Source organism: Roseateles aquatilis (assembly GCF_002205645.1).
Lineage (GTDB): Bacteria > Pseudomonadota > Gammaproteobacteria > Burkholderiales > Burkholderiaceae_C > Roseateles > Roseateles aquatilis.
This window is the reverse complement of sequence record NZ_NIOF01000006.1, coordinates 172,171-228,177: the sequence shown is the minus strand read 5'-3', so window position 1 is coordinate 228,177 and position 56,007 is coordinate 172,171. Positions and strand designations below refer to the sequence as shown.

Sequence of the window (56,007 nt, the reverse complement as noted above, 5' to 3'; positions counted from 1 at the left end):
TGCGCAAAAGGCGAGGCTCTTCCGCTCGGTGCGCGAGGGAAGGACCCGGGTCTTGCTCGGGTCGACCGCGAAGATGGGCATCGGCACGAACGTGCAGAAGCGGTTGGTCGCGCTGCATGAGCTGGACTGCCCATGGAGGCCTTGCGACGTCGAGCAGCGCGAAGGGCGCATCCTGCGCCAAGGCAATGAGTGTGCCGAGGTGGAGATCATCCGCTACGTCACCGAAGGCAGCTTCGATGCCTACTCGTGGCAGACGGTCCTGACCAAGTCGAAGTTCATCGCCCAGGTGATGAGCGGCGACAAGGGCTTGAGGTCGGTGGAGGACGTAGAGCTCGCCACTCTGAGCTATGCCGAAGTGAAGGCCCTGGCCTCCGGCAACCCGCTGGTCATCGAAAAGGCCGGGGTGGACGCCGAGATCGCGCGCTACTCATCGCTGTTCTCCGTCTGGCGCAACCAGCGGTACGGCCACGAATCCGAAGCTTCGAACCTGCCGATGCGGATCCAGAGCATGGAGACGCTCGTGCAGGCCCTGCGCGCCGACGAAGAAGCGGCGCTGGAGGCGTTGGCGAATGGGCCCATCGTCGTGATCAACGGACGAAGCTTGCGCGACCGGGAAGAACTCGGTGATGTGCTGCGAGCATCGGTCCGCGGCGCCAGGAGCGGCCTGACCGGCCGTGCTTCCGAAGAACTGCTGGGCCGCGTGGGCCGTTTGCAACTGTTCCTGTTCAGTGGTCGTGAGGCCGACGAGGTGCACCTGTACCTGCAGGGTCAGGCGGTGCATGACTGCAAGCCCTACCAGACGGGTCCGGCCTTGGCGGCAGAGCTGATGAACGTGCTGAACGGCACCGTGCCTCGTGCGGCCGATGCCAGCCACAGACTGGCATCGATGCGGCAGCGCCTGGTGGATCTGCGCGAGGAGCTCACGAAGCCCTTCGAGCACGAAGACCGCTTGGCCTCGCTGCTGGCGCGCCAGCGCGAGCTGGCCCGGGAACTGGACATCGACAAGGACGAGGCCGGGTCACAAGCAATCGAGGCGGAAGAGCAGGCCCTTGCCGCTTGAACGCCAATTCATGGGCCCGTGGAAACACGGGCCCATTTCTTTTTGCTCGGCTCTCGTCGTCGATTCGAAATCTCTCCATCTGCACTGAGCCCGGAGAGCTGGAGGTGTGCCGACGGCACTGGCGCTGCTTGGTGACGACAGATACCGTCCAACTTGATCTGGCGCAAGGAACACGGGCAGCGCGTTTTCTACGCTAGATGCATACGAAATGCATCTTCTGTTCACTGCCCAAGGAGGGTTTATGGCATTCGGCATCAAATGGTCCTGGTCGGCTCTCGTGGCCGCCCTCTTTCTGGCCGGCGCAGCGCTTGCCGCCACGCCACCGGGCGATGCCGGCGCAGCCAAGGCCAAGGCCCCCGGCGACTTCGGGCCGCCGCGGGGAGCACCCATCAAGGCGGTCCTGACTAGCCCGCCGCACGTCCCGCCGCCCATCACCCGAAAGTATCCGGCCAAGGTCATCGTCGAGCTCGAGGTCGTCGAGAAGGAAATGCCCATCTCCGAAGGCGTGAACTACACCTTCTGGACCTTCGGCGGCACCGTGCCCGGCAGCTTCATCCGCGTGCGCCAGGGCGACACGGTCGAGTTCCATCTGAAGAACCACCCGAGCAGCAAGATGCCTCACAACATCGACCTGCACGGCGTCACCGGCCCGGGCGGCGGCGCTGCCTCCAGTTTCACGGCGCCGGGTCATGAATCGCAGTTCACCTTCAAGGCGCTGAACGAAGGCATCTATGTCTATCACTGCGCCACCGCACCAGTGGGCATGCACGTGGCCAATGGCATGTACGGCCTCATCCTCGTGGAGCCGCCGGAGGGCATGCCCAAGGTCGACCACGAGTACTACGTGATGCAGGGCGACTTCTACACGACCGGCAAGTACCGCGAGAAGGGCCTGCAGCCCTTCGACATGGAGAAGGCCATCGCCGAGCAGCCGACCTATGTGCTCTTCAACGGCGCCGAAGGTGCGTTGACGGGCGACAAGGCCATGCCAGCCAAGGTGGGCGAGACCGTGCGGATGTTCGTCGGCAACGGTGGCCCGAACCTGGTGTCCAGCTTCCACGTCATCGGCGCCATCTTCGATCAGGTGCGCTACGAGGGCGGCAGCAATGTGCAGACCAACGTCCAGACCACGCTGATCCCGGCCGGTGGCGCAGCCATCGTGCGCTTCAAGACCCGGGTGCCCGGCAGCTATGTGCTGGTCGACCATTCGATCTTCCGCGCCTTCAACAAGGGAGCGCTGGCCATCCTGAAGGTCGACGGAAACGAGGACAAGACCATCTACTCGGGCAAGGAGCTCGACTCGGTCTACCTGGGTGACCGCTCTCAGCCCAACCTGAATGCAGTGACCGCTGCCACTCAGGCTGCAGCGCAAGGAACACTGACGGTCGATGAACAGGCACGAGCCGGCCAGGCGCTGTTTGCCGGCACCTGCTCGGTCTGCCACCAGGCCAACGGCGCCGGCCTCCCCGGCGTGTTCCCGCCGCTGGCCAAGTCGGACTATCTCGCTGCCGACACCAAGCGTGCGATCAGCGTCGTGCTGCACGGCCTCTCAGGCAAGGTCAAGGTCAACGGCCAGGAATACAACTCGGTCATGCCGCCGATGAACCAGCTCAACGACGACGAGGTGGCCAACATCCTCACCTATGTCCTCAACGCCTGGGACAACGCTGGCGGGCGCGTCACGACCGACGACGTGCGAAAGGTCCGTGCGCAGAAGGCGCCGGCCGCTCCGAAGTCCGAGCACTAAGCAACGCATCGGGGGCACGCGGTGACGAACAACGCCTGCATGTTCAGTTCAATGCTGGCTTTGGCGTTGCTGCCGCTGTACAGCGCGGCTGCCGACTACGCGGACCTGCCGGGTGGAACGATGCGCAGCGTCCTCGCGGGCGACGCCACGGGCGGCTTGGTCAAGGTCGATCGCTTCAGCATGCGAACCACGCCTGTCACCCGCGTCGAGTTCGCCCGCTTCCTTGCGGACCACCCCGAATGGCAGCGCGGCAGAGCCTCGCGCGTGTTCGCCGACGCCAGCTACCTCGCAGACTGGCCGGCACCGCCCGCACTGCCTTCGTCTCAATCGCAGCAGCCGGTCACCCATGTCAGTTGGTTCGCGGCCCAGGCCTTCTGCGAGTCTGAAAGCGCGCGCCTGCCGACATGGAACGAATGGGAGTTCGCGGCGGCGGCAGACGACACCCGACCCGACGCCCGAGACGATCCGGCATGGAGAGCCCGCATCCTGTCGTGGTACTCACGGCCCGCAACGGCGGCCTTGCCGGCCGTCGGCGGCGCTCCCAATGCTTACGGCGTGAGGGATCTCCATGGCCTGGTGTGGGAGTGGACGGACGACTTCAACGCCCTGCTCGTCAACGGTGACAGCCGATCCTCCGACGATCCAGACAAGCTGAAGTTCTGCGGCGCCGGTGCCATCAACCTGCAGCAACGCGACAACTACGCCATCCTGATGCGCGTCGCCCTGCTCTCTTCCCTCAAAGCTTCCGACAGCACCGCGAGCCTTGGCTTCCGTTGCGTCAGACCTCTTCCGGAGACTTCACCATGAATCGTCGACACCTCCTTGCGGCCGGCGGGATTGCCGCGGCAACGCTCGTCATTAGCGGGGCGCAGGCGCTGGCTGCCGCGCCCACGACAACAGGCGCAACGTCCACGCTTCCTACGGACTCGGTCTATCAGTTGGCGACACCGCTCACCGACCAGAACGGGCGCGCCTTCTCGCTGGGCGATGGCAGGGGGACGCCCACCATCGTCAGCATGTTCTACACCTCGTGCCAATTCGTCTGCCCGATGCTGGTGGAAGCGATACGCGACACACAACAAAAGCTGGGTGACGATGAACGCTCCCGCGTGAACGTGCTGATGGTGACGTTCGACCCGCAGCACGACACCGTGGCAGTGTTGCAAAAGACCGCGAAACAACGGCAGCTCGACAGCACGCACTGGACGCTTGCCAGGGCAGAGGCACCGAATGTCCGCAAGCTGGCCTCTGTCCTGGGTGTGCAGTACAAGGCCCTGCCCAACGGCGACTACAACCACACCACAGCCCTCATCCTGCTGGACACCGACGGCCGTATTGTGGGCAAGACATCGCAGCTGGGTGACGCGGATCCAGCGTTCGTGAAGCTGGTCAAAGCCACGCTCGCCTCGTCCAAGCGCTGAGCCTCGGCTCAACGCGCCTTCCCAGCTGCCGCGCCGCCTCGATCGGCGCGGCGCAGCTCTTTGAGCTCCGCCGGCATCGCGCGCTGCTCGCATGGGGCTGCGCCTCGCGACGCCAAGTGCCGCTACCAGCCACTTTCAACGCCGCACTTGATCCGGATCAAACGGTCAGCCGCCCGCCGTTTTCACAATAGATGCATTCTCAATGCACCTTAAAGAACAGGAGGCCATGTATGACCCTCACGACTTACGGAACCAAGATCGACGTGCGGCAGGTCGAGCCCCGCGAGCGGCACGCCCTGATCTTCAACACCTTCAAGAGCCTGGGCCCCGGCGAGTCCATGGAGCTGGTCAACGACCACGACCCGCGTCCGCTGCGCACTCAGTTCGACGCACAGCTGTCCGGCCGCTTCTCCTGGGACTATGTCGAATCCGGTCCGACCACCTGGCGCGTCCTCATCACCAAGCTCGGCGGTCACGCTAACGGCCAGTGCTGCGGCTCCTGCGGCGGCGCCTGAGCTCCCCCATCAAGTCAGCAACCTACAAGGAAGCATCATGAAGTCCTCACGCAGGCTCTGGCGCTGGCTAGGCCTCATCTTCGTCCTGTCATTCGGCGCCCTCGGCTACCTCGGATGGCAAATCTATCTCTCCGCGCCGCCTATTCCCAAGCAGATCGTCACCAGTGAAGGCGACGTCCTGTACACGGGCGAGCAGATCCAGTTGGGCCAGCAAGCCTGGCTTTCGGCTGGCGGGCAGCAACTCGGCACAGTCTGGGGCCACGGCGCCTACGTCGCGCCGGACTGGTCGGCAGACTGGTTGCACCGCGAGGCCGTGGCGCTGACGGCGATCCGCACCGACGCGCAACGCGGCGCTTCCAACACGTTGTCAGACGGCGACCTTGCCGCGGTTCAAACGCGCGTGCGCGACGAGATGCGCCGCAACACCTACGACGAGACCAGCGGCACGGTCAAGGTTTCCAAGGAACGCGCGCAGGCGATTCGCGAGGTTGCGGATCACTACGATGGCCTGTTCGGTACCGATCCGAAGCTGGCCAAGTTGCGCGACCAGTACGCGATGACCGAGGGTGCGCTGCCGGACGCGGAGAACCGCAAGGCACTGACCGCATTCTTCTTCTGGTCGGCCTGGGCCGCCACGACGGACCGCCCCGAAGAACCAGGCCTCTCGTACACCAGCAACTGGCCGCACGAGCCCCTGGTGGGCAACACCATGAGCACGTCTGCCGCGATGTGGTCGATGGCCAGCATCATCCTGCTGCTGGCCGGCATCGCCGCGATGTTGTGGCTGCACAAGGGCGACGCGCATGAGTTAGAAGCACAGGTGCCGGCGGCCGATCCCCTGCTCGGCGCCAAGGCCACGCCGTCCATGAAGGCCACGCGCAAGTACTTCTTCATCGTCATCGCGCTGATGCTGCTGCAGATCGGCATGGGCGCCATCACTGCGCACTACGCGGTGGAAGGTCAGGCCTTCTTCGGCCTGCCGCTGGCGCAGATCCTGCCCTATACCGTCAGCCGCACGATCCACACGCAGATCGGCGTGTTCTGGATCGCCACGGCCTGGCTGGCCACCGGTCTGTACGTCGCGCCGCTGTTGTCCGGCAAGGAGCCGAAGCTGCAGAAGCTGGGGGTGGACGTTCTGTTCTACGCGCTGGTGTTCGTGGTGCTCGGGTCGACCGTGACCGGCTGGCTGGGCACGCTGCAGCACCGCGGTGTCGACTTCAGCTTCTGGATCGGCAACCAGGGCCTTGAATTCACGAGCATGGGCCGCGTCTGGCAGATCCTGCTGTTCATCGGCCTGCTGCTGTGGGTCTTCCTGCTCGGCCGGGCGCTATGGCCGGCGCTGAAGAAGCCTTCGGAGACCCGCGGCCTGATCGCCATGGTGTTCCTGTCAGCCACCTGCATCGGCGGTTTCTACGCGACGTCGTTGACCTGGGGCCAGCACACCCACTACTCGATGATCGAGTACTGGCGCTGGTGGCTGGTGCACCTGTGGGTCGAAGGCTTCTTCGAAGTGTTCGCCACCGCCGTCGTCGCGCTGATCTTCACCAACCTGGGCCTGGTGCGCGCAGCCTCGGCCAACCGGGCCATCATCGCGGAGACCATCGTCTTCCTGTTCGGCGGCATCCTGGGCACGTTGCACCACCTGTACTGGACCGGCACGCCCACCTCGGTGATCGCCGTGGGCTCGGTGTTCTCGGCGCTTGAAGTGGTGCCGCTGACGCTGATCGGCCTCGAAGCGCTGCAGACCTACCGCCGCGCCAAGGGAGTGGCCTGGCTCAATGCCTACAAGTGGGTGATCCTGAGCTTCGTGGCCGTCGGCTTCTGGAACACCGTCGGCGCCGGCCTGTTGGGCTTCGCGATCAACCCGCCAGCCTCGCTGTACTACGTGCAAGGTCTGAACATGACGGCCGCCCACGGCCACGCCGCCCTGTTCGGTGTCTACGGCATGCTGGGCATCGGCCTGATGCTGTTCTGCCTGCGCGGCCTGTACAACCGCGACCTGCACGCCGACAAATACCTGAAGCCAGCCTTCTGGAGCCTGAACATCGGCTTGGCGATGATGGTCTTCCTGTCGCTGCTGCCGGCTGGCATCTACCAAGCCTACGAGAGCATCACCAAGGGCCTGTGGTACGCCCGGTCGCCTGAGGTGATCCACTCCAAGGTTATGGAGACGCTGGTGTGGCTGCGCGTACCGGGCGATGTCGTGTTTGCTGCAGGCAGTCTGTTCCTCGGCATCTACGCGCTCTATCTGCTGCGCCGCCCGTCAAGCGAGAAGGCACCAATCGGCGCCATACCGGCCACCGCCAAGCGATGAAGCAATTGGGGAGGGCATGAGCCCTCCTCGTCACTTCGAGGCATCCCATGAAACTAACCGCTTTCACCGACTACAGCCTGCGCGTGCTGATCTATCTCGCGGCGGAGCCGGATCGCAGAGCGACCATCGCCGAGATCAGCGAGGCTTTCGACATCAAGGCCAACCATCTGACCAAGGTCGTCCACCACCTGGGCAAGAGCGGCTGGGTGGAAACGGTCCGCGGCAAGGGCGGCGGACTCACACTTGCCATGAAGGCCGAGGACATCGTTGTAGGAAAGGTAGTCCGTGACACCGAAGGCATCGTCGAACCGGCCGAGTGCTTCGCTGCCAAGCCGAGCTGCTGCAGCATCGTCAAGATCTGTCACCTCAAGGGCGTCCTCGCCGAGGCTGTCAGCGCCTTCTACGGTGTGCTGGACCGCTACACGCTGGCAGACATAACTCAGAACCGGCTGGACCTCTCTCGCATCCTGCACTTCCATCGCGTGGCGACCACATGAACGCCGACAACCCTGCGCCCTACCCTTACTCGGGCCCCGATGACATGCGCGAGCCGGTGCTCGCCGCGCTGAGCCGTGTCGTGGATCCGGAAGTGGCGATGACCATCGTCGATGTCGGCCTGGTCTACGGCGTCGACGTCACGCCCGGCCGCCTGCACGTACTCCTGACCATGACCTCCGCCGCTTGCCCTGTCGCCGATGTCATCCTCGATGACGTCGAGACCGAACTGGAGCGCGTCGCGCCGCCGGAAATGACCATCGACGTTGAGCTCGTCTGGAAGCCCGCCTGGACCACGGACCGCATGAGCGCCCGCGCGAAGAGCTTCATGGGTTGGTAGAGCTGCAAATCGCCATGAGAACCACCGCAAGAGCCACACGCGACACCCGGGCGGTCGCTCGTCTGGCGTTCGCTCTGGTGGCAATGGTCTCGCTCGCGACGGGCATCTCTGGTGGACTGGTGCGCGCGGGCGTGCCCACTCCTACTGACACCAGCGCCTGGATAGGACCGGCGGTCGCCGCCCACGCCTTCTTGATGATCTGCACCTTCATGGGTACGGTCATCGGAATCGAACGTGCCGTGGCGGCGAAGCTCTCACTGGCCTTCCTCGGGCCCGCCACTTCCGGACTCGCTGGCATCGCCTTGCTTGCCGGCTGGCCGACGGCAGCAGCTTGGCTGGTCCTCGGTGCGTCGATCGCATTCGTCGGCGTCAACATGCTCATCGTCAAGCGACAGACCGCGGCCCACACCGTGCTGCTCCTCGTTGGCGCCATAGCATGGGCGACGGGTTGTGTTCTGCATGCGTTAGGCGCCCAAGGCGGCGCGGTCGTCCCCTGGTGGTTCGCCTTCCTGGTGCTGACGATCGCGGCCGAACGCCTGGAGATGACGCGCCTGATGCAGCGGCGCAGAGGCAGTGCCACCGCGTTGTACCTCGTCTTCTCGCTCATGTTCTTTGGTTGCGCCTTCGCTGGCCTGTGGCCCGTCGCCGGCGGGGCCGCCTTTGGCGCGTCGCTCTGCATGTTGGCCGTCTGGTTGCTCTGCTTCGACATCGCGCGGCGCACCGTGCGCGCCCACGGGCTCAGCCGCTACATGGCGATCTGCCTGCTCCTTGGCTATCTCTGGCTCCTCGTCGCCGGCTCGGCCTGGGCCGCGACATCCCTCGGCTGGCCGCTGCGTGACACCGCGCTGCATGCACTGGGGCTCGGCTTCGTCTTCAGCATGGTGCTGGGCCACGCGCCGGTCATCCTGCCGGCCATCGCGCGCGTCAAGGTGCTCTTCGGCTGGGCCTACTACCTCCCACTGTCATTGCTGCACGGCTCCTTGGTCGTCCGCCTGGTCGGCCCGTGGATCGACTTCCACTCGGTCACCTGGGGTGCAATCGGCAACGCCGTGGCCATCGGTGCATTCCTGGCGACCGTGGCGGGGTCAGCCGCGGCCTGGCATTTCAAACACACCACATCTCGCACGAGCCGCCATGGCCTCCCTGCAAAACATTGAAGAACCGCCGCGCAGCCCCAAGCAAGGCTTCGCGCTCCTGGCCCTGGGTTTCAGGCCCTTCTACATGCTGGCCAGCGTCTTCGCGGCCCTGTCCATCCCGCTTTGGGCGCTGCAGTTTTCCGGACTGCTGGCGCACCCCTACCTCTCGGGCCCCTTGTGGCATGCGCACGAGATGCTGTTTGGCTTCACCTTGGCCGTCATCGTCGGCTTCCTTTTCACGGCGGGACGCAACTGGACAAACCTGCCAACGCCCACCGGTTGGAAACTGGGCGCGCTGGCTGCGCTGTGGATCGTGGCGCGCATCCTCGTGCTGACACCGTATGCCGCGGCCGCGGCCGTTGCCAACGTCGCTTTTCCGCTGGCTGCGGCGGGGAGCCTCGCCATCCCCTTCTTCAAGACGAAGAACCGCCGCAACTACTTCTTCGTGGGGCTGCTGGTTCTGCTGGCTGCGGCGGCTGCATGCATCCATCTGTCCCAGCTCGGGGTTGTCGAGGCGCCGGCGTGGCCGGCCGTTCAGGTTGCACTCGACATCGTGCTGTTCATCCTCTGCGTCATGGGCGGCCGCGTCATTCCGATGTTCACGAACAACGGCATCCCTGGGTTGAACGCGAGCAAGAAGCCCGCGCTGGAGAAGCTGGCGCTGGGTGCTGTGCTTGCGGTGCTGGCGGCCGACATCCTGGCACTGCAGGAATCGGCCCTTGCAGCCATCACGCTGCTGGCCGCCGCGGCGCATCTGGGACGCTGGATGCTGTGGCAACCCGTGCGGACCTTGCGCGTGCCGCTGGTGTGGGTGCTGCACTTGGCATATCTGTGGATCCCAATCCACCTGGCACTGCGAGCGGCGGGCGCTCTCAGCTGGGTGGCGCCATCGCTGGCCACCCATGCCCTCACGGTCGGAGCCATCGGCGGCTTGATCATCGGGATGATGACGCGCACGGCAAGAGGGCACACCGGCCGGCCGCTGCGCGCCGACCGCTACGAGATTGCCTGCTACGCGCTCGTGGCCTGCGCGGCTTTGGTTCGGGTCGCAGTGCCGCTCTTCGCACCGGCCCAGTTGGTGCACGCCACCCTCGGATCGGCAGCGCTGTGGTCGACAGGATTCGCGCTCTACGCCATTCGCTACTGGCCCGTACTGTCAAAGCCACGCATCGACGGGCGCCCCGGATAGGACATGGACTACTTCACCGTCAAGCTCATCCACCAGACAGCGGTCTCGCTGTCCATCGCCGGCTTCTTCGTCCGCGGCGCAGCATCGCTGGCAGGCGCCCGCTGGGTCAGAGGCCGCGCCGCGAAGACGCTGCCTCATCTGGTCGACTCGGTACTGCTGCTCTCCGCTCTGCTGCTGGCGTGGATGCTGCGCTTAACGCCTGACCGCGCGCCTTGGCTACTGGCAAAGCTCGTAGGCCTTGTGCTGTACGTCGGGCTGGGCGTCATCGCTCTACGCCCGGGCCGCCCGCTGCTTATGCGAGCTGCGGCGTGGATCGCAGCCCTCGCCGTGGTGGGTTGGATCGTTTCCGTCGCCGTGACCAAAAGTCCACTCGGTGTCTTCCTGCTACTGATGTGACATCGCGGGCGAGCTAGCGGGTGCCTCGCATCGGCTGATCAAATGATGCGATAGCGAAGTCGAGAAACGTCCGCAGCTTTGGCGTGACACGCCTGTGCGGTGCACAGAGCAAGTGCAAGGGCTGGGAGGGAACCTCGTAGGCAGGCAGCAAGCGCACCCAGCGGCCGTGTCCGAGTGTCTCACGCACCAGCTCGAGCATCGAGTCGCTAGCAACGAAAGAACGAGGCGATGGCCTTCATCTTGCGTTTGCTCTCGGTGGTCACGTAGACCGTTGTCGTCGCCAGGGAAGCGTGGCCAAGTATCTGCTGCTCGATCTCGACGCGCGTGCCGCGCGCGATCGAATGAGAGGCGTGGGTGTGCCGCAGCCAGTGCGTACTGGCACGAGCGAGACGGTCTGCCCCCTTCTCATCACCATCAGCGGCAAGCACACGCGCACAAGCTTCAAAGAAGCGTTTTAGCTGGTCGTAGAGCGTGTTGGGGGAGATGCCCTCCCGCGGTTCCGCGCCCTGCCCTCCTCGAAGCGCTGGCGCAACGTCGGCCAGGTCGCTCGCCTTTCCTAGTAAATGGGCACCGATATTCTCGCGAGCGTCCAACTCAGCGGGTAGGCGTCTTGACTTCAGGTAGGTCGACAGTTCCTCGATCACGCTGGCTGGCACGGGGACCTCTCGAATCCGGCCTCCCTTCCCCACGACGTTGAGCATCCATCCCTGCACATGCTCGTCGTCCTCCTCGTCTGGCGGGAACTCCACCCATTCCAGATGTTCGACGCGCGCAGCCACAGCCTCCGACAGCCGAAGGCCTGTCGCGTACAGCAGCGACAGCGCGAAGCGCAGCCGGCGTGCCGTCGATGTGTCAGGGAGCTGATCGGATTGCTCGACCACGAGGCGCCACTGAGCCACGCTCAGGCTGCGACCCGTGTTCAGCCTGGGCTGAGCAGCATGAAGCACGTTGACGCCCGACCATGGGTTGCCCATCACGTAGTTCTTGTCGATCCAGAACGCGTAGAGGTTCTTCAGGATGGTGATCGCTTGCCGCTGCGCCGATGGCGAGAGCGGTCCTTCGAATGGTCGCCAGAGAGGCGACCAGCGCTCTCGGTTGCGCTGAGCGCACCATCGCGACCGCGGCGATGGATCAGAGAGGAATTCGCGGTAGGCAACGCAGTCTTCCGTTGTCATCGAGGACAGCGGCCTACGGCGTTCGACCACCGCCCACAACAAGAAGCGCTCTGCCTCCTTGCGGTAGGAGCGCTGCGTGTTCGACAGGCATAGCAGCCAATCCATCGGGCCTTCGATGCCAGCGTCCCTGCCGCGACGGCGCGCCTTCGCGGCGTCGCGTTGGTCGCGGGTTACACCGGCCTTCGATTGAAGCCAGGCAAGCAGTGCTGCATAGTCGTTCGAGGCAGCAAGCAGACAGTGCTCCTGCGGCCGGCGATACAGGCCCTGACTTCCGTCGAGCTCAAGCGGCACGACGAGCTTCTCCAACGGCCGAATGTCAGAGGCTGGCGGGACCACCTTCTGAAGCTCGTGCCGAAACAGCTGCATGCGAGGCTGGTGGACGTGCGCTCCGATCTGCATGCCGATGGTGTCCCGATGCTCGGCGAGCCAGTGCATCACTCGCTCGGCCTTCGCAGGCCCGATGCCACGGATAGCGGTGGGCCAGCCTCGCCCGACGCCATTGATCCGGTCGAGCAGTTGGGCGATCGTGAAGATCCCTGCTGCCTCCAGGCGCGAGGCGATGCTGGAATTCAGCCACGCCACCACGCCATCGCCGGCGCGGGGCGGTTGAGCGACCAGGGCCTCAAGCCACAACAGCGCGTCGAGTTGCTTCTTGATCAGCCGTCCACGGCGAGACAGGCGCTGGCTGGCCTTCCCAAACTCCTCCTCAAAGGCCTCCAGCTGATCGGCCTCAGAAAAGTCCTCCAGGCCGCGCGCGCTCGCGAACTCCTCCAGCGACGGAACCTTGGGCCCGTCGTCGGGCAAACGGCTGACGTCGATGAGCACCAGGCGGGCGACGCCATGGCGATCCTCGCGCCTGGCTGCCGCAGCGAACGCATCGCGAAGCCACTGGATGGTGCTGCGCACGATCCGAAGATCGCTCGATGCACCTTCGACTTGCAGGTAGCGTTCCCAGCTGTCGCGCAGGGGAAGCCCCTGAACCAGCGAACGCATGAAGGCGAAGTGCGACGCGCCGAGTCTTCTCGCGCGCGGATCGCTGGCAACGCTAGGCGCCGTTGTAGGCATCTCGCAGATCGCCGGGGCACTGGTCGACCACGGCTGTGACAAGCACCAGCGCGGCGTTCACCAATGCAGCATCCCGACCGGGTGCGGCTTCCGGCGCATGCTTTCCACCGTGGAAAAGGTTGTGACGCACCCTGACCGCTGCGTCGATGGCCTGCGCAAGACGATGTCCGCCGCGTAGCGGTACAGCCTGCCAGCCTCCCCCGAACGACTGCAGGCGGGGCGGGGCCGTGGTCAGAAGTTCGATCGCCTCGTCCAACGGAGTGCCAGCCTGGACCTGGACCCAGGCGCCAGCGTCGTTGGCCAACCGCTGCCAAGCAGCCGCTGCAATGCCATGGTCGTCGCGGGCATACGTCGAGGCCTTCATCGCGTACTCGCAGCGCGCGAAACAGCCCAGGAACTCCACCACGAGCTCCTTCGGGACGGCGAGTGTGGAAAACGGGTTGATCAATGGCATGCTCGGCTCGGCTCGGATGGGTAGGGAAGCGGGGGCCGGGGGCGCGTTGCCGCCGCCGGCGCGTACAGACCGCCGCCTCGGGCGTCCACGCGGTGGACGAGCACAGTCTCCATAGGGAAGCGTGCCTGTCTACTCGGAAATCCTGCCCGTTTGACGCTCGGATTCATGCGTGTTGATTTTGTGCGTAATCAACATGCGCAAATGGGCGACCAGGCGTTGTGCGCCGCCGCATCTCGCCCCCAAACTTGTAGTGGCCCTCTGGGCTGCCTTCCAGAGGGAACGCCCGGCTGCAACCCACCGAGCTCTACAGGCATGCCTGCGGCGCCGCTCAATTGAAGGCTTGATCTTGGTGCGCGGCCCGCGCGTCTATCGGCCTGGGGGCTGCGGCGCATCGTGCACCACATACTGGAGCTGCACGGCAGCCGCATGGAGCTGCTCGACACGGCCCAGGGGCGCGAGCTTGAGGTTCGCGATGTCGTCGCCACACGAGGCTGAAGCTCAGGGATTCTTCGTCACGCGCCGCAGCCCTTCCAGCGCGGGGGCAACCACGGCCATGTCCGCTCCTTCTGCGAATACGGCATAGGCGGGATAGAGAAACTCTGGGGCGTCACGAACTCGGCGCAACCTGCCGCTGTCGAGATGCTTGCGCACCACTGCGAGTCTGAAGTAACCAGACCCTCCAGCGGCGAGCACATATTCGCGCCCCAGAGGGCCCAGTCCAGCCGTCACGCCTGCGTGACCGAGGTGGGGGAAGGTAAGACTGTGCTGAGCCGCGAAATCCGGTCCCCAATCGACGTAGACGTAGTCCGAAGGATCGAGCTTCTGCCCCCTCTTCCTCGTTGTCACGAGCACCAGCTTCTCTTCGAGCAACAGTTCGATGCGCAGGCCCGGTCTCTGCTGGGGTGCGTAGACGACGGCAACGTCCAGGATGCCGGCAGCCACCTTGTCGATCAGGTCGCCTGGAAAGCCTACCTCCGTACGTAAAGCCAGTTGCGGCGCGGACTTGCGCATCCAGAGCAGCCAGTCAAGCAGCAGCGGGTCCCACAGGCTGACTTCACAGCCGATGGTCATCACTGACTCTCGGCCCTCCGGCAACGCCACCTGATGGCGAGCACGCTCCCACACCTGAACCAGCATCGACGCATATCGAGTGAACTGCTCCCCGGCCGAAGTGAGCGTCGCACCGGCCTTGTTCCGGACAAAGAGCTGAGCGTCGAGCAGCTCCTCCAGCGCTTTGACCCGCGCGCTCACCGCAGTTTGCGTGACGTGCAGATTCTCGGCCGCTCGACCGAAGCTGCCGGCCGCAACGATCTCCAGAAAAGTGCGGGCCAGGGTGATGTCCATCGACGTCGTTGCTCCGAATGTTTTGACAGCAATTATTTTGCACTCAACGTGCAATAAGAATCGCTTTACCAATCTAAAGCGCGCGTCGACGATTCCTTCATCGCACCATGTGTGCATTGACTTGGCACCAAAGATGAAAGCTGGAACTACGCAGGCTCGTGAGGGAAAGTCAGCCTCTGCGGTGCCGAGAACCTCCGAAATGACTTCAAAGCGGGTCGCATCGCCCGCGCTTGCGAGCTGGGTCAACAGGATGCTCAATGCACTCTTCAGCAACGTGCGCGACGACACCTACGTCCACTAGCCTTGGGCGACGACCAGCGCAGTACGCGCGGCGAGAACGGGCCGGGGCTGAGCATCCTGCATCGCATGGCGGAGCTGAACGGCAGCGGCATCGAGTTGCCCGACATGCCCCAGGGCGCAAAATTCAAGCTCGCGCTGCCCGGCGTCAAACGGGACTGAAGCTCAGGGCCAGTCGGTGCCGGCCACGAGCGTCGACACCATCGCCTGGAAGCCTTGCGCATCGAGTTCATCGAAACGCGCGAGCTGCGGGCTGTCCAGATCGAACACCGCTGCCAGTCGGCCGTCGACGAGCACTGGCAGCACCAACTCCGAGTTCGACGCGCTGTCGCAGGCAATGTGGCCCGGGAAGGCATGCACGTCGGGCACGAGTTGCACTTCGAGCGATTCGGCGCATGCGCCGCACACGCCACGGCCGACAGGGATGCGCACGCAGGCCACCTTGCCCTGGAAGGGGCCGAGCACCAGCCTCGCGTCGCGCAGCAGGTAGAAGCCGGCCCAGTTCAGCCCAGGCACCGCCTGGAAGACCAGCGCGCTGAACTGCGCGAGGTTGGCAATGCAGTCGCGCTCTCCCGCCAGCAAGGATTGAAGCTGACGATCTAGCAGCGCGTAGCTCTGTTGCTTCAGCTCGGGGCTGGACATGTCCAGCAACTCGTTGGGGCCGGCGTCGGTACTCATCGCTCAGCCATCGTCACGCGCGTCGACATACACCCAGGCACTGCCGCCGGACGCCAGCGCGGCGCGGGCGCGACGGTAGTCGGCCACCTCGTAGCTGTCGGCCTGCGCCAGCTCGGCGGAGGTCAGGTCGAACACGGTGCCGGCGACCTTGTCTGCCGTCTGGCCGGTGCGCACCAGCATCGGGTGGTGCGTGAGCGCGCTGGTCTTCACGACCTCGGCGTCGCGGATCTCGATCTGGTCCAGGCGGTAGCCCACCAACTGGTCTGGCTTGCCGCTCAGCTTGCGGCCGAAGGTGGCCACCTGCACGGCCTCCAACTGCAGCGTGCCATAGGAAAACAGCAGCTCGAAGCCGTCGGCGGAGGTCATAGCGCTTGTCCTTCGAGGAAGTCGGTGTCGATCAGCAGATCTTCGTAGAAGGCCCCGAACGGCCGTGTCGGGTGGGCAATCTGGATTTCAAGTATCCACAGGCCGGTACTCGGGCACTTGCCGAAGTCGCCCAGGTCGCCCGCGCGGTAGATCGCATGTGGGAAGTCGCAGACGCGGTGGCCCTTGATGTCCAGGTTGAGACGCCAGCCCATCGCTTCGGCCCGCTCGGCCGCATAGGCATACAGCGCCGTGCCGGCCAGGTCGTCCGCACGCCACTTGGCAGCAACGTCGTGCCACAGCGTACGAGCCGCTGCGGCGCAGGCATGCATCTCGAGATCGCGGCCAACGACGAAGGTGTCACCCGCGTCGCCTTCGTGGCCGTTCCACACCGGGCCGATGTCGACGAAGAAGATATCGGACTCTCCCAGCACGCGCTCGGGGTCGGGCCGTTGCTTGAAGGTCTTCAACGTGCCCTCGCCGAAGCGGACGATGCACTGGTGCCAGATGCGGTCCATGCCCAGGTTCTGCAGCAACACCTTGGCCAGATCACGGGCTTCGCCCTCGGTCATGCCGGGTAGCACCGCATTCGCGATCAGCCGCACTGCTTCCCAAGAGCGCGCTCGCGCGAAATCCATCGAGGCCAAGGAGAAATCCGTGCCGTGTGCTTCACGGCGATCCACCACGTCATCCGTCATCCGAAGTTCCGCCTCATGAGCGGCTTGCGCCGCTATGTCTGAATGACTATAGCGATGCGAGCCACGAAACTTCGCCATCACCGACAGGGAGAGCTCTCGCCAGAAGGCTCGCGCTCCGCCATTATTTTTGCTAACCTCCCAATCGGTCTCAAGCACGGGACCGGCCTGCCCGGATGGCGAAGCGTATGCACGTGCGTAGGATTCTTGACCTGGCTCTAGTTTGCCGAGGGTCCCTGACGGGCACAGCGACAGGCGGCGCGCTTGAGCGAGGTCTTCTACATGCCTACCCGTTTCTCTCCTGCCGACGTCGAACAACTTCGACGCGAGGCTAAGGTATTGCGCCGCAGCGGCGCCCTCACCCAATCCCAAGCACTTGACCAGGTAGCCCAGCGGCAAGGCTGGACCAACTGGGCGCTCCTTCAGCGCAACGCGCTTCCCGCTGAACTGCACGACGCCATCCAGTTGTCCGTCGAGCAGTACCGAGGCGGTGACCGCGGAGTATTCGTGCTCCAGATCTCTCTGACAGATCCGAAACTCTTGGTAGAACTCTCTCGGAGCGGCGAGTTCTCGTTCGAGTTGCCTCAGGTGCCGCAACGCTGGATCGTTCGGCGATTCACCGAACTGCGCGGCTCCGCACCCGACCCCTTCCTGGATCGACGTTGGGAGACGCCGCGAGGACGCTTCGTCGACGGCCGCTTCATTTGCATCGTTTCGACCAACGGCGTGCAGCCTGACCGCGTTGAGGCCGAAATCGCGGTCGGCCTGGATCCCTTGTGCGCGCGAATCCGCCATGAAGCCCTCGCTGCGTTGGCGGGCCGGCAGGCGGCACAAAGCGCAGCATTGCCTGTGCGGCTGTTCTTTGCCCGTCCTCAGTCGGGTGGGGCCGACGAGATCTGCGACACGCCCTATCCCACGCTCGAAGACGCCTTGAAAGCTGAACTACCGCCAGGTTCGCGTGCCATTGGCGTTCCGACTGAGCACGGCTGGTGGACGTACCAGCCGCCGTTCGGGTGGCAGGCGCCGGCGCGTTAGATGAACGATCAAGACGCCCACCTCAAAGCGTGGGGACGGCGTGCCGGCCTTCGCGTAGGCCCTCAAACGATTGATCTGCTCAATTCGTTAGCTAGACTCTTCACGCAACAACAATTGGAGCCGGTGCATGGCAACGTCTTTCGCCAAAATCAAGAGCCAGATCGAGAAGCTGCAAAAGCAAGCGGCCGAGATTCAGACCAAGGTGATCTCTCGCATCAAGAGCGAAATCGCGCAGCACGGGCTGACTGCGGAGGATCTGTTTGGCACTCCAGCCGTGGGTGCGGCAAAGAAGAGTCGCGCCGCTCAGCTGACAAAGTCTGCAAAGACAAAGGCAGCCAGGGCCAAGAAGCCTGCCAAGTTTGCAGATGGTCAGGGCAATTTCTGGCACGGCATTGGCAAGCGGCCCCAATGGATCCGTGACATGCTCGCTGCGGGTCGGCAGCTAGAAGAGTTTCTGGTTGGCAATCGAGCCAAGGCTGCAGCCGGTTCCAAGGCCACCGCCAACGCGTCCAAGAAATCGCCAGCGAAGAAGGCGGTGAGCAAGAAGGCTGCCCCGTCAAGGGCAGCAACGCCGAAGAAGGCAGCCGCCAGCGCAGACACGACGAAGGCGCAGACGCCGGGCAAGAGACGCAAGGCGCCGGCCGGCGCAAAGCCAACGCGCAAGGTGGCTTCCAAGAAAGCACCTGCGAAGAGAGCCTCGCGGCCCATCGCTACCCCGGCCACCACCGCTGAAGCTGCCGCGACAAAAGCCTGACAACCCATAACCTCACCTTTCGACACGCTTCTGGGCCGACAGGTGCCGTGGCTGCTGCGTCGGCCCGTGACCTGCCTCGCGACAAGTGCTCTAAGACTCGCGTCACGGAGCGGCCATAGCGGCGTGTCCCGCGCAGGACCGTTCTCCTCGAGGCCGTGGAACCAAGAGGATGTCGCAGGAGGACTCGGCTAGCAGGCGGCGACTGACTCGGCCCAGAAGGAAGTCGCCGAGAGTCGAACGGCCATGCTTACCGGCAACGATCAGGTCGGCACTGACGCGGCGCGCCTGGCCAAGCGTCGCCCACACGGGATGCCCGTGAGCCGCCCCGACACCCAGCCGCGTGCTGTCCAGACCTACTTTGGCAGCCGCGCGGCGAATGCGCGCAAGGGCCCCTGCTTCCTGCCGGAGCAGGGTCGCACGGACGACGTCCTCCGGCACATCCGCCCCTCGCAGCGGAGCGACCCCGTGCGAGTTGATGGCATGAAAGACATGCAGTCCACCGATGCATGCCACTCGGGCTGCAAGCCCGAGGGCGGCATCCGAAGAGACCGTGAAGTCGACCGGTACCAGGACCTGCCGGTACGGCCCTTCTGCCGGTGTCTTGACCACCAGCACAGGGCCCCGGCGAAGTCTCGTTGCCCGATCAACCGTCCGTCCGACGATCAATCGTGGGAATCGGCGATGGCCGCGCCGGCCGAGAACCAGCAGATCGAACTCTTGCGACGCCAGCAGCAGGTTTTCGAGCGGGTCTCCGACCATCACTTCGACGGCCACTTCGACGTCGTACCGGCCAGCGATCTCCATGGCAAGACAGCGCAGCGTCTCCCGCGCCTGCGCAGCCTCAAGATCGGCGCCGATTGCCGGTGTGAACCAGTCGCGCACTAGCTTGCAGACTGCAGGCTCCAAAACGTGAGCGATCTTCAGGTAGGCGCCATGTTCGTGCGCCAGAAGCGCCGCACGGCGAACGGCGTTGTTGCCATCGATCGAGAAGTCGGTGGCAGCCAACAAGGACGTGAACGATTTCATTTGCGTATGTCCTCACGGGTAACTTGAATTGCACTGCTCAGACGCCCCGGTTGCCGCAAGGCCGCTGGGGACACGAGCTCGTGCTTGGAGACGAATTGCGCGGGGTGCTGGGGTCAATGCCCGTACGCCGCGCTACGTCGTGTAGTCGCCGCTCGATTCAGGCTGAAAGAGGATGGCCACGATCTCGGCAACCCGCTCTTCGCCCGCCGGGGTGCGCCAGTGCGCAATGGCACCCAGCCCCAGGCCGAGCAGGCCGGCGCCGATAGGTGACAGCACCGAGACGAAGCCCGCCGTGGGCTCCGCATCTGCCGGATAGCACAGGGCGACCTTGCTGCTCTCGCCCGACTCGACATCGCGCAAAGCAACTTGCGTATACATCGTCACCACGTCAGGTGGGGCTTGGCGGGACGGCACTATCGAGCAGGTGTCGAGGACGTCCTCGATTGGCAAGCGAGGTGCCGCAGGGACCTCGACGCGCCGGTAGCGACGTACGAGGTTCAGGATTCGAACGTGGTCGAGTTCAGTGAGCGTGCGCTCGAGAGCCAGGAGATCCACGAGGCATTCCTTCAGTCATAGGGCGAAGGCCGGCTGCTTGCCGACGAACACCATCGCGCGGGTTGTGGGCCCGGCGATCTGAGGTTTGCGCAAAAGGGGTGGTGGTGATCGCCGGGCTCAGTGATGTGCGGCCGGCTGACAGATGGAGGTCCCCGTCTGGCCCCACGTGGCAGGCGCATGTACCCTGCCGACTGCTGAAGCAGGCTGTGGGCAACGTGCGTCGCAGGGGACGAACTTGACGGCGATCGAGCACATGCGGGGATTGTCGTGTGATCGCATCGGCCCCGCAATCAAGCTGGGGCAAGTCGCACTGCCGTGTAGGCGTATTGCTCGTCGTTCCACGAACAAGCGTCAGGGCCGCGGTCGCAATCACGCCAAGCTGACTACCAGGGCTCACACAATCGGCCGCCGCTGGCTGAGCCCGACTAGATCGGTCTTGCCGACGGCATCCAGCACAACCGTCCTTCGGGCCGACAGAGAATGATGTCCCCTCGCAGATGGACGCGATGGCGTCTCACAGTGCACCATGCGCGCACGCGGCGTGGAGGCGAGCATGATTCGTCCCCTGATACAGCAGTTTGAGAGCCAGGCCGAGGTCCTCGACGCGCAAGGTAGCACCGATTCATTGGACGATGCTGTGGCCGCTCTCGCCACGTGGATGAGCCTCGCCGGCGATCGGCTGACAGAAGACGACATGGTGGTCCTCGTCGGGATTGGAGCCGTTCTATATCGCCATGGCTTACGCCAACGATTGGTCGGGCCAAGCTAGCGCAACGTTGCCGTGCGCCCCCGCGGCCGCCCTTGCCCTGCGTCGAGCCGGCGCTAACATGCCTACCGGGCTGCCGGCCCTGGAGCACGGCCAAGCCGGTCGATCCGTCATCGGCCGCCATGTCACTCTCCCCTTTGACGACAGGAACGCTATCGCCGTGACTTCTGGCCAGCACATCGCCATCCTCGACGACGAGGTTGAAATCACGACCCTGCTGGCCAACTACATGCAGGGGTCCGGCTACCGCGTTACTCAGGTGCATAGCGGACGCGCTCTGATGCAGGTCATGAAGAACGACGCGCCCGCACTGGTGTTGCTCGATCTGGGGCTGCCTGGGGAAGACGGTTTCGCCATCGCCCGCCAACTTCGCGAGCATTGGAACTGCGGCCTGGTGATCGTGACGGGCCGCGGTGATGCTGTAGACAAGGTGGTCGGCCTCGAGGTCGGTGCCGACGACTACGTGACCAAGCCATTCGACCTGCGCGAACTGCTAGCACGCTGCAAGGCCGTGCTGCGCAGGCTCGATGCCAGCGAGTCCACAACACCTGCAAGCAACAAGGCAAAGGCCGAGGCAACGCGCCTGTGTTTCGATGTCTGGCAACTCGACGTCGGCGCGCGGCGTCTGGTGGGTCCGAGCGGGGAAGTGGAACTGACCGCAGGTGAGTTCGATCTGCTTCTCGCGTTCCTGCGCAGCCCCGGCAAAGTGCTCTCACGTGACGCTCTCCTGGAGCAGACGCGTGGGCGCGAGGCCGGCCCCTTCGATCGCACCATAGACGTCCAAGTTGGGCGCCTGCGCAAGAAGCTCGAAAGCGACCCGGAGAAGCCGCAGATCATCAAGTCGGTCCGCGGCGCCGGGTACATCCTGGTGCCCGCGGTGTCGTCCAACTGAGCTGCATCATGGCCGAGCGAGCCTCCGGATTGCCTGCCCTGGGCATCGACGAGCAAAGCGTCTTCCGCTCTCTTCACGCCTCCTACCCGGATGCGCTGCTCATCGTAGATCGATCTGGCAAGATCGTATTGACGAACGAAGCCGCAGAGACCTTGCTGGGCTATACGAGCTTCGAACTGGTCGGCATGAGCGTGGACGAGTTGGTGCCGGATGCGATTCGCTCCCGCCATTCGTCCTATCGCGAGGCGTATGCCCAGGCGCCCCGCGCGCGGCCTATGGGCACGCAGATGGACCTTGTCGCCAAGCGCAAAGACGGCAGCGAGGTCATGGTTGAGATCGCGCTCAGCCCATTGCAAGGCCGCGGGTTGCCCTTGGTTGTTGCGGCGATCCGAGATATTGGCACCTACCCACGAGTCAAGCAGGCGCTGCTACGCGCGCGCTACGCGGAGACGCTGGCTCAGGTTGGCCGTGACGCGGTTGACGCCCGCGACCCACAGGTGCTGCTCGACCAGGCGCCCGCCATCGCCGTCGCGACCCTCGATGCTGCTGCTGTCATGGTGCTGTTGCTGAACACCGATCGCCAGAGCTTTCGGGTAGCCAGCTGCGCAGGCCCGCTGATTGGCCGGATCGGCGACCCGCCGCTCGAGGCAACGGGGAACACGCTAGGCGGCTTCATGCTGTCTCACGGCAAACCCGTCGTGATCGCGGACTGGCACAGCGAGCACCGCTTGCAGTCACCGCAGAGCTGGCTTGACGCTGGAGTTGTCAGCACACTCCTGGTGCCACTGTTCGACCGCGGCCGGCAGATCGGCGTGATCGAGATCCTGTCGACCAGCAGATCGCGTTTCGGTGACGACGAGGTGCGCTTCATCGAGTCGCTGTCCAGCCTGCTGGTGGCCAATCTTCAGCGGGCGCAGTCGGAGGAAGCGCTGAACCACGCGCAGCGGCTGGAAAGCGTGGGGCAGTTGACTGGAGGCATCGCACACGATTTCAACAACCTTCTCACGGTGATCCAGGGCAACCTCCAGGTGTTGGATGAGATGCCTTCGCATAGCGACACGCAGTCGCAGAGCTTGATCGGAGCTGCAACGCGCGCGGCCAGGCGCGGTGCCGAACTCACCAGCCAGTTGCTCGCCTTCTCGCGCCGGCAGGTGTTGCGGCCGTCGGAGGTTGATGTCTCAGCACTGCTGCAGTCGCTATCGGGAATGCTTCACCGCACGCTGGATCAGCGCATCCAAATCGAGGTCAGTGCCGACGACTCGGCGGTCGTGCGAGCCGACGCCGGCCAGCTCGAGTCGGCCCTGCTCAACGTGGCCATCAACGGCCGTGACGCAATGCCAGACGGCGGGACGCTGCGCTTCAGCAGCCGTACGCTGGCAGACCTCCCCGAAGCCATCCGACGCGACCTGGACGCCGACGCGCCTGCGGATGTTCCCTTCGTGGCGATCTCGGTGCAGGACACCGGCACGGGCATGACGGAGGAGGTCAAGGAACGAGCATTCGAGCCGTTCTTCACGACCAAGAGCACCGGCCGGGGCACGGGGCTGGGCTTGAGCACTGTCTACGGGTTCGCGAAGCAATCCAAGGGGACCGTGGCCATCGACTCACTTCCCGGGAGTGGCACTACCGTCACGCTCTACATCCCGAGTGCGCTGGAGCAGTCGCCCATGACGGCGGATGCCGCGGAAACCGCAGGCACGATTCCCGTGGGCCTGTCGGTCTTGCTGGTCGAGGACGACGCCGAGGTGCGCGCGGTCGTGACCGCTTTCCTGAGCGCCTTGGGGTGCCGGTCCAACGCATGCAGCAGCGCGGAGGATGCGCTGATGGTGTTGAGCGGCGATACCAGCTTCGACGTTCTGCTCAGCGACATCTCGCTGGGCGCGGGCTTGCGTGGCACCGAACTCGCCGCCATTGCGCAGCGCCAGGTGCCTCAGCTGGCCGTCCTCTTGATGTCCGGCTACTCAGCCGAACTGCTTGAGGCGGACAGTTCCTCGCCCGCGTCTTGGGAGTTGCTCCGCAAACCCTACACCCGCGAGGAATTGCGGAACGCGCTTGCCAGGGCGCTGACCATGGGCGGTGCCCCAGACGGCGGTTATCCGGGCCCTTGAGACCTCTGACAGGGCGTTACTGCAGCATGCCTGCGGGCGAGATTGAACGCTGGACGAACGCACCCAGGGCGTCAATGTCCGGAATCTGCACGTCGCGACGGCCGTTGCCGGCGAAGCCGATGACCTTGGCCTTGGCCAGCCGCGACAGCGCCCGGCTCACGGATTCCAGCGTCAGACCCAGGTAGTTGCCGATCTCCGCACGAGTCATGCGTAAGGTGATGCAGTCCGTGCGCATGCCGCGGTCGCCGAGCGATTCAGCCCAGTAGCGCAGAAAGTCTGCGACGCGGGCGTCGCCCGAGAGTGTGCACAGCGACATCAGCGAGTCGCGGTCGCGAGAGATTTCTCGGCTCATGGCCTGGTGGAGTTCGGTCAGCAGGGCTCGCTCTGAGAGGCTCGCATCCAGCAAGGCGTCGTAGCGGACCACCCAGACTTCACCGGTGTCCAGCGCGATCACATCGCTATCGTACTCGCCGCGCGCAATGCCATCTACGCCCAGCCAGTCCCCCCTGAACTTCAGGGCGACCACCTGCTCGCGGCCATCGGGCGACAGCGTCACGACCTTGTAGAAGCCCGAGTTGACGATGTAGAGGTTCCCGAACTGCTCGCCTGCTTGATAGATGCGGTCGCCAGCATGAACGACGCGGCGCTGGTAAACCAGGTTGTCTCGGACCAGCCTCAGGGCGGAACCGATGCGTCCGCTCAGTTCCTCGGAGGCAATGGGACGGCGAGGTGCTGTCAGCGGCGCCGCGCTGCGATTGACGGCCTTCCAACCAGAAGAAGATGCGACGGCTTCGGCTCCCACCATTTGGGTGCTCCCGCAGGGCTGTGTTGATGGATGTCATGGTAGGAACCGCCCAAATCTGCATGATCAACGCTGCGCCACGCTCCGTAACGCTGTGTGAACACCACGTATCCGGCCCGTATCACCGCGCCGAGTGGTCCTGACATTGATCGCGATCAAAACGGGAGCGGTCCGCATGGATAGGCTGACCGACCGAACCGCAGAACCTGTGCTCTATCCATGGAACAACTCGCCACCATTGCCGCCTCCGCGTCGTCCGGACGGCGTGCGAGTGGCGATCTAGATGCCATCCTGTCGAAGGCGGTCGCCATGGAGCAGGCAGCCCGTTGTGGCGTTCCGCGCCCCTTGCTGAGCGGCAAGATGATTGGTCTGGTCTGCTCCAGTCTGACCTCGCCGGACGCCCTGGCGTTCGCGCACGCCGCGACAGAGATGGGAGCTCACGTTGCTCATGTGCGTCCAGACCTCTCAACCTCGAGTTCCGACGCAGAGATCGCTGAAACGCTTCGCCTTCTCGCGAAGCTCTATGACGCCGTTGGATTCCAAGGCGCTCCGGCCGAACTGCAGGCCAAGCTCGGCAAATCCGCTGGCTTGCCAATACTTTGGAACGTCGCATCTGCCGATCATCCGAGCGCCGCGCTGGCCGCTCGTCTCGATGGCCCCATATCCATCGCTGAGGCTCGCAAGCTGATTCTGCAGGCTACGATGCTGCTCGCCCTGGCGTGAGCCACGTTCGGCGGCGGATCGGCATCTGAACGATGCCACGCAAACCGTTCAAGCGTCATGCTTGAACGAGATCAAAGAAACTGCACGGCGGACGGCCCAGCATGGCGTCACCATGCCCTCCTCTGCATCTCCACCCAGTTGCTGCGCTGGCCTGCGCCAGACCCTCGTCCAGGGCTGGCAACAAGACTTTCCGCTGCACGCATCGCCCTTCCGCCTGATGGCGGCGCGAAGTGGAGCGACGCCGCGGGAACTGATGGCAACCTGTCGCGAGTTACAGCGTAGTGGCGCACTGCAGCCCATACGTGCACGCTGGGGTGTGTCGCTGCGGCGAGAGCGCTGGCGTCTGGCCTTCAATGCGCCGGCCAGCTTTAAAGCCGCGCTGTCGGCGCTGCCGGGTTGCGCCCGCATCGAACAGGCTGAGCATGGTGAACCGTCGCTCTGGGCAGAGTTTGAAGTGCTTGATGAGACCGCATTGCGGAATCAGCTCGACCGCCTGCCCTTGATCCTCGCGGCTCGCCTTCGCATGCCGGAGCCAGCCCCCACGGCCACCTTGTGCTGTGACGACGTGCAGTTGGCCGCCTGCGTAGAGCAGGGTCTGCAGATAAGCGCCAATCCATTTGCAGATTGCGCGCGGCGGTTGGGTCGCAGCGAGCGCCGCATCCGGGCCGATCTGAGTGCCTGGCGCCGCAGCGGCCAGCTCGAATGCCTGGCTATGAAACCGCCGCCGACTTCAGTGCCACAGGTAGGCATGCTCTCGCTGTGGCAACACGTCGAAACCTCGACCGCGCTGCTGCTGCGACTACGAGAACTGATCAGCATCGATCGCGTTGTGGAAGGCCCGGGGACACCAGACTGGCCTTGGCGCCTCAGCATCGTTCAGCGTGCCAACCCACAGCCCGGAATTCAAACATGGCGCGAGCAACTGGTGAAAGCAGGCCTGCAGAGGGAACCCGACGTTTGCGTGCCGCTGCGCATCGAACAGCCGCGGCATCAGGCCATGCTGTTCAACACCGACGGTGGCTTGCGGGAACGGATGGACTGATCGACTTGTCGCTGCCGGAACGGCGGCCAAGGTGTCAACGCTTCCGATCTCTTCGGCCGATGCTTGGTTCCGATGTTCATGCGACGGCGCCTGCCACCGTCTTGACCACCACGGCATGCACGCGTAAGGTGGACCCGACCTCGTGATGCAGCGTTTTTTCGCGAGGATGGCCGACGCAGCGCCTGCTCTCGGTCGCTGCGCTCGGGCGCAGCCGTTAGCGGTCGTGACCCGCCCTTGCGATTGACCTCCTTTGAGGCGTTAGCTGCTTCGCACTGACGCGCATGTCGGGACCATCATTTCCCGACGCGAATCCGATCCAGCGCACCGCTGATTTCCACCCGCCACACACACCTTTCCCGTGCGTCGGGCTGGCGGTGCTGCCGCTCCTTCAAGTCCCCTCTTTCCTTCTGACGTGCGCGAGGTTCGCTGCGACCTCGACCGTCATGCCTTTGCGCGATCGTTCAGCGGCGCATGGCAAATACACGGAGGTCGCCATGGACCAGTTCCTATCGTCATCGCAATCAGCGAATTCCACCCATCTGCGGACGGCGTCGCTGCCGATTTGCCATGCGTGAAATCGCCGCAGATCAAACCGCGGGTGGCGCCCGGTCTGGCCGTTACCCATCGAATGCCTTCAGCGCAATTGCCGCGCGTGGGTGGTCGACGTTTGCCAGCCGTTGCAACTGCGAGTCGCAAGTACTCCTTCGCGGAGGTGAAGCATGATCACCTCACTCGCCCTCATGTCGATTTACGGCGCCCCGGCTGTCCCGCTGGAACGCATTTGCGAAGAGTATCTGGGGCTCAGTCGAAATGAAGCCATGAGAAAGGCTGCCGTCGGCGAATTGCCGCTGCCGGTATTCAGACTCGCGAAGAGCCAGAAGGCTCCCTACTTGGTGAGTCTGGACGACCTGGCGAAACTCATCGACGACGCTCGCGTCAACGCTGAGGAAACTTGGAAGCGTTGCCAGGTATGAAGGCAGTGAACGGCGCATGGCCAGTCTCGCAGCTAGGCTCCGAGACGGCCAGGCCATGCTCGCGCGGTGCGGCGCCGACAGCCTCGTCGCTTGCGTCTCGCCATCGACCGTCGAGTTCGCGCCAGCTCACGACAGCGATCGAGCGCCGCCATGCCGCCACAGCGACCAGTTCCACTCCACGCGGTTCCCATGCTTTCCGCCTCTCGACACGACCTTCGCATCTGACCCTGAGGGCAGGAGCACGCACATCTAACGCGTTCGCTGAGTGCTCTGCGGCAGCGTTCAACGTGCTCTTCCGTGGCGGTGCAACTACGCTTTCCAAAAAGTCCCTCGAAAGCGGCAAAAGTTCAACTTCAGTGCAACTCTTGGAGGCGAGGTCAAAAAGTCGTTGCCTGACGCCTACTTGCCGGTGGCTCCGTCCAGTCCAGCATGGGGGCGACGGACAGGCGCCAGGGGGAACGGGCGGGAGACATATGGGGGGATTATCCGGGGAGAGCGGATTGCCCGCTTCGGGCTGTGCGTGCTTGAGGACTATTGCTCACGACCGTCGGATACTGGGCCACGGACAACATTCCACGGCGTTCACTGCTCTCAAAATGCCCTGATCACAGGGAGCTCGTATGAATACAAGTCAGGAAATCTGGACCGACTCGGAAGATGCCGCGGCGCTCAAGCAAGCCGTCGACTGTCTCCTCGTGGAGAGCATCACCGTCAAGATATCCGCCGCGATTGGCAGCTTCATCACGCGGTCCGGAAAACACATGCCCAAGTGGGCGAAAGTCAAGCTCATAGGCCTGGCCCACGGCGCATTGAAGGCGGGGCTGAGCGGCGCCGCCTACACGCTTCGCGACGGCCCCGGCACCCCTGCCTCGACAAAGAGCCACAAGGTGATGACAGCGGCCTCCGGCGCCGTGGGCGGTGCCTTCGGCATCGCGGGGGCGCTGTTCGAGGTGCCCGTCACGACCACCCTGACATTGCGAGCGATCGCCGACGTGGCGCGCAGCGAGGGGTTCGACATCAATGACGAGCAGGTCCGCGTGGAGTGCGCCACCATTCTCGCCATGGGTGCCGACACCCCCAACGACGACGACGCGTTTCAGGGCTACTTCGCCGCTCGCGGGACGTTTGCTTCCATCGCGACCAAGGCTGCTGAAGAACTCGCGAAGGTGGCCGCCGAGCGCTCGATGAGCGCGGCGAGCCGGGGATTCAACGGCATCACGACGGACCAGGCCGGAACCTGGGTTGCCCAACTGATCATCAAGATCCTGGACAAGTTCGGCATCGCCCTCAGCTCCAAGGTGGCCGCCACCGCGGTCCCCCTGTTGAGCGCGGCCACGGCGGCGACGCTGAACGTCCTGTTCACCGACTACTACCAGAGCATCGCACGGGGCCACTTCATCGTCAGGCGCCTGGAGGCCAAGTACGGTGAGGCGGCGGTTCGCGCCGCCATGGACGCATGCGCGGAGAAGCGCGCCAGGCCGGCCCCGGCCGGCAAGCCGGCAGCGGCGCGCGCCGCCTGAGGTGGGACTGCCTCGTGCCAAGGCGTTGATGCCCGCCCTCTTGAACGACTCGAGGCGACCGGCCCGCGTCGCCTCGGCGGTCTTCCTGGCGGGCGCCCTGGTTTGCCTGACCTTTCTCGCCTGGTACGGCAGCGAGTGGATGCACGCCCAGGCCTCCCGCGACTGGCCACGCACACCGGCCCTCGTGGTCGACACCACGATCGTGGACGGTCAAGGGAAGAACCGCGGCAAGCAATACCTGGAGGTCCACTATCGCTACGCGGTGGAGGATCGCTCTTACGTGGGCTCGCGCCTCGCGTTCGGGAGCCGTTGGTCCGGTGACCCGGCCTCGCTCGCCGCGCTCGCCTCGCGGTTGAAGCCCGGCATGCCGGTGCGATACGACCCCGCGACCCCGGAGCGCGCCGTGCTGCTGCCGGGAGAACTGGCGCCCGGAACTTCGCGCGTACGGCCCTTGGGCTTCGGATTCGTAGGGTGCTTGGTGATGGCCGTCGTCGTTCTTCGGTGGAGAGGCAGTTCAACGCGGCTCGGAAGTCGCGCGACGCAGCGGCAGTGAGACAACGTCATCGGCGCAGACCGCACGGAGCCTGTTCGCCGATCAAGATCGCGCATGCGCCTGTGCGCATGGAGTTTCGCCACACCCATCTCGGCCCATGGAAGGTCCTTCGACGTCCGCCAGGCCCGCACAATCCCTCATCCTTCAAAAACTCAACGGTCATCGAAGCATGAGCAGTCCACTTCGAAGAATCCTTTATGTCTCCCGCATCGCCGATGGGGTGACTGATTCGACACTCCGCCGCATCGTGGCGCGCGCCCAGATCAACAACCGGCGCAACGACATCTCCGGCGTTCTCGCCCTCGCCCCCGGCCTCTTCGCGCAGGTCCTGGAAGGCACCCCCGAAGCCATCGGCGCCACCTTGAATCGCATCCAGGCCGACGACCGGCACAGCGACGTGCGCCTCGTCGACGACACGCCCACCGACTCCCGTCTCTTCGACCGTTGGTCCATGGAGCTCCTCGTCGATGACGAATCAGCCAGCCTGGCCACCGCCGTGCGTGACGGCGCGCGCGCGGGCGAGGAGCTCATCGCGCATCTGTGGGCTCAACACGGAAGGGATCCGCTGTACTGGACACCCGACCTCACGACCTTGGCGCTGGCGACCTGACACAGGGCACCTCGTCGAGCAGGAGGAGAAAAGCGGCCCCGATGGAGCAACCGGTTCCAGGAGGCCCGTCCCTCACCGAAACCGATGGAGTCATTGCTCCATCGCGCGCAGCGCTTCGGCCGCCTCCCGACGCGCCGGTTGCGCGTCCCGAAGCGCCGTCAACACCGACCGGGCGGTCGCCGCGTCCCGCGACGACAGGGCCACCGCCATCCGCAGCAGCGGGTCGTAGGCGGGACGAAAGTCGGGGCTCGTCCGCAGTGCCGCCAACAACGGCGCGCCGACCAGCGCCAGCATCGCGCCCGGGTCCGCGACCGGTCGCACCGACCGGCCCGCTTCGATGTAATGGTCTCGCGCCAGCCAGTAAGCGCTCAGTCGCAGGTTGTCATCGGGGACCTTCGTACCCAGCACCTCCTCCGGCCGGACGCTCACGCGGTGCAGCACCTCGAAGAGCCGGTCCTTCGGTGTCGAGTCCGGCGCATACACCAGCCGGGGCGCGAGGTACGCCACCACCGGACGATCGTCGGTGTTGACCGGCGCGTCGCCCGCGAAGGCCGCCAGCGCGCCCGGCCCCGCGATGACGCTGCCCAGGAGCGCGAACTCGTCCTCGATGCCGAAGTCCGCCAGGCCACGGCCGTCGCGTCGCGCGGGGACGCGCATCAGGCGCTCGTGCCAGCGCGCCAGGCCCGCGTCCGACAGGTGCTCCGGATCGCGATGCCCGACCAATCCGATCACGGGCGTCTCCAGGCTGTTGCTCGCCAGGATCGCCATGCCGTCGGGATAGGCGACGAGAAAGGCGCGGACCACGCTGCGCAGACTGTCGAGGTCGAGTTGATGCAGCGGCAGCCATTGGCAGAACAAGCCGCCCGCGGCGAGCCGCTCCCGCACCGCCTCGAAATGCTCTCGGGTGTAGAGCGCGCCGGAACCGCTGCGCGCGGGATGGAAATTGTCAGAGACGATCACGTCGTAACGCGTCGGCGCTGCGCGGACATAACGACGCGCGTCCGCGGCCACCAGACGCAGGGACGACGCGTTCAGCCCCAGTGCGTCGGTGAAACGCGGCGACGCGGCGATCACCTCGGGCAGCAGTTCCACGGCGTCGACCTGCAGGGTCGGGTCCTGCGCGGCGGTCGCCGAGGTCGCACCGGTGCCCAGGCCCAGGAACAGGACCCGGCGAGGCCCCGGATGCAGCAGCAGCGGCAGCAACGCCTGGCGACCGTCGACGAACAGGCTGGCGCTGCTGCCCTCCTGCTGCCGGTTGTTGATGCGCAGGCGCGCGACGCCCTGCCCGTCCTGGACGACGCTGACCGCCGCCATGCTGCCTTCGGCATGACTGACAAGGTGCGTCCCCTCGGGCAGGTCCACGAACGCCAGCGGCGCGCCCAACCAGCCCAGCAGTGCCAGCGATGCCATGGGGATCCACAGCCAAGGGCGGCGCCACGATGCCGGACTGCTCGTTCCGCCCTGACCGCCCCGCGCTCGCCGATCGCCAAATGCAGTCGATCCCGTCGGCGCGCTTGATGCTCCCGACGCTCCCGATGCGTTCGGGACGCTGCTTGCTCCCATGTCGCTCAGGGTGCTCGACATCAGGTACCCACCCACGATCAGCAGCAGCACCGTCTTCGGCCCCAGCCACGGCGCAAGCACCACGCCGAACAGCACCGGCGCCACCGCGGCGCCGAGCGTGTTGACGGCCAGGGCGCGGCCGAAACCGATGCCATGTCGATGCGCCTGCGCGCTCAAGTGACTGAACCATGCGCCCATCACCAGCGTCGGCAGCCCGAAGGCCGCCAGCGCCAGCAGCGACTCCACGCCCAGCGCCGCCGCGAACCCCTCGCCGAACCAGGCGAAGGCACCCGCCTTCAGCGCCTGCGCCGACCACAAGGCGATCAAGCCCAGCAGACACGCGACGCCGAGCGCCGCCGGCAACCGCGCGTCCAGACGTGCTTCTTCCCGGCCGAGCAACCATCGTTGATAGACCGCGGCACCGAGCGACGTGCCGACCAGATACACGGCCAGCAGCAGCGCGAAGGTGTAGACGGTGTCCTCGTTGAGCTGGCTCAGCACGCGCACGACCATCACCTCGTAGCCGATGCCGAGCAGGCCGCTCAGGGCCAGCGGCATCAACATCGTCCGGGGCAAGGTCGAGATCCCGGTGAACCACCACCATGTCGATGTCGATGTCGATGCCGATGTCGATGCCGGTCGCGACGGCGACGGCGACGGCGACGGCGCAATGGACGCCGGCGATGACGACGGCTCGCCACGAGCGTCCTCCGGCGCGGCCTCCGCCGGCATGCGCCACAGCGCCCCGATCGCGCAGAGCGCGTTCAGCGCCGCGCACACGCCGGCCGTCCGGGCGAGACCCAACGCCGGCACCAGCCAGAACGTCACCAGCAGCACGCCCAGCACCGCGCCCAGCGTGTTGGCGGCGTAGAGCCCGGCGATCGAGCGCCGTGCTGTCGCATCGCCGATTCCGCCCTGCGTCCCGGCCATGAAGGCCAGCCGCTCGATGGCCGGCAGCGTCGCGCCCATCGCCGCCGTCGCGGGGAGCAGCAGCACGAAGCTCGCGCCGAAGCTCACCGTCCACTGCCACCACGACGACGGCTCCGCGCCGATCCAGTGCTGCACCAGGTCCCCGGCCGGGCGCATCAGCACGACCAGCGCCAGCCCCCAGGCCCCGATCGCGAGTTCGCAGCCGACATACCAGCGCCGCGGCGACACCGACCGCTCCACCCGGCCGCCGAGCACCAACGCCCCCAGCGCCAGCCCGCCGAAGAACGCCGTGACGACGGCGAGCACCGCCGCCGCCTCGAAACCCAGCCACAGCGCCGACTGCTGCGTCCACACCACCTGATAGCCGAGCCCGGCGAAGCCGGAGGCCACCATCAGCGCGAGCGCCGCTCGCCGCGACCGCGCGCCTGGGTCAGCCACTGAATCCCACCGTGTAGCCCCACGAGTTCAGCCGCATGGGGATCGCGTTGAACGCCAGGCTGATGCGTCGCGCGCCCTGATTGGGCGGCACGGCATGCATCAGGTAGCTGGGGAACAGCACCAGGTCACCGGCAGACGGCGCCGGGCTGATCCACTTCTCCGCGTTGAACGGTCCCGTCACCATGTCCGGGTGGTCGTTCTTGAAGCTGAAGTCGGTCCCCCCCGGCGATTTCATGAACACGGTGCGCGACGACTCGTCGGTGCCGGTCAGGTAGATCACGCCGGAGGCGAAGCTGTTGGCGTGGTTGTGCATCGACTGGTGGCCGCCCGTCTCCATCACGTTGACCCACATTTCCTTGACCGCCCAGCCCATCCGCTCGCCGAAGAGCAGCGCGCCGAACTCCGCGAGCGGCGCCGACACCAGCGCCGCCACGTCCACCAGCAAGGGGCTGTCATCGGGCTTGAGCATGCGCGTGTGGACCAGCCTGGCGGAGCTGTTGTTGTCCTGTCGCGCCTGGGCGCTGAAGTGCTCGACCAGGCCGCGCACCAGCGCCGGCGGCAGCACCCCGGTCACGCGCATCAGCGGCGTGGGGAACAGGCTGAAGACCTCGCCCGCGGGCGTCGTCGATGAGGTGCTCATGGCCGGCTTCTCACGCGACGATGGCCGCGATGCGCAGCCAGGACCAGTACGCCGCCGCCGTGCCGATCGCATACAGCAGCGCCGTGCGCAGCTTCGCCAGCCGCGGCCAGCGCGCCGCCACGCGCCACAGCAGCCAGCACGCCCCGACGGTCAGCAGCTGGCCGGTCTCGACGCCGACGTTGAAGCTCAGCAGCGCCACCAGCAAATGCTCCTGCGGCAGGCCGATCTCGCGCAGGGCGCCGGCGAAACCCAGCCCGTGCACGAGACCGAACAGGAAGGCCACCATCGCCGGCCAGCGCCGCGCCAGCGTCTCGCGCTTGTGCAGCGCCTCGCCCGCCACCAGCACGATGGACAGCGCGATCGTGGCCTCCACCGGCGGCGGCCGCAGCGCCAGCCAGCCCAGCGCGCTGCTCGCCAACGTCAGGCTGTGCGCGGCCGTGAACGCCGTGATCGTCCAGAACAGCTGGCGACGAAAACCGACCAGGAACAGCAGCCCGATCACGAACATCAGGTGATCGATGCCGGACAGGATGTGCTCGACGCCCAGCACCGTGTACGCATAAGCGATCTCGCCCATGCCGCGCCGGTCGTCGGCCGAGCCGAACAACTGCACGGTGGGCTGGCTCGCCGTCAAGGTGTAGACGCGCGTCTGCCCGTCGACCCAGAACACCTTCACCATCGCCGCCGAGTACTGCTTGCCCACGCCCTCCATCGTGAAGGCGCCACGCAGCCCGTCCTTGCCGCAATGCAGGTTCAGGCCCTCCGCCCGGCAGCCGTCGGGCCAGACAGGGGTCAGCACCTCGTTGGCCGCGCGCTTCTCGCTGGCCGTCCATTGCCAGATGAACTCGCCGGGCGCGGTCTCGCGGACCTGCATCTCGGCCATGCTCATCTCGTGCGCGCGGGCGGCGCCCGACAACAAGCCCAGCGCGAGCAGCAGGCACGGCGCCAGCGTCGCCGTCAGCCCCCGCGCGCCCCCTCGTATCAGCCCCCGCATCAGACCCAGCATTGACCGCCGCATCAGTTGCCCCATCAGTCGCATCGCCAGCGATCTCATTGGGACGCTCCCTCGCGGCGGATCGTGTACTTGGCGCTGAGCGCCTTCACCGCGGCGCTGCGTTGCTCGGACAGCGTGGCGTCGGTCCAGTCCTGCAGCACGATGCCGCGCAGCACGGCGAAGTCACCCGGCTTGGCCGGCGTCGCGGCCACCAGGCGCATCGCGCGCCACGCGGCCTGGCCGCCCTCCTGGGTGCGATGCACGCGCCACTCGCCGACCGGTGACGATTCCAGCGCCTTGGCGAAGTCCACGCCATAGCTCTGCACCAGGTTCACGTGCGGGCGGCCCTTGAAGACGCGCAGCCCCGCGCGGGCGTCGCCGGACGTGCCGCCGTTCAGCGTCGCGACGAAGGCGCGCAGCGCGGCCTCGTCGGCGTCGCCGGGCAACACCGCTTCCTCGAAGTCGTAGCGGGCCGGATCGTCGTACTTGTCGCGATGGGACTCGAACCACGCCCGCAGGTGCTGGTCGTCGGCCGGCGGCAGCTTGACGCCGGCGTCGATGACGCTCAGGGACTTGAAGATCACGCGCTCGCGGATCGCGGAGTCCCCCTTGTCGAGCTGCAACGCGAGGCCCTCGCGATACAGCACCTCGTTGTCCAGCCAGACTTGGCGCAGCGCCGCCAGTTCCTTGGCATCGGGCTGACGGCCGCGCGATCCGGCGAAGACCTGGCGCGCCTCCTGGTCGACCTCGGCGCCGACGACGATCAGCGCCGGATCATCCACGCGGCTCATCAGCAAGTGGTCGAGGGCGAACAGCACGCCGCCGAGCAGCAGGAAGTGCAGCAGCGGCTCGCGCAGCCAGGAGGACCAGCGGCGGCTCGGCGCGGCAGTCCTTGCATCGGATCGACCACCGGCCGGGGCGCCGGCTCGGGGTTGGGCGGAGGTGGCCGCATCGGCGGCGCCGGGCATCGGCTGGGACATCTCGGGTGCTCTCGTCTCTGGCTCGCTCCCCTCGCGTCGCGGTGCCGTGATCCGGACCGGACCGGAAGGGAAGTCTGGAAATGCAAACGCGCCGCGCGAGAACGCGCGGCGCTTCAAGGCCCGTCGGCGCACGCCGGCCCGCGAGGACCGCGGCGGCGCGCGCCGTCGGGATCAGGCCGTCATCACTTCACGCCGGCGACTTGCGTGGTGCCGGTGACTTCGACGTAGACCGGGTTGCTGTAGAACCAGAGGTCCGACCACGCCGCCACGTCGTAGGCCACGTACTTCACGCCGCCGACGACCGGCAGGTGCGCCGGGCAGCCGTCGATCGTGGTGCCCGTGTAGGTGCCGCCGTTGGCCGGCACGTTGGTGCCCACCGTCGTGCAAGGGATGCGCAGCTTGGTCGTGTCGTTGGCGTTGGTGTAGAGGTCGGCCAGCGGGTTGCCGCTCGGGTCGGTCTCGAACGGCACCGCCGCCGGCAGGTTGGTGCCGCGCAGGCGCACGTACTGCGAGGCCGTCACCGCCGGGATGCGGTAGCTCATCTTCAGGAACACCGAGTTGTCGACACCCGAGTTCACCTTGACCCACGGCGTCGCGCCCGCGCCGTTGAAGGTGCGGATCACGGCGGCGGTGGTGTTCTTGGCGGCGGCCGGCACGTTGGCCAGGCCGGTCGTGGTGCCGTCGGTGCGCAGCCAGTCGGTGTTGCGCGGCCATTCGCCGGCGTAATCGGCGCTGCCCGGGGTGCGGTAGCCGGTCACCATGCCGCGGATCAGGTCGATGTGGTCCAGCACCGGCTGGTTGATCGGCTGGTTGACGCCGACCTGCAGCAGCGACGGGTTGGGGAAGCTGTACGGCGAGTAGTTCGTGCCCGCCGGGTCGCGCACGACGACGGCGACGACGATCTCCGCGCCCGGGCGCACCACCAGCTTCTCGCCCATCGTGGCGCAGCCGGCCACGTCGGTATCGGTGTTGTTGGTCGCCGCGGTCACCGCGATCGCTTCCACCGCGGCGTTGGTGCGGGCACCGAGGCCGGGGTAGGACGCGCAGGCCACCAGCGACAGGCGGTCGATCAACTGACCGGTGGTCGAGAACGCGTTGCCCGAGCGCAGGCCGTTGACGATCGCCTGCGGACGCAGCTTGTCGCTGCCGTTGCGCACCATCACGCTGGTGCGCTGGTACTCGCCCGGGTAGAAGTCTTGCGTGGAGCGGCGGTCGTCGGGACCGAAGCTGCCGCGGTTGTGCCAGTCGGAGCTGGCGAAGAACCAGAAGTTGCGGCCCTCGCCGAGCAGCGCGTCCCACACGCCGCCGACGATGCCCGCGTAGACGCCGGTGCCGCCGAAGGTGGTGCCGCCGACCGAGTCCACCTTCTGCGAGCCGAAGGTGTTGCGGTTGACCTGGTACTCGCCGCGGTTGCTGGACGCGCCGTGGCCCGGCTGCGACTCGAAGCCGAAGGCGACGGCCGGCGCGGCGTTGTTGAAGTTGCGCAGGTGCTCGACGTTGAAGCCCTGGTTGCCGTCGGCGTAGAACGGGCCGGCGCGCTCCAGGTGGGCGGGCACGTAGTAGCTGGCGTCGGGGTGGAAGCGCGCCATCCACTTCAGCGCCTCGACCGTCTTCAGGTGGCCGCGGGTGCCGGTGCCGGTGCCACCGGCGGGGATCAGCTTCTGCGCGGCGGCGTTCCAGCTCGGGTCGGACTCGCTCGCGCTGCCGGGGACCGCGCAGTTCCAGTTGTTGCCGACGTTGGAACCGGTCACGTTGCCGCGGCTCTTGTCGGTGTCGCCGCGGTCGAAGCAGTAGGACCACTGCGCCAGCGCGTTGGCGTTGCCCAGCGCGGCGAAGCTGCCGCTGGCCGGCAGCGTGGTGTTGTCGATGGCGGCCGGCATCTGGCCGGTCACGATGGACATCGAGGTGTGCTCATGGCCCGCGACCACCGACTCCATGCCGATGAACAGCGGCTGGTTCTTCGCCACGGCCAGGTACTCCAGCACCGGGTACTGGAACTCCTGGATCGACTGCCAGCGCCACATGTTGCCGTTGCCGCCCACGCCGCCGCCGTCGCCCTTGATGTTGGCCGCGCCGATGCTGTTGGACCAGGTCGTCGTCGGGCCCTTGCCGGCCACGTAGGGATAGGACGGGGTGGACAGCGACTCGTCCTCCACCAGCGTGCAGTTGCGATTGCCGTTGCCGCCGTGACCGGCCTGGACGAACCAGTCCAGGCCCCAGGGCGTGTCGACCTTGTCGGTGACCTTCTTCACCAGCTTCTGCATCGAGATCGAGCCGTCCGAGCAGGTGGTGTGGTTGTGGAAGTCGCCGCTGACATAGCGGCCGGGCGTCTTGCCCGCGGCCGCGACGGTGGTGGGCGTCAGGGACAGGGTGGTCGAGCCGAGCGCCGCGAGGGCGGCGATCGCGACGTCACGTCGTGCGAAGGGGAAACGCATGAGTTCTTCTCCAGGTTCTTTCAGGGGCTTCAGGGACCGAATGCGAAAAAAGTCACGCAAAGCGTAGGCAGCCCCCTTGACCGAGCCGTGACAGAACGGTTGCCGTGGGCCTCTACGCGTCACCCGAAATCGGGGACGCGGAAAACCCGTGGATCGAGACATTCGTCACGTAACTGCCTTGGTCGAAATCGAGACTCGCGCCAGTCCTGTTCCGAACCTCACCTGGAGAAAGATCCATGAAGCGTGTTTCCTCCCCCGCCCTGCTGGCGCTGACCCTGGTCGGCGCGCTGGCCGCCACACCGGCCCTCGCCGCCCCGACCGTGATCGACTTCGACGGCCCGACCAGCTTCGCCCCCATCGGCGACTACTACAACGGCGGCGCCGGTCCCAACCTGGGCGTGTCCTTCACCGAGCCGGCGCTGGGCCTGGCCAACGATGCCCTGGGCACCTACTTCACCAACGCGCCGAGCATGGGCGGCGTGATGTTCACGTTCGACACGGGCGCGTTCATGAACGTCGCCAAGGGCTTCACCGGCGAGGTGTCGTTCTTCTACTCGGCCGCCGCTGCCTTCGCCGACGCCGTGACGATCTACAGCGGCCTGAACGGCACCGGCTCCGTGCTGGGCACGTTCTCGCTGACGGACAACGCGACGCTGGGCTGCTCGGATTCGGGCTTCTGCCATTGGGACCGGCTGTCGCTGGCGTTCAACGGCACCGCGCAGTCGATCGGCTTCGGCGCCGGCGCCGGCCAGCTGGCCTTCGACGACGTCTCGATCTCGGCCGTGCCGGAGCCGGAAAGCTTCGCGCTGATGCTGGCGGGCCTGGCGGCGATGGGCGTGGTGACGCGTCGCCAGCGTCGCGGCTGATTCAACCGGATCGATTGACTTGACTGCGACGGCCACCGTTCATGCGGTGGCCGTCGCGCGTTGAATGAACTAGCGTCTGCATGCTCGAAAGACCTGCCGGGCATCTCGCATCTGTTGCTTCATCTGCTCGATCCCCACGTCGTCGGAAAGCCGATAGTCAGCAGCGACACGCCGCTCTCTTTGCAGATGCATCAATCGTCCAAGGTCCTTGGACTTCTTCACCTGTTCAAGCGTGCAAGCGCTGACAGGCGCATTCAATCGATCAATCAACTGCCGATGGACGCCACGGCCCCGCGGAACCGCGGTCCCTCGGTGCGGCAATGCAAGCTCCCATTGAAGACATCGGTGATAGGACGCGTAGTAGGCTCGCGAGATGGCCGATCGCCACCACGGCTCTCCGGCGTTCCGGGATTGCTCTCGGGCCAGTCGCATCAGATCGTCGGACTTGATTGCCATGAGGACTCCTTGTGAAGATCAGAAGGGGTGAGGCTCATAGCTCCAGATCCTCGTCTTCTTCAAAGGGCATCAGGGACTCGAGATCCTCCGCGCTGGGCTCCCCGGTGATGAAGGCGATGCAAAAGCCTTCCGATGGCACGTCGAAATCGTTCGCCCGGTCGTTGAGCTCCCAGGTCAGCTCGCTGGCGCGATCGATCGAGGTGTCCAGACAGATTTGAATGAAAACATCGGGGGGGCCTTCTTCCGCAAGAAACAGGACGAAGGCTTCTCCTCGGCAGATCTGCACCCCATGCCTTCTCAGCACCTCGGCACCAAGCTGGAGATGGAACACCACGTCCATGCAGCGTGTTCCCCACGGCTCAAGAATCGCCCGGAGCGTCTCGGGTGCGGACTCCCAATCGATGGGGTGGGTACATCGTTTGGCCAGTCTGTCCGATGGCCCGCCGAACAGCGTCTCGGGGCATCTCAACACCCGCACCAGGTCTTCAAGTCCGGGCATGGGACGAAGCACCCGCTCGCCGGCCTCGGATTGCATTGGCTGGCCGGCCCACATGCCCGCCGTCGGCCTTGTTTCAACGATCGTCATCACGACACTCCTTCCACTGCACGAGCCCCTCGACTCGAAGGCAGCCAGTGTCGAATCAAAGGCGTCGTTGTCGATTCCCCCTGAAGAGCGCACCCGACGGGGGAACTCCTTTCAGTAGGTCAGTCCCCCTGCGCATAGCCATCACGGTCATTGCCTCGAAAGCCGCGACGCGGTGATCAGAAGCTGCGCCGCAAGGTCACCCGCACCGCCCTCGGCTCCGCCGGATGCACATGCCGATCGGCCACCGGCGCGGACTCGCCGGGCAGTTGCGATTCGTAGAAGTACTCGATGTCGTTGACCTTGCGGTCGAAGAGATTGAAGACGTCGAGCGTCAGCTCCGTCTTCGCGCCGAAGCGCCGACTGACGCGCAGGTTCGTCGTCAGCGACGAGCGCGACCGGACGCTGTTGTCCTCGACCAGCGCGGCGCTGCCCAGATACCGCCATTGCAGGCTGGCCGACCACGGCCCCAGCTCGCGCACCGTCACGCCGACCGACGCCACCTTGTCGACCGCGTTGGGGATGCGGTCGCCCGCCGGGTCGGCATCGGAGAACCGCGCATGCGTCCAGGCCAGGTCCGCGTCGATCAGCAGCCACGGCAGCGGCACGTAGCGGTTGTTCCACTCGATGCCGCGGCGCTTGCTGGGCCGGTTGGCCTCGGTGGCGCCGGCGTCGCCGACGTAGACCAGCTCCGAATCGAAGTCCAGCTTCCACAGCGCCAGCGAGGTCTGCAGGCCGGGCAGGACCTCGCTGCGCGCTCCGATTTCATGGCCCCGCGCCTTCACCAGACCGGGCACGGGGTCGACCGGATCTCCGCTGCGCGGATCGACGCGGGCGGTGACGCCGCGTGCGTCGTTGCTGTGGAAACCGCGACCGGCGTTGACGAACAACTCCGTGCGCGCCCACGGGCCGAGCACCAACGACCACTTCGGCGACACCAGCGTCGCGCGCGCGCTGCCGGAGTTCTGCGCGTTGCCCAGGCTGTCCACGCGGAAGCGCGCCTGGTCCACGCGCACGCCCGCGACGGCGCGGGCCCACGGCGTCAGCTCGACGCTGGTCTGGCCGTGCAGGCCGGCCAGGGTCTCGCGCACCTGGTCGTCGCGCGTCGTGCCGATGACGGCGCGATCCTGCGTGTCGAAGAGCCCCACGCGAGCACGGTCCTGCCTCACCTGCGCGCCGACCTCGCTGCGCGCCGGCAGGCCGCCGAGCGCATGGTCCACCGCATGGCTGGCGCTGAAGCCGTAGACCTTGCGATCGTCCTTCTGCGCGAATTGGTCGCCGGTGTCCGGCCGTTCCATCGCATAGGTGAAGTTCGAGTAGAGCGACAGCTTGTAGGCCATCGCATAGGCGGCGACGCGCGTGGTGGCGCCTTCGTCCTCGCGCGTCCATTCGCCCGACAGGCTGCCGCGGCGCGTGGTGCCGCCGTCGCTTGGATCGATCGCGTCGAAGCGGCCGAACGGCCGGCCCTGGAAACTGCCCGCGGCGATCAGGCGCTCGGGAACCTGGTCGGTGGACGTCCAGTCGGCCCGGTAGTCCATCAGCCCGACGCGCCAGCGGTCGCGGCCCGACCCGCCCGACAGGCTCAGCACCAGGTTGCGGCGGCTCAGGTCCTCGCGCAGTGCCCACGGGCCGTCGTTGCTCATCGCCTCGACCGCGCCCAGCAGTTGCAGGCCCGCGCCGACCTCGGTGGAGCCGGCGGCCAGCGCGCGGCGATAGCGCCCCTCGCCCAGCGTGAGGTTCACGAACGGCGCATCCAGCGTGCGCTGGTAGGCGATGTCCGCCGACCCGGCGGCGGAGAAGTCGCCATTGCGTGCGAAGTATGGCCCCTTGCGGTAGTCGATGCGCTCGACCAGCTCGGGGATCAGGAAGTTCAGGTCCGCGTAGCCCTGGCCATGCGCATGGCTGGGCATGTTCACCGGCAGGCCCATCACCGTGGTGGCGAAGTCGGTGCCGTGGTCCAGGTTGAAGCCGCGCAGGAAGTACTGGTTGGCCTTCCCGTCGCCGCTGTGCTGCGTGACGATCAGACCGGGCACGAACTCGAGCACCTCGCCGGGCCGCAGCGCGGGGCGGCTCTTCAGCAACTCGGCGCGGATCGTGCCCTGAGAGGCCGCATCGGTGCTGCCGACGCCGTTGTCGTAGTGGCGCCCCTGCACCTCGACACGCTCCAGCGCCATCGCCTCGACCTTGGCGACCTGACGGTCGCGTGTCCCGTTCTCCGGCGCATCGGGCGAGGGTGCCGCCCAGACCGTGCCGGGCCCCCATGCCGCCAGCACCAGCGCGCACAACGTCGCCACGCGGCGCAGGTGCGCGTCCCCTCGTCGGATCTTCATTCTTCTCCACTCCGTCGTCGGCTTCGCACGGGTGTGGAAGACCGGCGCGACTCTAGGGAGCGGCCATGAAGATTTTCTGAAACGGCCCGGACGGGCCATCCGTGTCCCTTGCCGAAGGGACAGGGACAGCGTGGCTCAGGCCAGCGCGCGCAGCGGGTGCCCGGCGACGGTCCAGGGGCTCTGGAAGAAGGCCTCGACATCCTCGCGACGGACGCCGTCGATCGTCGCGGGGTTCCACTTCGGCGCGTGGTCCTTGTCGACGGCCAGCGCGCGGATGCCCTCGACCGTCTCGCTCGCGGCGCCGGGACGCAGGTGGAAGCAGCGGTGCACCAGATCGCGCTCCATGCGCAGGTCGTCGGCCAGGCTCATGCCGCGGGCGCGGCGGATCTGCTCCAGCGTCACGGCCATCATCAGCGGCGAGCGCTTGCGCAGCGTCGCCAGCGTCTGCCGTGCCCAGGGATCCGTGTCCGCCTCCAGCGAGGCGAACAGCGCCTGCACCGACTCGGCCTTGAAGTGGCGATTGATCAGCGCGCGCGAGGCCCAATGCTCGGCGACTGGCGCCAGGTCGGCCCGCTCCATCACGGTGGCGACGACATGCTCGGCACTGTCCTGCACGCCGGTCCGCAGGCCGTCGATGATCGCGGGCAGCTCACCGCTCTTGACGAAGACGTCGCCCAGGCCCAGCTCGATCGCGTCGCCGGCGCCGATGGCCTGGCCGGTCAGCGCCAGCCATTCACCGCTGTGGCCCGGGCAGCGCGACAGGAACCAGCCGCCGCCGACATCGGGAAACAGGCCGATGTTGGTCTCGGGCATCGCCAGCTTGGAGTGCTCGGTCAGCACGCGCAGCTTGGCGCCCTGGCTGATGCCCATGCCGCCGCCCATCACCACGCCGTCCATCAGCGCGATGTAGGGCTTGGGGAACTGGTGGATCAGGTGGTTGAGCGCGTATTCCTCGGTGAAGAACGCGTCCAGTGCGTCATCGCCGGCCAGCGCGGCCTGATGGAAGAAGCGGATGTCACCGCCGGCGCAGAACGCCGCCGGCTTGCCCTCGCGGCCGGCGCCCAGCACGGCCACGGCCTGGATGCGCGGATCGTCAGCCCAGGCGCTCAGCAGCGCGGTCATGTCGCGGATCATGGCCAGCGACAGCGCGTTGAGCGCCTGCGGCCGGTTCAGGGTGATCAGGCCGAGGCAGCCGTTGACCTCGGCCAGGACCAGCCCTTCGGATTGCAGCGACGGAATCACAGCGTCAAATCTCCACTCGTAGAAGCGCCGGGTCGGCGCCATGCGCCCGGCAGCTCGTTGCCATTCAATGCGGCCAGCACCATAACACCGCCCGGCGGCCCGGCCGGGGACGGCGGCTCGCCGGCCACGTCACCGCCCGACCGGCGATCGCCGCGGAGATCGGCACCGCGAACATCGGCGCCGGGAACATCCGCGTCGGGGATGTCTGCTCCAGGGATGTCGGCTCCGAGGCGCGATGGTGCCCGGAATCGGCCGGCGCTGCAGGACCCAAAGGTCATGCCGGCCGCTCACTGGTCCCGGTGGCTCACCGGTCCCGGTAGATGCCCACGACCGGTGCCGCCCCGGCCTGGACGTGGCCGCGGTACATGCCCTCGGTGTTGAAGCCGAGCCAGACGTCGCCGCGCGCGTCGACGGCGATCAGGCCGCCCTGCCCGTTCACGGCGCCGAGTTCGTCGAACACCACGCGCTCGCAGGCGGCTCGCAACGACAAGCCGCCGATGCGCACCAGCGCGTCGACCTCGTGCGCGGCGGCGGCGCGCATGAAGGCCTCGCCGGTGCCGGTGCAGGACACGGCGACGCCGCGGTCGTCCGCGTAACAGCCGGCGCCCAGGATCGGCGAGTCGCCGACGCGGCCCGGCCGCTTGTTGGTCATGCCGCCGGTGGAGGTGGCCGCGGCGACATGGCCCGCCGCGTCCAGGGCCACCGCGCCGACGGTGCCGAACTTGGCGCGCTCGTCGATCGGGCCGCCGCCGACATTCCTGCCGCTGTCGGCTTCAGCATCGCTTGCGGCTCGCGCGGCCCGCTCCGCGGCCTGGCCGTCATGGTCCAGCACCTGCCCGAGGGCGAGTTCACGCGCCCTGCGCAACTGCGCCAGCCGCTGCGGCGTCCCGAACCAGGTCGGCTCGACCCGGTCCAGCCCCTGCTCGAACGCGAACGCGTCCGCCGCCGGGCCGATCAACATCACATGGCCGCTGTGCGCCATCACCGCCCGCGCCGCCAGCACCGGGTTGCGCACGCGGGTCACGCCCGCCACTGCGCCGGCCGAGCGGTCGCGGCCGTCCATCACGCTGGCGTCCAGCTCATGGCGCTCGTCCGCGGTGTAGACGGCGCCCTTGCCGGCATTGAAGAGCTCGCACTCTTCCAGTTGCCTCACCGCCTCGACGACGACGTCGACGGCCGTGGCGCCGGCCGCCAGCCGCCTGGCGCCGTCGGCCAGGATCACGGCGAGCGCGTCGCGATACGCGGCTTCCAGCTCGGCGGACATGCCGTCGCGACGGATCGTGCCGGCCCCGCCGTGGATGGCCAGCACGGGACGGGGCGATGCGGTCGCGGGGGAGTCGGACATGGCGGCATCCTGGCAATGAGAGCCGCGCATTCTCCATCTCCCTGACCTTGTCCCGGTCGGGACAGGAAAAAAGCGAACGCCCGTGCTAAAAATCGCCGCAGTCCAAGATCAGAGACATCGAGACCTCAGGAGACGACGCATGGACCTCAACTTCACCCCCGAGGAGCAGGCCTTCCGGGCGGAGATCCGGCAGTGGGTGGCCGGCCACCTGCCCCAGGACATCAGCCACAAGGTGCACAACGCGCTGCGCCTGAACAAGGACGATCTGCAGCGCTGGGCGCGCATCCTGGGCAAGCAGGGCTGGCACGGCTGGGCCTGGCCGAAGCAGTTCGGCGGCCCGGGCTGGAACGCGGTGCAGCGCCATCTGTTCGAGGAAGAATGCGCCCTGGCCGGCGCGCCGCGCGTCGTGCCCTTCGGGCCGGTGATGGTGGCGCCGGTGATCATGGCCTTCGGCTCGCGCGAGCAGCAGGAGCGGCACCTGCCCGGCATCATGAGCGGCGACGTCTGGTGGAGCCAGGGCTACAGCGAGCCGGGCTCGGGCTCCGACCTGGCCTCGGTCAAGACCCGCGCCGAGCGCCGCGGCGACGTCTACGTCGTCAACGGCCAGAAGACCTGGACCACGCTGGGCCAGTACGGGGACTGGATCTTCTGCCTGGTCCGCACCGATCCCTCGGTCAAGCCGCAGGCCGGCATCTCCTTCCTGCTGGTCGACATGAAGTCGCCCGGCGTGACCGTTCGGCCGATCACCATGCTCGACGGCGAGCACGAGGTCAACGAAGTCTTCTTCGACGACGTCCAGGTCCCGGTGGGCAACCTGGTCGGCGAGGAGAACAAGGGCTGGACCTACGCCAAATACCTGCTGGCCCACGAACGCACCAACATCGCCGACGTGAACCGCGCCAAGCGCGAGCTGGAGCGCCTCAAGCGCATCGCCCGGGCGGAAGGCGTCTACGACGACGCCCGCTTCCGCGACCAGATCGCGCTGCTGGAGGTCGACATCGTGGCGCTGGAGATGATGGTGCTGCGCGTGCTCTCGGCCGAGTCCAGCGGCAAGCAGTCGCTGGACGTGGCGGGGCTGCTCAAGATCCGCGGCAGCGAGATCCAGCAGCGCTACACCGAGCTCATGATGCTGGCCGCCGGCCCGTTCGCCACGCCCTTCATCCAGGAAGCGATGGAGGCCGGCTGGCAGGGCGACCAGGTCGGCGCGGCGCATTGCGCGCCGCTCGCCAGCCATTACTTCAACTATCGCAAGACGACGATCTACGGCGGCTCCAACGAGGTGCAGCGCAACATCGTCGCCCAGACGGTGCTGGGCTGATCCCCGCGCGACGCGACCCGACAGGACCCGAGGAGACACGTTCATGGACTTCGATTTCAGCGACGACCAGACTTCGTTGCGCGACGCCGTGCGTCGCTACGTCGACAAGGATTACGACTTCGAGCAGCGCCGCGCCATCGTCAAGGCCGGCGGCTTCTCGCGCGCCGCCTGGGACGGGCTGGCCGGCCTGGGCCTGACCGCGCTGGCGGTGCCCGAGGCGCATGGCGGACTGGGCTTCGGCCCGGTCGAGGCGATGGTGGTGATGGAGGAACTGGGCCGCGGCCTGGTGATGGAGCCCTACGCGCAGGGCGGCCTGATCGCGCCGGCGGTGCTGGCCCAGGCGCCGGACGCCGTGCAGGCCGACTGGCTGCCGCGCATCGCGGGCGGCGAGGCGCTGGTCGTGCTGGCGCACCAGGAGCGCGCGGCGCGTTATCGGCTCGATGTCTGCGACACGCTCGCCACCGCCGACCACCGGCTGACCGGCGCCAAGAGCGTCGTCCCCGCCGGCGACCAGGCCGACGCCTTCATCGTGCCGGCACGCGCGGGCGGTGCCGGCGCGGGCATCGCGCTGTACCTCGTCGCCAAGGACGCGGCCGGTGTCGCCCTGCGCGGTTATGCGCTGCACGACGGCTCCCGCGCGGCGGAGCTGACGCTGAAGGACACGCCGGCCACGCTGCTCGTCGGTCCGGACCGGGGGCTGGCGGCGCTGGAGCACGCCGTCGACATCGCCATCGCCGCCCAGGCGGCGGAGGCGGTCGGCGCGATGGACCGCTTCGTGGCGCTGACGGCGGAATACCTCAACACGCGCAAGCAGTTCGGCGTCGCCATCGCCAGCTTCCAGGCGCTGCGCCACCGCATGGCCGACGTGAAGATGCAGCTGGAGCTGGCGCGCTCGATGAGCTACTTCGCCACGCTCAAGCTGAACGAGGCGCCGGACGCGCGCCGCCGCGCGATCTCGCAGGCGAAGGTGCAGCTCGGCCAGGCGATGCGTTTCGTCGGCCAGCAATGCACGCAGTTGCATGGCGGCATCGGCGTCACCGACGAATATGTCGGCAGCCATTACTTCAAGCGGCTGGCGCTCATGGAGATGCAGTTCGGGGACTCGATGCATCACCTCGGCGAAGTCAGCCGGCGCATGCAGGACACGGCCGGCGTCTTCGCCTGACCGGGCGCCCGGGCTCGCGCGACCGTGGGGGTCGGCGAGCCGGGCGGGCCGCCCTACACTGCCGGATCGCGCCGCGCCCCCCATGCGGCGATGGAGCCCGCCATGTCTCTCGATCGCATCATTTCTCGGCGCCCCGGCCCGCGCTCCGCGCCGCCGTTGTTCGCGCCGCTGGTCGCCGGTCTGCTGCTGGCCGCCGCCGCCATCCCGTCGTCGGCCCAGGACATCAAGCCGGGCCTGTGGGAGCTCAAGCAGCGCCCGCAGCTCGATCCGCAGCGCCAGGCCCAAATGGAGCAAGCGCAGAAGCAGATCGCCGCCATGCCGCCGGAGCAGCGCAAGATGATGGAGCAGATGATGTCGCAGCGCGGCGTCAGCCTGGACCTGGGCCAGAACGGCGCGATCACCATCAAGTCCTGCGTCAGCAAGGAGCAGGCCGAGCGCGCGCTGATGCCCAAGACCGAGGGCAAGTGCTCGCACGACATGAAGCGCAGCGGCGACAAGATGATCGGCAGCTTCCGCTGCACCGATCCCGCCTCGGAAGGCGAGACCGAGGTCACCTTCGCCGGTCCCGACCGCTACACGACGAAGTCGGAGATCCGCAGCCAGCGCGGCGGCAAGACCGAGACCATCCGGTCCACCGGCGAGGCCCGCTGGCTGGGCAGCGACTGCGGCAACCTCAAGCCGCTGGGCACCCAGCCTTGAGCGCTGCCAATGCCGCGGGTCCGGGCGGGCTGTGCGACGTGGCCGGACTGAAGGTCGGTCACCACACCCATCCGGCCGCGCCGACCGGTTGCAGCGTCGTGCTGTGCGAGGCCGGCGCCACGGCGGGCGTCGATGTGCGCGGCGCCGCGCCCGGCACGCGCGACACCGACCTGCTGCGTCCCGAGAACACCGTCCAGCAGGTCCATGCGATCCTGCTGGCCGGCGGCAGCGCCTTCGGCCTGGCCGCGGCGGACGGCGTGATGCACTGGCTCGCGGAGCGCGGCCACGGTTTCGCGGTCGGCTCGGCGCGCGTGCCCATCGTGCCGGCGGCGGTGCTGTTCGACCTCTGGCTGCACGGTCGCGAGACCGCGCCCGATGCAGCCGCCGGGCGGGCCGCGTGCGAGGCCGCGTCAGCGTCCGAGGTTCGCCGCGGCAGCGTCGGCGCCGGCACGGGCGCGACCGTCGGCAAGCTGCTCGGCGTGGACCGGGCGATGAAAGGCGGCCTCGGCATGGCCTCGCTGCGCGTGGGCGGCATGACGCTCGCGGCGATGGTGGCGGTGAACGCGGTCGGCGACGTGGTGGATCCGCGCACCGGCGCGGTCATCGCCGGCACGCGGGGGCCGGACGGTCTGCCGCGCTCGACGGTGCGGGCGCTGCTCGACGGCGAGCGCCCCGGCGGCGGCCTCGCCGGCAGCGCCACGACGATCGGCGTCATCGCCACCGACGCGCGCCTGACAAAGGCCCAGGCCACCAAGCTCGCGCAGATCGCGCACGACGGGCTGGCCCGGGCGATTCAGCCGGTGCACACGGTGATGGACGGGGATGTGATGTTCTCGCTCGCCACCGGCGCGGCCGATGTCGACGGGGACATGGCCCTGCTCGGCGCGGTGGCGGCGGAGGTCGTGGCGCGGGCGATCGTGGATGCGGTCAGCCCTTGCGTCGCCCCCGGTTCAGGTTCTTTTCTTCCTTGAGCTGTTCCAGCGGCGCTCCCAGAGCACCGTTGAAACGGCCCAGCGATCGCTTGGCTGCCGAGCGATCCGAGAAGCCTTGGACCTCGGTGGTTTCGTTGAACCGGATTCTGCGGTCGCCACTCGTGACCGGCGTCTTGACCGGGGCGCGGGCCGCCGTGGACGTCGTCGATTTCAGGATCGAGCGGGGCCCACCGCCTCCACCAATCAGCAGATCACCGAAGCTCAGCAGCGACGCGATGGACTCGGCACCTCCGAACAAGGCCACGTCCCGCTTCAGGCGGAGTTGCCCGCAAGCCTCCTGCACGGCGTCCTGCAGGTTGTGACGATCCAGCGAGCCCGCGCGGAAACGCTGATGCAACGCATGCGCCGCCGCGAAGACCGCGCCGCGGTCACCGCCGTCGGCGCATTGAAAGGCCACGGACTCGCCCCTGGGCAGGGGCTGCCGCTCCAAGTGCCGGCACAGGTCGAGCAGCAACCGCGGGGAGATGGCGTGGCCCGCCGAGATAGGAACGCGCGTCCACAGCAGGTTCTGCGTTCCGAAGTCTTCGCCGTGCTTGGCGCCGGACAGGGCGACCTGCACGCGATCCATCTTGACGTCCTTGTGGGCGGTCGCCACTTCGCCGAACGTGGGCTGCGCGTCGAAGCGTGCGATCAGGCGGCCTCGGGTTCGGTGGTCTCCCCTACCCATGCAGGAGCCGATTGCCTGGGACTCAGGAAAGGTGCTCAGATCGACCACATGCCCGATGTGATGCTGGACACACGCCGCCGCCCAAAGAACCGCCTCCTTGTCTCGCGGCGCGGCCATCACCACGGCCCCTTGCGCGACCCGATTGGCGTGAAGTTCAGGCGCTGGCGCCTCGCCGCGCTTCTGACCGGGCAGCAAGGTCTTGAGCAGGGTCAGGGGACTGATGGCACGCATGGGCGCCGCCATCGACTGGACCGGCCGCTGAGCAGCGCGGGCGACGCTCAGATCGATGTCCCGCTTCATCTCCCCCAGCAGGCGCTGCGCATCCCCCAGGCGTTCCGTCCAGACCTTGGCGTCGGCCTTGTCGGTGCCGGAAGGCAGTGGTCGAAAGTCCAGGGGGTTCGGGGTCGCCTCGCGGTGCGAACCGGAAAGGAACGGAAGACGGTGAAGCAGCGGAATACGCATGGCGATCCTCAAGGTGGAAAGAGGTTGGGTGTCATGGTGATCACGTGCCTTCCCACCGACCGGCGCTGTCTTTGATATTTCCGACACGCGAACCCGCTGCGCTGCCGCGCGACAATCCGCCCCCATGAGTTCCGACGTTCCCACCCCTCCCCCTGCGGCGCCCAAGGCGCCTCGCGCCGCCAAGCCGGTCGCCATCTCGCAGATCCTGTTCACGCAAGGCTTCGGCACGCGCCGGCACTGCGCGGCGCTGATCCGCCATGGTCTCGTGTCCGTCGGCGGCGAGACCATCGAGGATCCACAGCAGGCGTTCGACACCGCCGGGCTGGTGTTCGACGTGGAAGGCCAGGCCTGGCCGTACCACGAGAAAGCCCTGATCCTGCTGTACAAGCCGACGGGCTACGAGTGCTCGCGCAAGCCGACGCACCACCCCAGCGTCTTCAGCCTGTTGCCCGAGCCGCTGCGCAACCGGGACATCCAGCCGGTGGGCCGCCTGGACGAGGACACCACTGGTCTGTTGCTGCTGACCGATGACGGTCCGTTGCAGCACAAACTGACCAGTCCGAAGTACCACGTGCCCAAGATCTACCAGGCGGAATGCAAAGCCCCGATCGACGATGCGCAACTGAAGAAGCTCGTCACCGGCGTGTTGCTGGAGGAGCGCAACCCCAGGCTCGCCGAAGAGCCGGTCAGCGCGGAATCCGCCGAGCTGCTGCCCGACGGCCGGCTGCAGATGGCGCTCACCGAGGGCCGCTACCACCAGGCCAGGCGCATGGTGGCGGCGGTGGGCAATCGCGTGCTGGCGCTGCATCGGCAGCGAATCGGGGCGCTGGAGTTGCCCGCGGACCTCCCGGTCGGCGGGTGGATCTGGCTGGACGAGCGTCAGCGGGAGCTGGCGATGACGGATCCGACTGCCAGAACCTCCGTTCAGTCGTCCTGATCGGAATCGTCGAACGGGACCTGCTCGACGACAGGCTTCGGTCTCGGCTGGAGCTTCGGCCGCTCGCCGACCAGGTCGACGGGCCGCGTCGAGTATTTGCGCAGCGCAGCCCTGTCTGCCTCACCCGGGTTGGACTTCTGCACGTCGGCGACCGAACGCATTCGCACCTTCCCCTCCCGCCCAACCCGGCCAGCACTCCGCCCATGCGCTGGAGATCGAAGAATGGAGGGGGGCATCGGCACATCCCGCCAATCGGCGGGGGCCTCCCCTCGCTGCTCGTCAAGTCTCAGGCGCTTGTTGTCGGCTCGCCGTGCATGTGCGAAGGAGCGCAACGTCGCCAGTTGATCGGCATGCTGAAACAGCGCCGAATGGCAATTCATGCGAAGGCCGACGCACGTGGCGACGATGCGATCGTCCAGATCGCTGTCCGAGAGCGGCTTCCCCGACGGCTGCGCATCGATGTATCCGGCCAGATCGTGCGCGGCGGCAAGCACTGCGACCTCATCGCTCAAGGCCGGCGCCATGATCACCAGACGCCCGCCTGTCGAGGCGGGCAACAACGACAGCGCTTCCTGAACGCCCTCGGGATCGATGTACCGGTCCTCGGGAAACATCGGGAAATCGAGGACCGCGACGCGTCGCGCCGATCCTTTCGAGAGCGCAGGATCGTCCAGGCGGGTCGATCGCCCCGACTGGGTCATGGTCACCGTATGGATTCGCTCGACGGGGAGGTCGTGATGGCCTAGACGAACTTGCCGCCGGCACTCGAAGTCGACGGCCACCGTGCCGTCTCTCGACGTCACGTGCTTCTGAGACATCAGCGGCGCAGGCGCTTTCGGATCCGGGTTCTTCGGCTCAGCCGGCACCAGATTCAAGACCCGATCGATGTTGTTGTTGACGCAGGCAGTTCCCCACGCAAGCGCTTCGAGATTGCCCGGAACGGACATCACGATCGTGCCGCCGGGCAACCGGCTGGCTTGAAGATGAACCGGTACTTGCCGTTCCAGTTCCGCGGCCGGCTTGATCAGACCGTGCTTGAAGAGCGCTCGACTCTCGGGTCCATGTCCGCCGGGCAGGACCTCGCGCGCGCTGTGAGCGGACAGATCAAAGGCGGCCAACTCGCTCATCAGCCCTTTCGCCGCTTCGAGATGGGGGGTGAATTCATGCATGCGCCCTTCGAGCACCAGGCGATACGGCGGGCGTCGGGTTTGGCTACGTACAACGGTGGACCTCGCCGCGGCGGCGTCCTCGACTGACGGGCCGTCGATCGGCGATTTGAGGATTGATGGAACTCGCATGGGGCAACTTTTACGGTCAACGATGGTCGAGGTGAGTTGTCACTGGGACATGAACGGGTTCTCGCGGGCATCAGCGTTCCCGCTCGCGCAGCCCCCCGGGAAGTCCCCGAGACAACTTGTCACATTCCTTGGGTAGAAACGCGGCACAAAGCGCCGCCTCGTGGCGGCGCATGACGCCATGAGGGCGGAACGGCCGGTTTCCTCGACGGCCGAGTCGTATGGGAATGTCCGTGATTCAAAAAGACGAGGACTCCGGCACCGCGAGCGTCGCGGTGCAGGTGCGGGCGGAGCGCCTGGCCGGCTTGCAGGCCCGCGTGCTCATGCCTGCCTGCGTCGGCGCGCTGTTCAGCCTGCTGCCGGTGATCCTGCTGTGGCCGCACCTGCCGGCGATCGAGCTGCTGGCCTGGCTGGCGGCGCGCTGGAGCATCTCCCTGTGGCGCTGCCTGGAGGCACGCCGATTCCTGCGCCTGCCGCTGCGGGAGCGCTCGCTGGCGCTGCCCGAGCGCCGTTATCTCGTCGGCATCGGCCTGGACGGCCTGGCCTGGGGGCTGATCGGCGCGCTGTTCGCCACCCCGAATCTGCCGGAGATCGATGGCGCCGTCATGACCACGCTGGTGGGCCTGGTGGCGTTCACGATGGTGTCGCTGGGGCACTGGGCGCGCGCGCAGGCGCTGTTCGCGTCGCTGGTGTTCGCGCCGCTGGCGATCCGGCTGGCGCTGCAGGGCGGCACCGTCGCCTGGCTGAGCGTCGGCGGGCTGGGCATGTTCTGGTTGCTGACGATGCTCGAATCGCGCCGCATCGAGGCCCGCACGCTGGAGCTGCTGCGGCTGCGCTTCGAGCAGGCCCGGCTGGCCGAGCAGCGCCGGCTGGCGCTGGACGCGGCCGAGGAGACCAGCAGCAGCAAGAGCCGTTTCGTGGCGGTGATGAGCCATGAGATCCGCACCCCGCTGAACGGCATCCTGGGCATGGCGCAGTTGCTGGAGCGCAGCGACCTGAGCGCGCAGCAGCGCGAGCAGGTGGACATCGTGCGGCGCTCCGGCAAGCACCTGCTGACGCTGGTCAACGACATCCTGGACCTGGCGCGCATCGAGTCGGGCAAGCTGGTCGTCGACGCCCATCCGTTCGATGTCCGCGAGGTCGTCGGCGATGTCACCCGGCTGCTCGGCGAGACCGCGCGCGCCAAGGGCCTGGCCTTCGACGTGGCGATCGCCGCGCAACTGCCGGCGCGGGCGATGGGCGATCCGTCGCGCATCCAGCAGGTGTTGCACAACCTCGTTGGCAACGCCATCAAGTTCACCGATCACGGCGGCGTGACCGTCGAGGTCTCGACGGTGCTGGACATGCGTGCCGGCACGTTGCTGCGCTTCGCGGTCAAGGACAGCGGAGACGGCATCCCGGCCGACCAGTTGGAGCGCATCTTCGCCCCCTTCGAGCAAGCCGAGCAGACCCAGCCCGGCAAACCGCGCCGCCGCGACGGCAGCGGCCTGGGGCTGACGATCTCCCGAGAGCTGGCGCGCGCGATGGGCGGCGACCTGCGTTGCGCGTCGTCGCCGGGACAGGGGTCGGTGTTCGAGTTCACCTTGCCGCTTCAGGCCTGCGCGGCCCCCGAGGCGCCGCCCGAGCCGTCCCGCCCGACGGCGACCGCGCATCCGGCGCTGCCGCAACTGCGCGGGCGCGTGCTGCTGGTGGACGACAGCCCCGTCAACCTGCTGGTCGCCACCACCATGCTGACGCGCTGCGGGCTGCAGGTGGTGCCGGCCGAGCACGGCCTGGACGCGCTGGAGCAATTGCGCGCGCAGCGTTTCGACCTGGTGCTGATGGACTGCCAGATGCCGCAGATGGACGGCTTCGAGGCCACGCTGGCCTGGCGACAGGAGGAGGCGCGCCGGCTGCTGCCGCGCACGCCGGTGGTGGCGCTGACCGCCAGCGCGGTCAACGATGACCGCCACCGCTGCACCGCCAGCGGCATGGACGACTACCTGGTCAAGCCGTTCGAGATCGACGACCTGCTCGCCATCGTGGTGCGGCACCTGCCGACGCAGGCCCTGCCGGCGGACGCCCGGCCCACCCAGGCCGCCGCCTGATCGCGACCCTTGTGCTCGTGGCCGCGCCCCCCTCGGCGCCCGCTGGCCGCGCATGGGCGAAAGGCCGCAGATAATCCCCGCCCATGCAGGTTTTCCGCGGCTTCCACCATCCCGGCATCGCGGCGCAATGCGCGCTGACGATCGGCAACTTCGACGGCGTCCATCGCGGCCACCAGGCCATGCTGGCGCTCCTCCTCTCGGAAGCCCGCCACCGCGGCCTGCCGACCTGCGTGCTGACCTTCGAGCCGCACCCGCGCGACTTCTTCGCCAGGAAGCTGAACAAGCCCGAGCTCGCGCCCGCGCGCATCGCCACGTTGCGCGACAAGCTGCAGGAGCTGGAACGCTGCGGCATCGATCAGGTCGTGGTGCTGCGCTTCGACGAGGCGCTGGCCTCGCTGCCGGCGCAGGATTTCATCCAGCAGGTGCTGGTGGACGGCCTGGGCACGCGCTACGCGCTGGTGGGCGACGACTTCCGCTTCGGCGCCAAGCGCCAGGGCGACTACGCCACGCTCGACGCCGCCGGGCAGCGCCTGGGCTTCGACGTGGCCCGGATGATGAGCTATGAGGTGCACGGGCTGCGGGTGTCGAGCTCGGCGGTGCGCGAGGCGCTGGCCGCCGGCGACATGGCCGGCGCGGCGCGGCTGCTGGGGCGGCCGTATTCGATCTCCGGCCATGTGATCCACGGCCAGAAGCTGGGCCGGCGCCTGGCCGAATCCGCTCCGGGCGCCGCCGACGGCTTCCGCACGCTCAACCTCCGGTTCGACCACGACAAGCCCGCCGCGCACGGCATCTTCGCGGTGCGGGTCCGCGGGCTGGACGATGTCGACGGCCCGGACGGCCTGGTGCTGGACGGCGTCGCGTCGCTGGGCGTGCGCCCGACGGTCGAGGACGCCGGCCGCGTGCTGCTGGAGATCCATGCGCTGGACTGGCCCGAGGCCCTGGCGCGCCGGCTGGGTCCCGGCGAGGCCTACGGTAAACTCGTGCGGGTGGAACTCCTGCACAAACTGCGTGATGAAGCCCGTTTCGACGGGCTGGACGCCCTGACCGCCGCGATCCGCGAGGACGTCCGTCAGGCCCGCGCGTATTTCGCCCATCAGGCGAGCACCCACGCCGCCGTCCGCCGCCAGACCACCCGCGACCGAATTTGACGCGCTGAGCGTCCTCCCCTCGCTCAGCCGGCGCATGGGCTGCACGCCCTGCCCCGCGCCTCGTTTCCCCTTCGCGGCCCGCCCCCTCTCCCGGCCGCCTCCACCGATTGCCCCCCATGACCGACGCCTCCAAGCCTGACGCCCAACAGGACAAGACGGATTACCGCTCGACCCTGAACCTGCCCGACACGCCCTTCCCGATGCGCGGCGACCTGCCCAAGCGCGAGCCGGGCTGGGTCCAGGAGTGGGAGGACCAGGGCGTCTACAAGAAGCTGCGCGACGCGCGCTGCGGCAAGCCCAAGTTCGTCCTGCACGATGGCCCGCCGTACGCCAACGGCCAGATCCACATGGGGCACGCGGTCAACAAGATCCTCAAGGACATGATCGTCAA

At 67.0% G+C, this 56,007-nt stretch carries 53 protein-coding genes (2 of these 53 cut by a window edge); 32 read left to right on the top strand and 21 right to left on the bottom strand.

The window, feature by feature from the left end:
- The 11 genes from CDN99_RS15310 to CDN99_RS15260 form a co-directional block, all read left to right on the top strand.
- Positions 1-1,060 carry the 3' portion of a helicase-like domain-containing protein gene (locus CDN99_RS15310; RefSeq protein WP_088385725.1) on the top strand. Its footprint begins 3,929 nt before the window's first position, so the window shows 1,060 of its 4,989 coding nt (coding positions 3,930-4,989); its start codon lies off the left edge, out of view; its stop codon occupies positions 1,058-1,060.
- 241 nt (positions 1,061-1,301) lie between these two features.
- Complete coding sequence (gene nirK / locus CDN99_RS15305; protein ID WP_088385724.1) at positions 1,302-2,807, top strand: copper-containing nitrite reductase; 1,506 nt, start codon at positions 1,302-1,304, stop codon at positions 2,805-2,807.
- 39 nt (positions 2,808-2,846) lie between these two features.
- Positions 2,847-3,614 (top strand): formylglycine-generating enzyme family protein, encoded by a 768-nt coding sequence (locus tag CDN99_RS15300; RefSeq protein ID WP_088385723.1) that lies wholly within the window; start codon positions 2,847-2,849, stop codon positions 3,612-3,614.
- On the top strand, positions 3,611-4,228 hold the full coding sequence (locus CDN99_RS15295) for an SCO family protein (protein ID WP_088385722.1): 618 nt from the start codon (positions 3,611-3,613) through the stop codon (positions 4,226-4,228). The genes CDN99_RS15300 and CDN99_RS15295 overlap by 4 nt, the downstream gene beginning before the upstream one ends.
- Before the next feature lie 230 nt (positions 4,229-4,458).
- Positions 4,459-4,743, top strand: coding sequence for a DUF2249 domain-containing protein (locus CDN99_RS15290; protein WP_088385721.1), 285 nt, complete (start codon positions 4,459-4,461; stop codon positions 4,741-4,743).
- A gap of 37 nt (positions 4,744-4,780) precedes the next feature.
- Positions 4,781-7,057: a nitric-oxide reductase large subunit gene (locus tag CDN99_RS15285; protein ID WP_088385720.1), complete on the top strand. Its 2,277-nt coding sequence runs from the start codon at positions 4,781-4,783 to the stop codon at positions 7,055-7,057.
- A gap of 47 nt (positions 7,058-7,104) precedes the next feature.
- Positions 7,105-7,554, top strand: coding sequence for an Rrf2 family transcriptional regulator (locus CDN99_RS15280; RefSeq protein ID WP_088385719.1), 450 nt, complete (start codon positions 7,105-7,107; stop codon positions 7,552-7,554).
- A complete protein-coding gene (locus CDN99_RS15275; protein WP_088385718.1) occupies positions 7,551-7,892 on the top strand; it encodes a metal-sulfur cluster assembly factor in 342 nt (113 codons plus the stop codon). Before CDN99_RS15280 ends, CDN99_RS15275 begins: the two co-directional genes overlap by 4 nt.
- 14 nt (positions 7,893-7,906) lie before the next feature.
- Positions 7,907-9,049: a DUF8744 domain-containing protein gene (locus tag CDN99_RS15270; protein ID WP_238139537.1), complete on the top strand. Its 1,143-nt coding sequence runs from the start codon at positions 7,907-7,909 to the stop codon at positions 9,047-9,049.
- On the top strand, positions 9,027-10,217 hold the full coding sequence (locus tag CDN99_RS15265; RefSeq protein WP_088385716.1) for an NnrS family protein: 1,191 nt from the start codon (positions 9,027-9,029) through the stop codon (positions 10,215-10,217). The genes CDN99_RS15270 and CDN99_RS15265 overlap by 23 nt, the downstream gene beginning before the upstream one ends.
- A 3-nt stretch (positions 10,218-10,220) precedes the next feature.
- Positions 10,221-10,613, top strand: a complete 393-nt coding sequence (locus CDN99_RS15260) for a SirB2 family protein (protein ID WP_088385715.1) — start codon at positions 10,221-10,223, stop codon at positions 10,611-10,613.
- A gap of 206 nt (positions 10,614-10,819) precedes the next feature.
- Here CDN99_RS15260 and CDN99_RS15255 read toward each other — a convergent pair whose 3' ends face one another.
- The 3 genes from CDN99_RS15255 to CDN99_RS15245 all read right to left on the bottom strand — a co-directional run bounded on the left by CDN99_RS15255 (position 10,820) and on the right by CDN99_RS15245 (position 14,909).
- Positions 10,820-12,781: a site-specific integrase gene (locus CDN99_RS15255; RefSeq protein WP_238139536.1), complete on the bottom strand. Its 1,962-nt coding sequence runs from the start codon at positions 12,779-12,781 to the stop codon at positions 10,820-10,822.
- A 52-nt stretch (positions 12,782-12,833) separates the two neighbouring features.
- Entirely contained in the window at positions 12,834-13,307 is a 474-nt protein-coding gene (locus CDN99_RS15250) for a hypothetical protein (protein ID WP_088385713.1), read from the bottom strand.
- 498 nt (positions 13,308-13,805) lie between these two features.
- Positions 13,806-14,909, bottom strand: coding sequence for a LysR family transcriptional regulator (locus tag CDN99_RS15245; RefSeq protein ID WP_238139535.1), 1,104 nt, complete (start codon positions 14,907-14,909; stop codon positions 13,806-13,808).
- A gap of 45 nt (positions 14,910-14,954) precedes the next feature.
- Here CDN99_RS15245 and CDN99_RS28685 point away from each other — a divergent pair, with 45 nt between their 5' ends.
- Positions 14,955-15,110: an ATP-binding protein gene (locus tag CDN99_RS28685; RefSeq protein WP_158218850.1), complete on the top strand. Its 156-nt coding sequence runs from the start codon at positions 14,955-14,957 to the stop codon at positions 15,108-15,110.
- Positions 15,111-15,113: 3 nt separating this feature from the next.
- Here the strand turns inward: CDN99_RS28685 and msrC are convergent, their stop codons facing one another.
- From msrC to CDN99_RS15230, 3 genes are read right to left on the bottom strand one after another with little or no spacing between them, the layout of a single operon-like run.
- Positions 15,114-15,626: a free L-methionine (R)-S-oxide reductase MsrC gene (gene msrC, locus CDN99_RS15240; RefSeq protein ID WP_169727047.1), complete on the bottom strand. Its 513-nt coding sequence runs from the start codon at positions 15,624-15,626 to the stop codon at positions 15,114-15,116.
- A 3-nt stretch (positions 15,627-15,629) separates the two neighbouring features.
- Positions 15,630-15,992: a gamma-glutamylcyclotransferase family protein gene (locus tag CDN99_RS15235; RefSeq protein WP_088385711.1), complete on the bottom strand. Its 363-nt coding sequence runs from the start codon at positions 15,990-15,992 to the stop codon at positions 15,630-15,632.
- Positions 15,989-16,687 (bottom strand): M24 family metallopeptidase, encoded by a 699-nt coding sequence (locus tag CDN99_RS15230; RefSeq protein WP_088385710.1) that lies wholly within the window; start codon positions 16,685-16,687, stop codon positions 15,989-15,991. The genes CDN99_RS15235 and CDN99_RS15230 overlap by 4 nt, the downstream gene beginning before the upstream one ends.
- A gap of 261 nt (positions 16,688-16,948) precedes the next feature.
- Here CDN99_RS15230 and CDN99_RS15225 point away from each other — a divergent pair, with 261 nt between their 5' ends.
- A complete protein-coding gene (locus CDN99_RS15225) occupies positions 16,949-17,719 on the top strand; it encodes a P-loop NTPase family protein (RefSeq protein WP_088385709.1) in 771 nt (256 codons plus the stop codon).
- A gap of 127 nt (positions 17,720-17,846) precedes the next feature.
- Positions 17,847-18,473, top strand: a complete 627-nt coding sequence (locus CDN99_RS15220; RefSeq protein ID WP_088385708.1) for an H-NS histone family protein — start codon at positions 17,847-17,849, stop codon at positions 18,471-18,473.
- Between the two features lie 102 nt (positions 18,474-18,575).
- Here CDN99_RS15220 and CDN99_RS15215 read toward each other — a convergent pair whose 3' ends face one another.
- Together CDN99_RS15215 and CDN99_RS15210 are read right to left on the bottom strand one after the other, a co-directional pair.
- A complete protein-coding gene (locus tag CDN99_RS15215) occupies positions 18,576-19,499 on the bottom strand; it encodes a universal stress protein (protein WP_088385707.1) in 924 nt (307 codons plus the stop codon).
- Between the two features lie 132 nt (positions 19,500-19,631).
- Complete coding sequence (locus tag CDN99_RS15210; protein WP_088385706.1) at positions 19,632-20,054, bottom strand: GreA/GreB family elongation factor; 423 nt, start codon at positions 20,052-20,054, stop codon at positions 19,632-19,634.
- A gap of 553 nt (positions 20,055-20,607) precedes the next feature.
- Here CDN99_RS15210 and CDN99_RS15205 point away from each other — a divergent pair.
- The 3 genes from CDN99_RS15205 to CDN99_RS15195 are packed head-to-tail and all read left to right on the top strand — an operon-like array spanning position 20,608 to position 23,820.
- On the top strand, positions 20,608-20,823 hold the full coding sequence (locus tag CDN99_RS15205; protein ID WP_088385863.1) for a hypothetical protein: 216 nt from the start codon (positions 20,608-20,610) through the stop codon (positions 20,821-20,823).
- A 58-nt stretch (positions 20,824-20,881) separates the two neighbouring features.
- Complete coding sequence (locus tag CDN99_RS15200) at positions 20,882-21,712, top strand: response regulator (RefSeq protein WP_238139534.1); 831 nt, start codon at positions 20,882-20,884, stop codon at positions 21,710-21,712.
- Between the two features lie 8 nt (positions 21,713-21,720).
- Positions 21,721-23,820 (top strand): PAS domain S-box protein, encoded by a 2,100-nt coding sequence (locus tag CDN99_RS15195; protein ID WP_088385705.1) that lies wholly within the window; start codon positions 21,721-21,723, stop codon positions 23,818-23,820.
- Between the two features lie 16 nt (positions 23,821-23,836).
- On the opposite strand, the gene CDN99_RS15190 is transcribed toward CDN99_RS15195, so the two are convergent.
- Complete coding sequence (locus CDN99_RS15190) at positions 23,837-24,625, bottom strand: Crp/Fnr family transcriptional regulator (RefSeq protein WP_088385704.1); 789 nt, start codon at positions 24,623-24,625, stop codon at positions 23,837-23,839.
- 216 nt (positions 24,626-24,841) lie between these two features.
- Here CDN99_RS15190 and CDN99_RS15185 point away from each other — a divergent pair, with 216 nt between their 5' ends.
- The 6 genes from CDN99_RS15185 (at position 24,842) to CDN99_RS15155 (ending at position 30,044) form a co-directional block, all read left to right on the top strand.
- Positions 24,842-25,345: a Rossmann-fold NAD(P)-binding domain-containing protein gene (locus CDN99_RS15185; RefSeq protein ID WP_088385703.1), complete on the top strand. Its 504-nt coding sequence runs from the start codon at positions 24,842-24,844 to the stop codon at positions 25,343-25,345.
- Positions 25,346-25,406: 61 nt separating this feature from the next.
- The gene (locus CDN99_RS28255) at positions 25,407-26,387 is read left to right on the top strand and encodes a hypothetical protein (RefSeq protein ID WP_141100799.1); all 981 of its coding nucleotides are present in this window, start codon (positions 25,407-25,409) and stop codon (positions 26,385-26,387) included.
- Between the two features lie 719 nt (positions 26,388-27,106).
- Positions 27,107-27,361 carry a pyocin activator PrtN family protein gene (locus CDN99_RS15175; RefSeq protein WP_088385701.1) on the top strand — a complete coding sequence of 85 codons (255 nt, stop codon included), beginning with the start codon at positions 27,107-27,109 and terminating at the stop codon, positions 27,359-27,361.
- A 620-nt stretch (positions 27,362-27,981) separates the two neighbouring features.
- Complete coding sequence (locus tag CDN99_RS15165) at positions 27,982-28,881, top strand: EcsC family protein (RefSeq protein ID WP_088385699.1); 900 nt, start codon at positions 27,982-27,984, stop codon at positions 28,879-28,881.
- A gap of 28 nt (positions 28,882-28,909) precedes the next feature.
- Complete coding sequence (locus CDN99_RS15160) at positions 28,910-29,434, top strand: DUF3592 domain-containing protein (RefSeq protein WP_088385698.1); 525 nt, start codon at positions 28,910-28,912, stop codon at positions 29,432-29,434.
- A gap of 97 nt (positions 29,435-29,531) precedes the next feature.
- Complete coding sequence (locus CDN99_RS15155; RefSeq protein WP_088385697.1) at positions 29,532-30,044, top strand: BLUF domain-containing protein; 513 nt, start codon at positions 29,532-29,534, stop codon at positions 30,042-30,044.
- Between the two features lie 90 nt (positions 30,045-30,134).
- Here CDN99_RS15155 and CDN99_RS15150 read toward each other — a convergent pair whose 3' ends face one another.
- From CDN99_RS15150 to CDN99_RS15130, 5 genes are all read right to left on the bottom strand, one after another.
- On the bottom strand, positions 30,135-32,975 hold the full coding sequence (locus CDN99_RS15150) for a fused MFS/spermidine synthase (protein ID WP_202820281.1): 2,841 nt from the start codon (positions 32,973-32,975) through the stop codon (positions 30,135-30,137).
- Positions 32,968-33,615 carry a TIGR02466 family protein gene (locus CDN99_RS15145; RefSeq protein ID WP_088385695.1) on the bottom strand — a complete coding sequence of 216 codons (648 nt, stop codon included), beginning with the start codon at positions 33,613-33,615 and terminating at the stop codon, positions 32,968-32,970. The genes CDN99_RS15150 and CDN99_RS15145 overlap by 8 nt, the downstream gene beginning before the upstream one ends.
- A gap of 10 nt (positions 33,616-33,625) precedes the next feature.
- Entirely contained in the window at positions 33,626-34,669 is a 1,044-nt protein-coding gene (locus tag CDN99_RS15140) for a HupE/UreJ family protein (protein ID WP_238139533.1), read from the bottom strand.
- On the bottom strand, positions 34,666-35,589 hold the full coding sequence (locus tag CDN99_RS15135) for a peptidylprolyl isomerase (protein ID WP_202820280.1): 924 nt from the start codon (positions 35,587-35,589) through the stop codon (positions 34,666-34,668). Before CDN99_RS15135 ends, CDN99_RS15140 begins: the two co-directional genes overlap by 4 nt.
- 182 nt (positions 35,590-35,771) lie before the next feature.
- Complete coding sequence (locus tag CDN99_RS15130; protein WP_088385694.1) at positions 35,772-38,024, bottom strand: hypothetical protein; 2,253 nt, start codon at positions 38,022-38,024, stop codon at positions 35,772-35,774.
- A gap of 236 nt (positions 38,025-38,260) precedes the next feature.
- Here CDN99_RS15130 and CDN99_RS15125 point away from each other — a divergent pair, with 236 nt between their 5' ends.
- Positions 38,261-38,890, top strand: coding sequence for a PEP-CTERM sorting domain-containing protein (locus CDN99_RS15125; RefSeq protein ID WP_088385693.1), 630 nt, complete (start codon positions 38,261-38,263; stop codon positions 38,888-38,890).
- A gap of 69 nt (positions 38,891-38,959) precedes the next feature.
- On the opposite strand, the gene CDN99_RS28250 is transcribed toward CDN99_RS15125, so the two are convergent.
- From CDN99_RS28250 to CDN99_RS15105, 5 genes are all read right to left on the bottom strand, one after another.
- Positions 38,960-39,346, bottom strand: coding sequence for a HEPN domain-containing protein (locus CDN99_RS28250; RefSeq protein ID WP_141100798.1), 387 nt, complete (start codon positions 39,344-39,346; stop codon positions 38,960-38,962).
- Between the two features lie 34 nt (positions 39,347-39,380).
- Positions 39,381-39,932 (bottom strand): hypothetical protein, encoded by a 552-nt coding sequence (locus CDN99_RS15120; RefSeq protein WP_088385692.1) that lies wholly within the window; start codon positions 39,930-39,932, stop codon positions 39,381-39,383.
- A 176-nt stretch (positions 39,933-40,108) separates the two neighbouring features.
- Entirely contained in the window at positions 40,109-42,259 is a 2,151-nt protein-coding gene (locus CDN99_RS15115; protein WP_202820279.1) for a TonB-dependent receptor, read from the bottom strand.
- Between the two features lie 135 nt (positions 42,260-42,394).
- Positions 42,395-43,543, bottom strand: a complete 1,149-nt coding sequence (locus CDN99_RS15110; protein WP_088385691.1) for an enoyl-CoA hydratase/isomerase family protein — start codon at positions 43,541-43,543, stop codon at positions 42,395-42,397.
- A 262-nt stretch (positions 43,544-43,805) separates the two neighbouring features.
- Positions 43,806-44,846, bottom strand: a complete 1,041-nt coding sequence (locus CDN99_RS15105; protein ID WP_088385690.1) for an isoaspartyl peptidase/L-asparaginase family protein — start codon at positions 44,844-44,846, stop codon at positions 43,806-43,808.
- 139 nt (positions 44,847-44,985) lie between these two features.
- Here CDN99_RS15105 and CDN99_RS15100 point away from each other — a divergent pair, with 139 nt between their 5' ends.
- From CDN99_RS15100 to CDN99_RS15085, 4 genes are all read left to right on the top strand, one after another.
- A complete protein-coding gene (locus CDN99_RS15100; protein WP_088385689.1) occupies positions 44,986-46,164 on the top strand; it encodes an acyl-CoA dehydrogenase family protein in 1,179 nt (392 codons plus the stop codon).
- Between the two features lie 43 nt (positions 46,165-46,207).
- Positions 46,208-47,329, top strand: coding sequence for an acyl-CoA dehydrogenase family protein (locus CDN99_RS15095; RefSeq protein ID WP_088385688.1), 1,122 nt, complete (start codon positions 46,208-46,210; stop codon positions 47,327-47,329).
- Between the two features lie 102 nt (positions 47,330-47,431).
- The gene (locus CDN99_RS15090; protein ID WP_158218849.1) at positions 47,432-48,028 is read left to right on the top strand and encodes a DUF3617 family protein; all 597 of its coding nucleotides are present in this window, start codon (positions 47,432-47,434) and stop codon (positions 48,026-48,028) included.
- Positions 48,025-48,999: a P1 family peptidase gene (locus CDN99_RS15085; protein WP_088385686.1), complete on the top strand. Its 975-nt coding sequence runs from the start codon at positions 48,025-48,027 to the stop codon at positions 48,997-48,999. Before CDN99_RS15090 ends, CDN99_RS15085 begins: the two co-directional genes overlap by 4 nt.
- On the opposite strand, the gene CDN99_RS15080 is transcribed toward CDN99_RS15085, so the two are convergent.
- A complete protein-coding gene (locus CDN99_RS15080) occupies positions 48,956-50,149 on the bottom strand; it encodes a hypothetical protein (RefSeq protein WP_088385685.1) in 1,194 nt (397 codons plus the stop codon). The genes CDN99_RS15085 and CDN99_RS15080 overlap by 44 nt on opposite strands.
- 124 nt (positions 50,150-50,273) lie before the next feature.
- Here CDN99_RS15080 and CDN99_RS15075 point away from each other — a divergent pair, with 124 nt between their 5' ends.
- The gene (locus CDN99_RS15075; protein WP_088385684.1) at positions 50,274-51,086 is read left to right on the top strand and encodes a pseudouridine synthase; all 813 of its coding nucleotides are present in this window, start codon (positions 50,274-50,276) and stop codon (positions 51,084-51,086) included.
- On the opposite strand, the gene CDN99_RS15070 is transcribed toward CDN99_RS15075, so the two are convergent.
- Positions 51,074-52,255, bottom strand: a complete 1,182-nt coding sequence (locus tag CDN99_RS15070) for a hypothetical protein (RefSeq protein ID WP_141100797.1) — start codon at positions 52,253-52,255, stop codon at positions 51,074-51,076. The two genes, CDN99_RS15075 and CDN99_RS15070, sit on opposite strands and share 13 nt — an antisense overlap.
- A gap of 359 nt (positions 52,256-52,614) precedes the next feature.
- On the opposite strand from CDN99_RS15070, the gene CDN99_RS15060 reads away from it, so the two are divergent.
- The 3 genes from CDN99_RS15060 to ileS all read left to right on the top strand — a co-directional run.
- A complete protein-coding gene (locus tag CDN99_RS15060; protein WP_141100796.1) occupies positions 52,615-54,468 on the top strand; it encodes an ATP-binding protein in 1,854 nt (617 codons plus the stop codon).
- An 83-nt stretch (positions 54,469-54,551) separates the two neighbouring features.
- Positions 54,552-55,616, top strand: a complete 1,065-nt coding sequence (locus tag CDN99_RS15055; RefSeq protein WP_088385680.1) for a bifunctional riboflavin kinase/FAD synthetase — start codon at positions 54,552-54,554, stop codon at positions 55,614-55,616.
- A gap of 116 nt (positions 55,617-55,732) precedes the next feature.
- Positions 55,733-56,007, top strand: the beginning of a protein-coding gene (gene ileS, locus CDN99_RS15050; RefSeq protein ID WP_088385679.1) for an isoleucine--tRNA ligase. 2,587 nt of this gene lie beyond the right edge of the window; 275 of the gene's 2,862 nt are visible here — the first part of the coding sequence; the start codon lies at positions 55,733-55,735; its stop codon lies beyond the right edge, outside the window.

Excerpts from the sequence above, each read along its gene's own strand:
- CDN99_RS28250 (WP_141100798.1), bottom strand. The coding sequence starts at position 39,346 with ATGGCAATCAAGTCCGACGATCTGATGCGACTGGCCCGAGAGCAATCC.
- CDN99_RS15140 (WP_238139533.1), bottom strand. The coding sequence starts at position 34,669 with ATGAGATCGCTGGCGATGCGACTGATGGGGCAACTGATGCGGCGGTCA.
- CDN99_RS15300 (WP_088385723.1), top strand. The coding sequence starts at position 2,847 with ATGTTCAGTTCAATGCTGGCTTTGGCGTTGCTGCCGCTGTACAGCGCG.
- CDN99_RS15135 (WP_202820280.1), bottom strand. The coding sequence starts at position 35,589 with ATGTCCCAGCCGATGCCCGGCGCCGCCGATGCGGCCACCTCCGCCCAA.
- CDN99_RS15265 (WP_088385716.1), top strand. The coding sequence starts at position 9,027 with ATGGCCTCCCTGCAAAACATTGAAGAACCGCCGCGCAGCCCCAAGCAA.
- CDN99_RS15080 (WP_088385685.1), bottom strand. The coding sequence starts at position 50,149 with ATGCGTATTCCGCTGCTTCACCGTCTTCCGTTCCTTTCCGGTTCGCAC.
- CDN99_RS15155 (WP_088385697.1), top strand. The coding sequence starts at position 29,532 with ATGGAAGGTCCTTCGACGTCCGCCAGGCCCGCACAATCCCTCATCCTT.
- CDN99_RS15145 (WP_088385695.1), bottom strand. The coding sequence starts at position 33,615 with ATGAGCACCTCATCGACGACGCCCGCGGGCGAGGTCTTCAGCCTGTTC.
- CDN99_RS15110 (WP_088385691.1), bottom strand. The coding sequence starts at position 43,543 with ATGGCGCCGACCCGGCGCTTCTACGAGTGGAGATTTGACGCTGTGATT.
- CDN99_RS15280 (WP_088385719.1), top strand. The coding sequence starts at position 7,105 with ATGAAACTAACCGCTTTCACCGACTACAGCCTGCGCGTGCTGATCTAT.
- msrC (WP_169727047.1), bottom strand. The coding sequence starts at position 15,626 with ATGAGTACCGACGCCGGCCCCAACGAGTTGCTGGACATGTCCAGCCCC.
- CDN99_RS15195 (WP_088385705.1), top strand. The coding sequence starts at position 21,721 with ATGGCCGAGCGAGCCTCCGGATTGCCTGCCCTGGGCATCGACGAGCAA.
- CDN99_RS15205 (WP_088385863.1), top strand. The coding sequence starts at position 20,608 with ATGATTCGTCCCCTGATACAGCAGTTTGAGAGCCAGGCCGAGGTCCTC.
- CDN99_RS15275 (WP_088385718.1), top strand. The coding sequence starts at position 7,551 with ATGAACGCCGACAACCCTGCGCCCTACCCTTACTCGGGCCCCGATGAC.
- CDN99_RS15230 (WP_088385710.1), bottom strand. The coding sequence starts at position 16,687 with ATGACGGATGACGTGGTGGATCGCCGTGAAGCACACGGCACGGATTTC.
- CDN99_RS15055 (WP_088385680.1), top strand. The coding sequence starts at position 54,552 with ATGCAGGTTTTCCGCGGCTTCCACCATCCCGGCATCGCGGCGCAATGC.
- CDN99_RS15185 (WP_088385703.1), top strand. The coding sequence starts at position 24,842 with ATGGAACAACTCGCCACCATTGCCGCCTCCGCGTCGTCCGGACGGCGT.
- CDN99_RS15165 (WP_088385699.1), top strand. The coding sequence starts at position 27,982 with ATGAATACAAGTCAGGAAATCTGGACCGACTCGGAAGATGCCGCGGCG.
- CDN99_RS15255 (WP_238139536.1), bottom strand. The coding sequence starts at position 12,781 with ATGCGTTCGCTGGTTCAGGGGCTTCCCCTGCGCGACAGCTGGGAACGC.
- CDN99_RS15095 (WP_088385688.1), top strand. The coding sequence starts at position 46,208 with ATGGACTTCGATTTCAGCGACGACCAGACTTCGTTGCGCGACGCCGTG.
- CDN99_RS15125 (WP_088385693.1), top strand. The coding sequence starts at position 38,261 with ATGAAGCGTGTTTCCTCCCCCGCCCTGCTGGCGCTGACCCTGGTCGGC.
- CDN99_RS15120 (WP_088385692.1), bottom strand. The coding sequence starts at position 39,932 with ATGACGATCGTTGAAACAAGGCCGACGGCGGGCATGTGGGCCGGCCAG.
- CDN99_RS15290 (WP_088385721.1), top strand. The coding sequence starts at position 4,459 with ATGACCCTCACGACTTACGGAACCAAGATCGACGTGCGGCAGGTCGAG.
- CDN99_RS15200 (WP_238139534.1), top strand. The coding sequence starts at position 20,882 with ATGCCTACCGGGCTGCCGGCCCTGGAGCACGGCCAAGCCGGTCGATCC.
- CDN99_RS15090 (WP_158218849.1), top strand. The coding sequence starts at position 47,432 with ATGTCTCTCGATCGCATCATTTCTCGGCGCCCCGGCCCGCGCTCCGCG.
- CDN99_RS15215 (WP_088385707.1), bottom strand. The coding sequence starts at position 19,499 with ATGAAATCGTTCACGTCCTTGTTGGCTGCCACCGACTTCTCGATCGAT.
- CDN99_RS15285 (WP_088385720.1), top strand. The coding sequence starts at position 4,781 with ATGAAGTCCTCACGCAGGCTCTGGCGCTGGCTAGGCCTCATCTTCGTC.
- CDN99_RS15175 (WP_088385701.1), top strand. The coding sequence starts at position 27,107 with ATGATCACCTCACTCGCCCTCATGTCGATTTACGGCGCCCCGGCTGTC.
- CDN99_RS15235 (WP_088385711.1), bottom strand. The coding sequence starts at position 15,992 with ATGACCTCCGCCGACGGCTTCGAGCTGCTGTTTTCCTATGGCACGCTG.
- CDN99_RS15105 (WP_088385690.1), bottom strand. The coding sequence starts at position 44,846 with ATGTCCGACTCCCCCGCGACCGCATCGCCCCGTCCCGTGCTGGCCATC.
- CDN99_RS15260 (WP_088385715.1), top strand. The coding sequence starts at position 10,221 with ATGGACTACTTCACCGTCAAGCTCATCCACCAGACAGCGGTCTCGCTG.
- CDN99_RS15190 (WP_088385704.1), bottom strand. The coding sequence starts at position 24,625 with ATGGTGGGAGCCGAAGCCGTCGCATCTTCTTCTGGTTGGAAGGCCGTC.
- CDN99_RS15130 (WP_088385694.1), bottom strand. The coding sequence starts at position 38,024 with ATGCGTTTCCCCTTCGCACGACGTGACGTCGCGATCGCCGCCCTCGCG.
- CDN99_RS15220 (WP_088385708.1), top strand. The coding sequence starts at position 17,847 with ATGGCAACGTCTTTCGCCAAAATCAAGAGCCAGATCGAGAAGCTGCAA.
- CDN99_RS15100 (WP_088385689.1), top strand. The coding sequence starts at position 44,986 with ATGGACCTCAACTTCACCCCCGAGGAGCAGGCCTTCCGGGCGGAGATC.
- CDN99_RS15075 (WP_088385684.1), top strand. The coding sequence starts at position 50,274 with ATGAGTTCCGACGTTCCCACCCCTCCCCCTGCGGCGCCCAAGGCGCCT.
- CDN99_RS15270 (WP_238139537.1), top strand. The coding sequence starts at position 7,907 with ATGAGAACCACCGCAAGAGCCACACGCGACACCCGGGCGGTCGCTCGT.
- CDN99_RS15115 (WP_202820279.1), bottom strand. The coding sequence starts at position 42,259 with ATGAAGATCCGACGAGGGGACGCGCACCTGCGCCGCGTGGCGACGTTG.
- CDN99_RS15070 (WP_141100797.1), bottom strand. The coding sequence starts at position 52,255 with ATGCATGAATTCACCCCCCATCTCGAAGCGGCGAAAGGGCTGATGAGC.
- CDN99_RS15250 (WP_088385713.1), bottom strand. The coding sequence starts at position 13,307 with ATGCCATTGATCAACCCGTTTTCCACACTCGCCGTCCCGAAGGAGCTC.
- nirK (WP_088385724.1), top strand. The coding sequence starts at position 1,302 with ATGGCATTCGGCATCAAATGGTCCTGGTCGGCTCTCGTGGCCGCCCTC.
- CDN99_RS15160 (WP_088385698.1), top strand. The coding sequence starts at position 28,910 with ATGCCCGCCCTCTTGAACGACTCGAGGCGACCGGCCCGCGTCGCCTCG.
- CDN99_RS15295 (WP_088385722.1), top strand. The coding sequence starts at position 3,611 with ATGAATCGTCGACACCTCCTTGCGGCCGGCGGGATTGCCGCGGCAACG.